The sequence below is a fragment of the Streptomyces sp. NPDC021749 genome (genome assembly GCF_040640655.1).
In the GTDB taxonomy this organism is placed as follows: domain Bacteria; phylum Actinomycetota; class Actinomycetes; order Streptomycetales; family Streptomycetaceae; genus Streptomyces.
The window spans coordinates 154,340-211,755 of record NZ_JBFACE010000007.1 but is presented as its reverse complement, the minus strand read 5'-3'; the positions used below and the strand labels follow the sequence as shown (position 1 = coordinate 211,755).

General features: G+C 73.3%; 43 protein-coding genes, 1 tRNA gene and 2 pseudogenes. 22 read left to right on the top strand and 24 right to left on the bottom strand.

The genetic code is table 11. The features are described 5' to 3' along the window. Positions 1-30: 30 nt before the first annotated feature. The 5 genes from AB0G35_RS09895 (at position 31) to AB0G35_RS09875 (ending at position 5,555) form a co-directional block, all read left to right on the top strand. Positions 31-1,728 carry an acyl-CoA dehydrogenase family protein gene (locus AB0G35_RS09895; protein ID WP_360946546.1) on the top strand — a complete coding sequence of 566 codons (1,698 nt, stop codon included), beginning with the start codon at positions 31-33 and terminating at the stop codon, positions 1,726-1,728. Continuing rightward, positions 1,728-2,528 carry a crotonase/enoyl-CoA hydratase family protein gene (locus AB0G35_RS09890; protein WP_360946543.1) on the top strand — a complete coding sequence of 267 codons (801 nt, stop codon included), beginning with the start codon at positions 1,728-1,730 and terminating at the stop codon, positions 2,526-2,528. The genes AB0G35_RS09895 and AB0G35_RS09890 overlap by 1 nt, the downstream gene beginning before the upstream one ends. 40 nt (positions 2,529-2,568) lie before the next feature. Next, positions 2,569-3,420 carry an alpha/beta hydrolase gene (locus AB0G35_RS09885; protein WP_360946540.1) on the top strand — a complete coding sequence of 284 codons (852 nt, stop codon included), beginning with the start codon at positions 2,569-2,571 and terminating at the stop codon, positions 3,418-3,420. A gap of 247 nt (positions 3,421-3,667) precedes the next feature. Continuing rightward, positions 3,668-4,174: a DUF1990 domain-containing protein gene (locus tag AB0G35_RS09880; protein WP_360946730.1), complete on the top strand. Its 507-nt coding sequence runs from the start codon at positions 3,668-3,670 to the stop codon at positions 4,172-4,174. A gap of 154 nt (positions 4,175-4,328) precedes the next feature. Then, entirely contained in the window at positions 4,329-5,555 is a 1,227-nt protein-coding gene (locus AB0G35_RS09875; RefSeq protein ID WP_360946537.1) for a metallophosphoesterase, read from the top strand. Between the two features lie 76 nt (positions 5,556-5,631). On the opposite strand, the pseudogene AB0G35_RS09870 reads toward AB0G35_RS09875, so the two are convergent. Further along, positions 5,632-7,116: pseudogene (locus AB0G35_RS09870) on the bottom strand (glycoside hydrolase family 30 beta sandwich domain-containing protein); the annotation flags it as partial. Between the two features lie 393 nt (positions 7,117-7,509). Between AB0G35_RS09870 and AB0G35_RS09865 the strand changes: the two are divergent. Continuing rightward, positions 7,510-9,672 carry a SpoIIE family protein phosphatase gene (locus tag AB0G35_RS09865; RefSeq protein WP_360946534.1) on the top strand — a complete coding sequence of 721 codons (2,163 nt, stop codon included), beginning with the start codon at positions 7,510-7,512 and terminating at the stop codon, positions 9,670-9,672. A gap of 33 nt (positions 9,673-9,705) precedes the next feature. Here the strand turns inward: AB0G35_RS09865 and AB0G35_RS09860 are convergent, their stop codons facing one another. The 5 genes from AB0G35_RS09860 to AB0G35_RS09840 all read right to left on the bottom strand — a co-directional run bounded on the left by AB0G35_RS09860 (position 9,706) and on the right by AB0G35_RS09840 (position 17,292). Then, positions 9,706-11,103, bottom strand: coding sequence for an NADP-dependent succinic semialdehyde dehydrogenase (locus AB0G35_RS09860; RefSeq protein WP_360946531.1), 1,398 nt, complete (start codon positions 11,101-11,103; stop codon positions 9,706-9,708). Positions 11,104-11,664: 561 nt separating this feature from the next. Beyond that, on the bottom strand, positions 11,665-13,692 hold the full coding sequence (locus AB0G35_RS09855; RefSeq protein WP_360946528.1) for an ABC transporter ATP-binding protein: 2,028 nt from the start codon (positions 13,690-13,692) through the stop codon (positions 11,665-11,667). After that, the gene (locus AB0G35_RS09850; RefSeq protein ID WP_360946526.1) at positions 13,689-14,594 is read right to left on the bottom strand and encodes an ABC transporter permease; all 906 of its coding nucleotides are present in this window, start codon (positions 14,592-14,594) and stop codon (positions 13,689-13,691) included. Before AB0G35_RS09850 ends, AB0G35_RS09855 begins: the two co-directional genes overlap by 4 nt. Beyond that, positions 14,591-15,541: an ABC transporter permease gene (locus AB0G35_RS09845; RefSeq protein ID WP_360946524.1), complete on the bottom strand. Its 951-nt coding sequence runs from the start codon at positions 15,539-15,541 to the stop codon at positions 14,591-14,593. The genes AB0G35_RS09850 and AB0G35_RS09845 overlap by 4 nt, the downstream gene beginning before the upstream one ends. Continuing rightward, a complete protein-coding gene (locus AB0G35_RS09840; RefSeq protein WP_360946522.1) occupies positions 15,538-17,292 on the bottom strand; it encodes a peptide ABC transporter substrate-binding protein in 1,755 nt (584 codons plus the stop codon). Before AB0G35_RS09840 ends, AB0G35_RS09845 begins: the two co-directional genes overlap by 4 nt. 778 nt (positions 17,293-18,070) lie before the next feature. On the opposite strand from AB0G35_RS09840, the gene AB0G35_RS09835 reads away from it, so the two are divergent. Further along, the gene (locus AB0G35_RS09835) at positions 18,071-19,594 is read left to right on the top strand and encodes a M81 family metallopeptidase (RefSeq protein WP_360946519.1); all 1,524 of its coding nucleotides are present in this window, start codon (positions 18,071-18,073) and stop codon (positions 19,592-19,594) included. Positions 19,595-19,914: 320 nt separating this feature from the next. Here AB0G35_RS09835 and AB0G35_RS09830 read toward each other — a convergent pair whose 3' ends face one another. Then, positions 19,915-20,805 carry an alpha/beta hydrolase gene (locus tag AB0G35_RS09830; RefSeq protein WP_360946516.1) on the bottom strand — a complete coding sequence of 297 codons (891 nt, stop codon included), beginning with the start codon at positions 20,803-20,805 and terminating at the stop codon, positions 19,915-19,917. A 104-nt stretch (positions 20,806-20,909) separates the two neighbouring features. On the opposite strand from AB0G35_RS09830, the gene AB0G35_RS09825 reads away from it, so the two are divergent. Beyond that, entirely contained in the window at positions 20,910-21,581 is a 672-nt protein-coding gene (locus AB0G35_RS09825) for a TetR/AcrR family transcriptional regulator (protein WP_360946513.1), read from the top strand. A 195-nt stretch (positions 21,582-21,776) separates the two neighbouring features. On the opposite strand, the gene AB0G35_RS09820 is transcribed toward AB0G35_RS09825, so the two are convergent. From AB0G35_RS09820 to AB0G35_RS09805, 4 genes are all read right to left on the bottom strand, one after another. Continuing rightward, complete coding sequence (locus AB0G35_RS09820; protein WP_360946728.1) at positions 21,777-23,000, bottom strand: MFS transporter; 1,224 nt, start codon at positions 22,998-23,000, stop codon at positions 21,777-21,779. Positions 23,001-23,195: 195 nt separating this feature from the next. After that, on the bottom strand, positions 23,196-24,368 hold the full coding sequence (locus tag AB0G35_RS09815) for an amidohydrolase family protein (RefSeq protein WP_360946511.1): 1,173 nt from the start codon (positions 24,366-24,368) through the stop codon (positions 23,196-23,198). Further along, positions 24,368-25,768: a glutamine synthetase family protein gene (locus tag AB0G35_RS09810; protein ID WP_360946509.1), complete on the bottom strand. Its 1,401-nt coding sequence runs from the start codon at positions 25,766-25,768 to the stop codon at positions 24,368-24,370. The genes AB0G35_RS09815 and AB0G35_RS09810 overlap by 1 nt, the downstream gene beginning before the upstream one ends. A 108-nt stretch (positions 25,769-25,876) precedes the next feature. Further along, on the bottom strand, positions 25,877-27,940 hold the full coding sequence (locus tag AB0G35_RS09805; protein ID WP_360946506.1) for a SpoIIE family protein phosphatase: 2,064 nt from the start codon (positions 27,938-27,940) through the stop codon (positions 25,877-25,879). A gap of 292 nt (positions 27,941-28,232) precedes the next feature. Here AB0G35_RS09805 and AB0G35_RS09800 point away from each other — a divergent pair. The 3 genes and pseudogenes from AB0G35_RS09800 to AB0G35_RS09790 all read left to right on the top strand — a co-directional run. Then, positions 28,233-28,864: pseudogene (locus AB0G35_RS09800) on the top strand (helix-turn-helix domain-containing protein); the annotation flags it as partial. Between the two features lie 444 nt (positions 28,865-29,308). After that, positions 29,309-29,641, top strand: a complete 333-nt coding sequence (locus AB0G35_RS09795) for a DUF427 domain-containing protein (protein ID WP_360946503.1) — start codon at positions 29,309-29,311, stop codon at positions 29,639-29,641. Between the two features lie 181 nt (positions 29,642-29,822). Beyond that, entirely contained in the window at positions 29,823-30,428 is a 606-nt protein-coding gene (locus tag AB0G35_RS09790; protein WP_360946726.1) for a DUF309 domain-containing protein, read from the top strand. A 7-nt stretch (positions 30,429-30,435) separates the two neighbouring features. On the opposite strand, the gene AB0G35_RS09785 is transcribed toward AB0G35_RS09790, so the two are convergent. The 6 genes from AB0G35_RS09785 to AB0G35_RS09760 form a co-directional block, all read right to left on the bottom strand. Beyond that, positions 30,436-31,617, bottom strand: a complete 1,182-nt coding sequence (locus AB0G35_RS09785) for a serine hydrolase (protein ID WP_360946500.1) — start codon at positions 31,615-31,617, stop codon at positions 30,436-30,438. A gap of 208 nt (positions 31,618-31,825) precedes the next feature. Beyond that, positions 31,826-33,061, bottom strand: coding sequence for a cytochrome P450 (locus tag AB0G35_RS09780; RefSeq protein ID WP_360946497.1), 1,236 nt, complete (start codon positions 33,059-33,061; stop codon positions 31,826-31,828). A gap of 280 nt (positions 33,062-33,341) precedes the next feature. Further along, positions 33,342-34,562, bottom strand: coding sequence for an MAB_1171c family putative transporter (locus tag AB0G35_RS09775; protein WP_360946494.1), 1,221 nt, complete (start codon positions 34,560-34,562; stop codon positions 33,342-33,344). Beyond that, positions 34,555-35,187 carry a hypothetical protein gene (locus tag AB0G35_RS09770; protein ID WP_360946724.1) on the bottom strand — a complete coding sequence of 211 codons (633 nt, stop codon included), beginning with the start codon at positions 35,185-35,187 and terminating at the stop codon, positions 34,555-34,557. The genes AB0G35_RS09775 and AB0G35_RS09770 overlap by 8 nt, the downstream gene beginning before the upstream one ends. Before the next feature lie 79 nt (positions 35,188-35,266). Further along, positions 35,267-35,755 (bottom strand): helix-turn-helix transcriptional regulator, encoded by a 489-nt coding sequence (locus AB0G35_RS09765; RefSeq protein WP_360946491.1) that lies wholly within the window; start codon positions 35,753-35,755, stop codon positions 35,267-35,269. A 256-nt stretch (positions 35,756-36,011) separates the two neighbouring features. Then, a tRNA-Pro gene (locus tag AB0G35_RS09760) sits at positions 36,012-36,088 on the bottom strand. Positions 36,089-36,254: 166 nt separating this feature from the next. Between AB0G35_RS09760 and AB0G35_RS09755 the strand changes: the two genes are divergently transcribed. Genes AB0G35_RS09755 through AB0G35_RS09745 form a run of 3 tightly spaced genes read left to right on the top strand, consistent with a single transcriptional unit; the run spans position 36,255 to position 38,275 of the window. After that, on the top strand, positions 36,255-36,548 hold the full coding sequence (locus AB0G35_RS09755) for a YiaA/YiaB family inner membrane protein (protein ID WP_360946488.1): 294 nt from the start codon (positions 36,255-36,257) through the stop codon (positions 36,546-36,548). A gap of 45 nt (positions 36,549-36,593) precedes the next feature. Beyond that, complete coding sequence (locus tag AB0G35_RS09750) at positions 36,594-37,316, top strand: transketolase (RefSeq protein ID WP_360946485.1); 723 nt, start codon at positions 36,594-36,596, stop codon at positions 37,314-37,316. A gap of 50 nt (positions 37,317-37,366) precedes the next feature. Continuing rightward, positions 37,367-38,275, top strand: a complete 909-nt coding sequence (locus AB0G35_RS09745; RefSeq protein ID WP_360946482.1) for a transketolase — start codon at positions 37,367-37,369, stop codon at positions 38,273-38,275. A gap of 39 nt (positions 38,276-38,314) precedes the next feature. On the opposite strand, the gene AB0G35_RS09740 is transcribed toward AB0G35_RS09745, so the two are convergent. Continuing rightward, positions 38,315-39,229, bottom strand: a complete 915-nt coding sequence (locus tag AB0G35_RS09740; RefSeq protein ID WP_360946721.1) for an alpha/beta hydrolase — start codon at positions 39,227-39,229, stop codon at positions 38,315-38,317. Between the two features lie 269 nt (positions 39,230-39,498). Here AB0G35_RS09740 and AB0G35_RS09735 point away from each other — a divergent pair, with 269 nt between their 5' ends. Next, positions 39,499-42,648 (top strand): amidohydrolase family protein, encoded by a 3,150-nt coding sequence (locus tag AB0G35_RS09735; RefSeq protein WP_360946718.1) that lies wholly within the window; start codon positions 39,499-39,501, stop codon positions 42,646-42,648. A 296-nt stretch (positions 42,649-42,944) separates the two neighbouring features. Beyond that, positions 42,945-44,285, top strand: a complete 1,341-nt coding sequence (locus AB0G35_RS09730) for an acyl-CoA dehydrogenase family protein (protein ID WP_360946479.1) — start codon at positions 42,945-42,947, stop codon at positions 44,283-44,285. A gap of 177 nt (positions 44,286-44,462) precedes the next feature. On the opposite strand, the gene AB0G35_RS09725 is transcribed toward AB0G35_RS09730, so the two are convergent. The 5 genes from AB0G35_RS09725 to AB0G35_RS09705 are packed head-to-tail and all read right to left on the bottom strand — an operon-like array spanning position 44,463 to position 48,437. Further along, positions 44,463-45,068, bottom strand: coding sequence for a GAF domain-containing protein (locus AB0G35_RS09725; RefSeq protein ID WP_360946476.1), 606 nt, complete (start codon positions 45,066-45,068; stop codon positions 44,463-44,465). Continuing rightward, positions 45,065-45,685: an ATP/GTP-binding protein gene (locus AB0G35_RS09720; RefSeq protein ID WP_360946473.1), complete on the bottom strand. Its 621-nt coding sequence runs from the start codon at positions 45,683-45,685 to the stop codon at positions 45,065-45,067. The genes AB0G35_RS09725 and AB0G35_RS09720 overlap by 4 nt, the downstream gene beginning before the upstream one ends. Further along, positions 45,663-46,061, bottom strand: a complete 399-nt coding sequence (locus AB0G35_RS09715) for a DUF742 domain-containing protein (protein WP_360946470.1) — start codon at positions 46,059-46,061, stop codon at positions 45,663-45,665. The genes AB0G35_RS09720 and AB0G35_RS09715 overlap by 23 nt, the downstream gene beginning before the upstream one ends. Positions 46,062-46,063: 2 nt before the next feature. Then, positions 46,064-46,513, bottom strand: a complete 450-nt coding sequence (locus AB0G35_RS09710; protein WP_360946467.1) for a roadblock/LC7 domain-containing protein — start codon at positions 46,511-46,513, stop codon at positions 46,064-46,066. After that, a complete protein-coding gene (locus tag AB0G35_RS09705; RefSeq protein WP_360946464.1) occupies positions 46,503-48,437 on the bottom strand; it encodes an ATP-binding protein in 1,935 nt (644 codons plus the stop codon). The genes AB0G35_RS09710 and AB0G35_RS09705 overlap by 11 nt, the downstream gene beginning before the upstream one ends. A gap of 643 nt (positions 48,438-49,080) precedes the next feature. Between AB0G35_RS09705 and AB0G35_RS09700 the strand changes: the two genes are divergently transcribed. From AB0G35_RS09700 to AB0G35_RS09680, 5 genes are all read left to right on the top strand, one after another. Beyond that, positions 49,081-49,527, top strand: a complete 447-nt coding sequence (locus AB0G35_RS09700; RefSeq protein WP_360946461.1) for an Hsp20/alpha crystallin family protein — start codon at positions 49,081-49,083, stop codon at positions 49,525-49,527. Between the two features lie 200 nt (positions 49,528-49,727). Continuing rightward, on the top strand, positions 49,728-50,129 hold the full coding sequence (locus AB0G35_RS09695; protein WP_360946458.1) for a DUF2267 domain-containing protein: 402 nt from the start codon (positions 49,728-49,730) through the stop codon (positions 50,127-50,129). Positions 50,130-50,965: 836 nt separating this feature from the next. After that, positions 50,966-51,823 carry an RNA polymerase sigma factor SigF gene (locus AB0G35_RS09690; protein WP_360946455.1) on the top strand — a complete coding sequence of 286 codons (858 nt, stop codon included), beginning with the start codon at positions 50,966-50,968 and terminating at the stop codon, positions 51,821-51,823. Between the two features lie 351 nt (positions 51,824-52,174). After that, entirely contained in the window at positions 52,175-52,705 is a 531-nt protein-coding gene (locus tag AB0G35_RS09685; RefSeq protein WP_360946452.1) for an SRPBCC family protein, read from the top strand. Between the two features lie 383 nt (positions 52,706-53,088). After that, positions 53,089-54,894 (top strand): M28 family peptidase, encoded by a 1,806-nt coding sequence (locus AB0G35_RS09680; protein ID WP_360946449.1) that lies wholly within the window; start codon positions 53,089-53,091, stop codon positions 54,892-54,894. 129 nt (positions 54,895-55,023) lie between these two features. Here AB0G35_RS09680 and AB0G35_RS09675 read toward each other — a convergent pair whose 3' ends face one another. Continuing rightward, positions 55,024-56,028 carry an Lrp/AsnC family transcriptional regulator gene (locus tag AB0G35_RS09675; protein WP_360946446.1) on the bottom strand — a complete coding sequence of 335 codons (1,005 nt, stop codon included), beginning with the start codon at positions 56,026-56,028 and terminating at the stop codon, positions 55,024-55,026. A gap of 630 nt (positions 56,029-56,658) precedes the next feature. On the opposite strand from AB0G35_RS09675, the gene AB0G35_RS09670 reads away from it, so the two are divergent. Next, positions 56,659-57,330 carry a TetR/AcrR family transcriptional regulator gene (locus tag AB0G35_RS09670; protein WP_360946443.1) on the top strand — a complete coding sequence of 224 codons (672 nt, stop codon included), beginning with the start codon at positions 56,659-56,661 and terminating at the stop codon, positions 57,328-57,330. Positions 57,331-57,416: the final 86 nt, after the last annotated feature.

Here is a 57,416-nt window from a genome sequence, read left to right as displayed (position 1 = left end):
CAGGTGTACGGATTCTGTAATGTCCAGGGTATGACGGTCACCCATGAAGTCGTGAATCAGGCGCCGCCGCTGACCGGGTTCAGTACGGCGGACGAGCCGGCCCTGCTGGAGGCGCTCCGGCGGTACGGCGCCGGGTGGGGCGAGCCGGAGGTGACCGCGCTCGGGGCGCTGGCCGGTTCGGCGGCGGTGCAGGACCAGGCCCGCTGGGCGGAGCAGCAGCCGCCCCGGCTGCACACCCACGACCGGTTCGGGCACCGCGTCGACGAGGTCGAGTTCCATCCGGCCTGGCACCAGCTGATGACCGTGGCGGTGGAGCAGGGCCTGCACGCCGCGCCGTGGGCGGATGACCGGCCGGGGGCGCATCTGGTGCGGGCCGCGAAGTTCTACGTCTGGTCGCAGGCCGAGCCGGGGCACGGCTGCCCCATTTCGATGACGTACGCCGCGGTGCCCGCGCTGCGCGCCGCGCCGGAGCTGGCCGCGCAGTACGAGCCGCTGCTGGCCGCCCGGTCGTACGACTTCGGGCTGCGCGCGCCGCTCACCAAGTCGGGTCTGATCGCGGGCATGTCGATGACGGAGAAGCAGGGCGGCTCCGACGTGCGGGCCAACACCACGCGGGCGGTGCCGGCCGGCGACGGGACCTACCGCCTCACCGGCCACAAGTGGTTCACCTCGGCGCCGATGAGCGATCTGTTCCTGGCGTTGGCGCAGACCGAGCAGGGGCTCGGCTGCTTCCTCGTGCCGCGGGTGCTGCCGGACGGCACGCTCAACGGGATGCGGCTGATGCGCCTCAAGGACAAGCTGGGCAACCGCTCCAACGCGTCGTCGGAGATCGAGTACGAGCAGGCGGTGGCCTGGCCGGTCGGCGAGGTGGGCCGCGGGGTGCGGACCATCGTCGAGATGGTGAACATGACCCGGCTGGACTGTGTGCTCGGCTCGGCGGCCGGGATGCGGGCGGGGCTGCGGCAGGCGCTGCACCACACCGCGCACCGGCGGGCGTTCGGGCGGGAGCTGGACCGGCAGCCGCTGATGCGCTCGGTGCTCGCGGACCTGGCGATCGAGTCGGAGGCGGCGACGCTGCTGGGCCTGCGGCTGGCGGCGGCGGTGGACGGGGCGCAGGCCGGGGACGCGCAGGAGGCGGCGCTGCGCCGGCTGGCGCTGGCGGCCGGCAAGTACTGGGTGTGCAAGCGCGGCAGTGCGCACGCCGCGGAGGCGCTGGAGTGCCTGGGCGGCAACGGCTACGTAGAGGACTCCGGCATGCCGCGCCTCTACCGGGAGGCGCCGCTGTTGTCGATTTGGGAGGGCTCGGGCAATGTCGCCGCGCTGGACGTGCTGCGGGCGCTGGGCCGGGAACCGGACGCGCTGGACGCGTTCTTCGCCGAGGTGGAGCAGGCGGCGGGCGCCGACCGGCGGCTGGACGCGGCGGTGGCCGGGGTGCGCAAGCTGCTCGGCGAGGCGTCCGGTCCGGAGCGGGCGCAGCTGATGGCGCGTTCGCTGGCGGAACGGATGGCACTGGTGCTGCAGGGTTCGCTGCTGGTGCGGCACAGCGATCCGGCGCTGGCCGATGCGTTCTGCGCGACGCGGCTCGGCGGGGAGTGGGGTCATGCGTACGGCACGCTGCCGGCCGGTGCCGGTCTGACGGCGATCCTGGAACGGGTCCGGCCGTGGACCCCGGACGCGGCGGACAGGGGCCCGGCGGCAGGGAGCGCCGTTGGCGGGGGCGCGGCCTGATGTCCGTACGGGTGGAGCGCACCGGTCCGGTGACGACGGTGGTGCTGTCGCGGCCGGACCGGCGCAATGCCGTGGACGGCACCACCGCCCGCCAACTCGCCGAAGCCTTCCGGGAGTTCGAGGAGGACGACGGGGCGCGCGCGGCGGTGCTGTGGGGCGCGGGCGGCACGTTCTGCTCGGGCGCCGACCTGAAGGAGGTGGGCACCGAGCGCGGCAACCGCGTGGCGGCGGACGGCGACGGGCCGATGGGGCCGACCCGGCTGCGGCTGAGCAAGCCGGTGATCGCGGCGGTGGCGGGCCATGCGGTGGCCGGGGGACTGGAGCTGGCGCTCTGGTGCGATCTGCGGGTGGCCGAGGAGGACGCGGTCTTCGGGGTGTTCTGCCGGCGGTGGGGCGTGCCGCTGATCGACGGCGGTACGGTGCGGCTGCCCCGGCTGATCGGGGCGGGCCGGGCGATGGACCTGGTCCTGACCGGCCGGCCGGTGCCGGCCGCGGAGGCGCTGGCGATCGGGCTGGCCGACCGCGTGGTGCCGACCGGGACGGCCCGCGCGGAGGCGGAAGCACTGGCCGCGGAGCTCGCCCGCTTCCCCCAGGCGTGTCTGCGCAGCGACCGGGCGTCCCTGCTGGACCAGGAGGGCCGGGACGAGACGGCCGCGATGGCCGCCGAACTCCGTTACGGTCAGGCGGTGCTGGCCGAGGGGCGTCAGGGCGCGGCGCGCTTCGCCGCGGGCGCGGGACGGCACGGCGCGCCGGCCGGGGAGCCCGGAGTCCCCGGTGGCCCGGGCGGCTCCGCTCCGTAACCCCTTGCCCTGAGCGTCACACGGCCAGGAGGATGACGCCGTGCCTGCTGCGACCTTCACCGCGCCCGACGGGACCGAGCTCGCCTACCACGTGCTCGGCGAGGGCGAACCCCTGCTCTGCGTGCCCGGTGGTCCGATGCGGGCCTCCGCCTACCTCGGTGATCTCGGTGGGCTGTCGGCGCACCGGCAGCTGGTGCTGCTCGATCTGCGCGGCACCGGCGCCTCCGGTGTCCCGGCCGACCCGGCCGGCTACCGCTGCGACCGGCAGGTCGACGACGTCGAGGCGCTGCGCCGTCACCTCGGCCTGGAGCGGGCCGCTCTGCTGGCCCACTCGGCGGCCGGCGACCTCGCCCTTTCGTACGCGGCACGGTATCCCGAGCGGGTCCGTGCGCTGGTGCTGAGCAACGCGCGGGGCCGGGCGGTCGGCGTCGACTTCACCACCGAGCACCGTCTGGAGGCCGCGGCGCTGCGGAAGGACGAACCGTGGTACGAGGCCGCGTACGGCGCGTTCGAGGCGGTCTGGGCGGGCACGGCGACCGACGAGCAGTGGGACGCCGCCATGCCCTTCTTCTACGGGCGGTGGGACGCGGCCGCACGGGCGCACGCGGCGGCCGAGGTGGCGCAGACCAACGAGGAGGCCGCGGAGCACTATGCGTCGGCCGGCGCCTTCGAGCCCGCCGCCACCCGTGCCGCGCTCGCCGCGCTGCGGGCTCCGGTGCTGTTCCTGGCCGGTGAGCGGGACGGCGGTCCGCTGCCCCGGATCGCCGCCGCCATCGCCGGGTTGCTCCCCACCGCCGAGCTGACCGTCCAGCCGGACGCCGGCCACTTCCCGTGGCTCGACGACCCGGGCTTTTTCGTGCGCATGGTGGAGGCGTTCCTCAGCCGGGTGTGAGGGGCCCGGCGCGTTCTTCGGTCGGTAGGCACTCTTGAGCGTGCGGGCCGGCCCGTGTTCCGTACGGCCACCGCGCCTCCCACCCCCGCAGCCACCCCCCGCCCGGCGATGCCCCTCCTTGCGGTTCCGGAGTTCCCGGCACCGGGGGCGTCACCCGGAAGGCCGCGGTGCGCCTCCGGCAGTGAAGCGCACCGACCGTTGTTGATCACCTGTGGCGGCCCGCGTACCGTCGCCGTTCATGACCGACTTGACCGACCTCACCTATCCCGAGGTGGGTGCCACCGTGCGCTCGCCGCTGCCGCCCGGCTACGACCACCTCCACGAGGAGCTGCCGATCGGCCGGGGCCGCGCGGTGCTCGCCGCGGCGGGCGAGGCCATCACCACCTTCCGGATGCACCGGGCCGCGGGCACCGGCATCCGGTCCGATGCGCCGCGGGCCGCCCCGGGGGTGGCCGTGGAGGTCTCCCTGGGCATCGGGCCGCTGCGGCTGCGGGCGCCCTGCCGGGTGGTGTGGACGGCGGACGAGGCGGACCGGATCGGCTTCGCGTACGGGACCCGGGAGGGGCATGCCGAGTGCGGTGAGGAGGCGTTCCTGGCCGAGCTGCGCGCCGACGGCACGGTGTGGTTCACGGTGACCGCGTTCAGCCGTCCGGCGCAGCCCCTCACCCGGCTCGCCGGCCCGCTCGTCCCGGTGTTCCAGCGGGCCTACGTCCGTCGCCTCGGCCGCACCCTGCGCCGGCTCGCCAACGGCTGACGGAAGGCGCCGCGTCCGCTTTTCTCACCGCGTGACGCCGTGCGGGGACGCGTAGTTACCGACGCGTAGCAAAGTCGCCGCCGATCGCCATACGTCCACCTCCGGTTCATCTTTTCGCCACCATCGCCCCCGCCGGCCGTGAGAAAAACCAGGCATGTGCAATGACGAACTGATCCCGCCGCAGGCGGACATGACCGAGCGGGAGTGGCTGCGGGCCGGCTCGGAGGCGACGGGAGCCGGGGCGGCGCCGGTGCCGACGACCGGGCGGGTGCCGCAGTGGGTGAACCGGCGGACGCTGCTCGGCGGCGCGATGGCCGGTGCGGCGCTGGCGGTGCTGCCCTCGCCGGCCCAGTCCCCCGCCTCGGCCGCGCCCCGCCCGGGTGCGCCCGGGGCCTTCCCGTTCCCCGAACGGCCCAACGGCAAGGGCGAGTTCGCCGTCCTGGTCACCGGGGACGCGGGGACCGGGGACGAGGCGCAGTACGCGGTGGCGGCCGCCGCCCGGGACATCTGCCGCAGCGAGGGGGTCGGCCTGGCGGTCGGGCTGGGCGACAACATCTACGAGAACGGTCCGGAGTCCGACCACGACTCCGAGTTCCAGGACAAGTTCGAGAAGCCGAACAGCGGCATCGACGTGCCCTGGCTGATGGTGCTGGGCAACCACGACTGCTCGGGGCTGATACCCGGCAGCGGCGGCGACCCGTCGCGCGGCGACCGTGAGGTCGCCTACGCCAGGACGTCCAAACGCTGGTACATGCCCGCCCGTTACTACCGGGTGCCGCTGCCCGCCGCCGACCCGCTGGTGGAGTTCTTCGCCATCGACACCATTCCCTGGTCGTCGTACGTCGCCCAGCTCGACCCGTACTACCGCTGGGACGGCCCGTACATGCGCGCGCAGCGCAGCTGGCTGGACGAGGCGCTGCGGACCTCGCGGGCACGCTGGAAGGTGGTGATCGGCCACCACCCGTACCTCAACAACGGCAAGCACGGCAGCGCCGGCTCGTACGACGGCTTCGAGATCGGCAACTACACCAGCGGCGTCCACCTCAAGGACATGTACGAGAAGGTGGTGTGCGGCCGGGCCGACCTGATCCTGTCCGGGCACGACCACACCCTGCAGATCCTGGAGCCGACCGCACGCACCGGCGGCACCCGCCAGGTGGTGTGCGGGGCGTCCGCCAAGACGGAGGACGGCAAGGCCCACTTCGCCAACCCGGCCGCCTGGCAGAACTTCTCCGACCACGGATTCATGCTGCTGAAGGTGTCCGGCGCCCGGCTGACCCTCGACGCCTACACCGTCGACGTGGCGACCCGCAAGGCCACCCTCGCCCACCGCACCCGCCACACCCGCCCGGTCGCCGCACCGGCGGCGGCACACGCCTGAACGCGCCCCCGCCCGAACGGCCTCGGGGGCTACGCCCGCCCCGGGGCCGGCGGGCGGACCGCTTCACCGGCCCCTACCAGACGAAGGTGGCCGATGCGCCCGGAGGGAGGGTGTAACGGGTGTGCCGGCCCGACGCGTTGATGCCGGCGGGCCGGGGGGCGCGGGCGTCGTTGTAGGCGATCAGGACGGTGGAGCCGTCGGGGTTGCGCCAGGCGACGTGGGGCAGGGCGGACGGGCCGGTGGAGGCGATGCGGCGGGCGCCGGGTTTCACGAACTTGGTGAGGTGGCCCATCGTGTAGTACTCGACGGTGTAGTCGACCCGGCCGGTGTGGTCGTCGCCGTGGTGGACGGTGACCAGCCCGGTGCAGTCGGAGCAACCGCCCTGGTGCGGGCCGTTGTTCTGGTCCACGGCGAGCGACCACTTCGTCCAGCTGCTGCCCCAGTTGCGGGTGTAGTCGATGAGGTCGTGCATGTCCTGCTTCTGCTGGTCGGCGACCCACCGGCCGCCGGAGTGCTCGGTGTCGTGGACGGCCAGACCGGGGTACTCCTCGTGCACCCGGGTCTGCCGGGTGACCGTGCCGCCGTAGCCGTGCCAGGCCAGCCCGCCGAAGTTGGGGTGGCGGCGGACGGCCGGATCGTCGACGGTGGGCCGGGCGAAGGCGTCGTAGCGGTCCCAGTTCCAGTCGAGGGCGAGGACCTTGGTGGGCAGTCCGGCCCGGCGCAGCGCGGGCAGCAGGTCGTTCTTCGTGAAGCGGGCGAGGGAGGCACCGGTCCACCGCATGGACGGGTAACCGGCGCAGCAGGTGGGCTCGTTCTGGACGGAGACGTAATCGACCGGCACACCGTGGTCGCGGTAGGCCCGGAGGTACTTCACGAAGTACCGGGCGTAGGCGGCGTAGTACTCGGGCCGCAGCCGGCCTTGGTCGAGCCGGCCGTTGTCCTTCATCCAGGCGGGCGCGGTCCAGGGCGTGGCCATCACCTTCAGTGCCGGGTTGAGCCGGCGGGCCCGGGCGGTCAGCGGCAGGACGTCGGCGAGGTCGTGGGCGAGCGAGAAGTGCCGGAGGTCCGGGTCGGTGCGGCCGCCGGGCAGGTCGTCGTAGGTGTAGCCGGAGCGGGCCAGGTCGGACGCGCCCATCGGGTTGCGGAGGAAGCCGAGGCCGATGCCGTCGTCCGGGTCGAAGAGCTTGCGCAGGACCGTCGCGCGGGTCGCGTCGCTGAGCGCGCCGCTGCCGTTCATCAGCCAGGCGGCGGTGTCGGTGAACGAGGCGCCGCCGCCCTCGAACCGCTGGTAGGTCCGGGAGGGGTCGACGGTGAGGGTGCCGCCGCGGCCCGGCCGGAAGGTGAGCGACGGCTGTCGCCGCAGGCCCTGGACGACCTTTCTGCCGCCGGGGTCGGAGGTGGTGGTGAGGTAGACCTGCATCCGGTGCGGGGCCGGGGCGGCGGGCTCCGGGGCCGTCGGCGCACCGGCGGCCAGCCACAGCACCAGCAGGCCGGCCAACCCGGCCGCGGACGTGGCAAGGGCGCGCCGGAGGCGTCGCGCTCGTACGGCTCGCGCTCTCATGGCGGGGCCTTCCTGTGGCGCGGGCGGTCAGGTGTACGCCTGCCGTTCTGCCCGGTCGGCCGGTGCGGACACGGCCCGCTCGCTGCTTCCGGCCGGCCCCTCACCCGGCCGACGGCTCCGCCCCATGGTTCGGGAGGTGAACGGTCGCGTCAAGCGACGGTATACACAAGGGAGTTGGGACGGGGCGGGGGCGGCCTGCTCCCCCCCTTCCGGCGCGCCCTCCCCTCCTCTCCCCTCCCCTCCTCGCCCCTCCTCTCCCTCCCTCACCCGTTCTCCGTACCCCCGGGGGGCCGCCCGGCGCACCGGACATGCGGGGCGTGCGGGCCCCGCCTAGGGTGTTCGCATGGTGAGCCCACACGTCGCACGCTCCCGGGCCACGACGTGGGGCATCCGATGACGGCCCCGCCGGCCGGACCGTCCGACGAGGGCCACGGCCCCCGGACCGGCCACGACCCCCGAACGGACCGGGACTGGCGCCGGGTCGCGGAGGAGGCTCCCGGCGTCTCGCGGCACGAGCCGATCGGGCTGCGCGAGCGGCTCTCGCTCAACCGGATGGGCACCTTCGACTGGGACCTGGACCGCGGGCACATGGACCTGGACCCCGGCGCCCTGGACGTCTTCGACCTGCGCCCCGGGGAATACGACGGCGCACCGTCGTCCCTGGTGACGCGGGTGCCGCCGGAGGAGGGACGGCGGCTGGACGAGGCGCTCTCGCAGGCGCTCCAGGACGGCCACTCGTCGTACGGCGCGTACTTCCGGGTCCGGTGCCGGGACGGGACGCGGCGCTGGACGCACTCGCAGGGGCGGATCCTGCACGACCTGGAGGGCACGCCGTACCGGGTCGTCGGCATCGTCCGGGAGGCGACCGGTGAGCTGGCGGACTCCGCGCTGCTGCGCTCACTGCAGCAGGAGCGGCAACGGCAGACGGTGATGGTGCAGCAGACCACCGCCGCACTGTCCCGGGCGCTGTCCGTGCGGGACGTGACACGGGTGCTGACGGGGGCCCGCGGTGCGCGGCGGTTCGGCGCCGACGGGCTGGTGCTCGGGCTGGTCGCGAACGAGCGGTTCGAGATCATCGCGGCCGCCGGCATGCTGGGCGAGGTCCCGGACGACATGATGAGCTCCCGGCTGGACGACACCCTGCCGCTGGCCGACACGGCACGCCTGCGGCGTCCCGCCTTCCTCAGCGCCCGCGGCGAGCTGATCGCCCGCTACCCGCGGCTGCGCCCGTACGCGGACCTGCTGCCGGCGGGCAGCGCGGCCTTTCTGCCGCTGGTCGCCCAGGACACCGTGATCGGGGCGCTGGGGCTGTTCCACGCCGAGCCGGCGGTGCCGTCGCCGGAGGCCCGCAACCTGGCACTGGCGCTGGCCGGTGTGGTGGCGCAGTCGGTGCAGCGGGCGACCCTGTTCGACCAGGAGCGGGAGCTCGCGACCGGACTGCAGGCGACGATGCTGCCGCGCCGGCTGCCGCCCCTCGCGGGCGGCGTGGTCACCGTCCGCTACCACCCGGCGAGCGTCGGCCGGGACGTCGGCGGCGACTGGTACGACGTCATCGCGCTGCCGCAGGGCCGCACCGGGCTCGTCGTCGGCGACGTGCAGGGGCACGACACGCACGCCGCCGCGGTCATGGGTCAGCTGCGGATCGCGCTGCGCGCCTACGCCAGCGAGGGGCACGCCCCGGAGACCGTACTGGTGCGGGCCTCCCGCTTCCTGGCCGAACTGGACACCGAGCGGTTCGCCACCTGTACGTACGTGCAGGCCGACCTGGAGTCGGGGGCGCTGCACGTGGCGCGGGCCGGCCATCTCGGCCCGCTGATGAGCAACACGTCCCGGCACATCGACTGGCCGGAGGTCCGCGGCGGGCTGCCGCTGGGACTGGCCACCCACTTCGGGCCCGACCACTTCCCGGAGACCCAGCTCTTCCTGGAGCCCGGGTCGACGCTGCTGCTGTGCACCGACGGCCTGGTCGAACAGCCCGGACGGGGCATCTCGGCCGGGATCGAGGCGCTGTCCGAGGCGGTCCGCACCGGGCCGGCGAACCTGGAGGAGCTGGCCGACCACCTCTCGGCCCAGCTGTGGGCCGAGCCCGGCTCGGAGGACGACATGGCCCTCCTGCTGCTGCGGCGGGAACCGGGCCCGGGGGGCAGGACCACGCCGCGGCTGCGGCTCCACGTCCACCAGGCCGATCCGTCGGGCACCGCCGAGGTCCGCTCGGCGCTGCGCCGCACGCTCGACCAGTGGCGGGCGGGCGCCGTCCTGCACGACGTCGAGGTGGCGGCCTCGGAACTGATCGCCAACGCGCTGACCCACACCGAGAGCGGCGCCCTGGTCACCGTGGAGCTTCTGCCCGGCACCCCGCGCCGGATCCGGCTGGAGGTCGAGGACCGCTCCAGCCAGTGGCCGCGCCGCCGCAGCCCCGGCGAGACCGCGACCTCGGGCCGGGGTCTGCTGCTGGTCGAGGCGCTGGCGGACCGCTGGGGCGCGGAGCCGCGGGGCAACGGCAAGGCGCTGTGGTGTGAGTTCCTGCCCCCGGACGGCGCGGGCCCGGCACGGTGACCGCCCACCGGCCGGGCACGCGCCTGTGGCCCCTCACTCCTCGGGGCCGTACCAGAGCGTCGTCATGTTGCAGAACTCCCTGATGCCGTGGCCGGACAGTTCCCGCCCGTAGCCGGACCGCTTGGCGCCGCCGAACGGGAGGCCGGGGTGGGAGGCGGTCATACCGTTGAAGTAGAGGCCGCCGGCCTGGATGTCCCGGGCCAGCCGGGCCTGTTCGTCGGGGTCGCGGGTCCAGGCGTTGGAACTCAGCCCGAACGGGGTGTCGTTGGCGAGCTCGATCGCCTCGTCGAGATCGGCGACGCGGTACAGGGTGGCGACCGGGCCGAACGCCTCCTCGTGGTGGATGCGCATGGTCGGGGTGATGCCCGCAAGTACCGTGGGCTCGTAGAACCAGCCGGCCCGGTGGTCGGGCGGCCGCCGGCCGCCGCACAGCGCCCTCGCGCCCTGGTGGACCGCGTCGTCGACGAGTTCCTCCAGGTCGGAGCGGCCCTGCTCGCTGGAGAGCGGTCCGATGTCGGTGTTCTCGTCCATCGGGTCGCCGACGGTCAGCGCCGCCATCCGCTCGGTGAACCGCTCGCTGAAGGCGTCGTAGACGTCGTTGTGCACGATGAACCGCTTGGCCGCGATGCAGGACTGCCCGTTGTTCTGCACCCGTGCGGTCACCGCGACCTTGGCCGCCTTGTCGAGGTCGGCGGAGGGCATGACCACGAACGGGTCGCTGCCGCCGAGCTCCAGCACGGTCTTCTTGACCTCGTCACCGGCGATGGACGCCACCGAACGCCCGGCCGGCTCGCTGCCGGTCAGCGTCGCGGCGGCCACCCGCGGGTCGCGCAGGATCTCCTCGACGGCGCCGGAGCCGATCAGCAGGGTCTCGAAGCAGCCCTCGGGGTAGCCGGCGCGGCGGAACAGCTCCTCGATGTACAGGGCGGTCTGCGGGACGTTCGAGGCGTGTTTGAGCAGTCCGGTGTTGCCGGCCATCAGCGCCGGGGCGGCGAACCGTACGACCTGCCAGAGCGGGAAGTTCCACGGCATCACCGCCAGGACCGGGCCCAGGGGCCGGTAGCGGACCACGGCACGCATCGCCCCGGAGTCACCGACGTCCGCCGGGTCGGGGTGCTCGTCGGCCAGCAGGCTCTCGGCGTTGCGGGCGTACCAGCGCATGGTCTTGACGCACTTCGCGGCCTCCGCACGGGCCTGGACCAGCGGTTTTCCCATCTCGGTGGTCATCGTGCGGGCGATGCCGTCCTGGTCGGCCTCCAGCAGGTCGGCGGCCTTGAGGAGCAGTTCCGTACGGCGGGCGAAGCTGGTGGTGCGGTGGATCTGGAACGCCTGCTCCGCCCTGACCAGGCGGTCTTCGATCTCGCCCGCGTTGAGCGCGTCGAAGGTCTTCAGGGTCTCGCCGGTGGCCGGGTTGACCGTGGCGATGGCCATGGTCAGCACCTCCTAGGAAAGCGGTGAGGGAGCGGGGGACGGGTCCGGGACCGGGTCGGGATCGGGCCCGGGCGGACGGGGTATCGGCGACGGTTCCGGAGGGATGGGATCCGGCGGCCCCGGCGGGGTCGGCGGTCCGGGAAGCGGGTCGGGGGTGGGATTCGGCGGCGGGCCTCCCGGGTCCGGCGGCCGCGTGGGCTGCGGATCGCGGTCGAGCGTGCGCTCACGGCGCGGGTGCGGTTGCCGCTGCACGGCGGGCCTCCAATAAGAGGTTTTGTTGCCACATGGCCCCCGTACCCGAGTCTGGCGTCTCTATGGGCCCACCGCATTCCGCTGCGCTTGGCGAGCCTCCCACGTACCTGGCTGTTCCGCCGTGGGGGTTGCTCGTCGTAGCGCGCATTACGGCGCCGCGTACGTAGCTGGCCGTTCCGCCGTGGGGGTTGCCCGCCGGTGCGCGCTTGGCGGGGCCGCGTACGTGCCTGTCTGCGGCGCCGCGGGGCTCCTCGCCGTTGCGCGCATTGCGGCGCCGCGTACGTGCTCGTCTGCGGCGCCGCCAACGGCTCAGCCCCGCAGCGGATGGTGGCAGGTGGCGTGGTGGCCAAGGGTCGCTCGCACCGTCGGCGGTGGGTCCGTTGCGCAGAGCTCCGTCGCCCACGCGCACCGCGTGCGGAAGCGGCAGCCCGACGGTGGGGCCGCGGCAGAGGGGGTCTCGCCGGTGAGGGGGCGGGAGGCGGAGCCGGGCGGGCGGACGGTATCCAGGAGCCCGCGTGTGTAGGGGTGGAGCGGGCGGTCGAAGACCGCCTCCGTGGGGCCGGTCTCGACGAGTTCGCCGAGGTACATCACGCCGACCCGGTCCGCGACGTGCCGTACCACCGCCAGGTCGTGCGAGATGAAGAGGTAGCTCAGGCCCTTCTCCCGTTGCAGTGCGCGCATCAGGTTGAGGATCTGGGCCTGGACGGAGACGTCGAGCGCGGAGACCGGTTCGTCGGCGACCACGAGGGAGGGGGCGAGCGCGAGGGCGCGGGCCAGCCCGAGGCGCTGGCGCTGGCCGCCGGAGAATTCGTGCGGGTAGCGGTCGACGGCGCCGCGCGGCAGCCCGACGTCGTCCAGGAGGCCGGCGATCCGGCGCCGGCGGGCGGCCCGGTCGCCGATGCCCTGGATGACCAGGGGTTCGGTCAGTACGGCGCCGACCCGCATCCGGGGGTCCATGGCCGCTTCGGAGTCCTGGAACATCAGCTGGACCTCGCGCCGGTGCGCGCGCAGCTCGCGGCCCCGCAGCGTGGCCAGGTCGCGCCCGGCGATCTCGACGGTGCCGGTGGTGGGGGCCTCCAGTCCGACCGCCAGCCGGCCGAGGGTGGATTTGCCGCAGCCGGACTCGCCGACGATGCCGAAGGTCTCACCGCGCCGGACGGTGAGCGAGACCCCGGCCACGGCGCTGATCCCGGCGCCGCCCCGGCGGCGGGCGAACGGGCCGTCGTGCAGCGGGTAGCTCTTGGCGAGGTCGGTGAGGCGGAGCAGCGGCACGTCGGTACGGGGCGGGGCGGCGACGGGGGCGGGTGGGCGTACCTCGGCGACCGGGTCGGGGCCGGGGGCCGGGCCGGCCGGGTGGAAGCAGGCGAAGGCGTGGGCGGTGCGGTCGGCCGGCCGGCCGCCGTCGGGGCCGTCGGTGAGCTCGGGTTCGGCGGTGCGGCAGAGGTCGGTGGCGAAGCCGCAGCGGGGCGCGAAGCGGCAGCCGGTCGGGCGGGTGGTGAGGACCGGCGGGAGGCCGGGGACGGTGGCGAGCGGGCGGGCGGGGTCGGGGGCGCGTTCCGGGAGGGCGGCGAGGAGGGCCTGGGTGTAGCGGTGCCGCGGGGCGGCGAACAGCGGCCGTACGGGGGCGCGTTCGGCGATCCGGCCGCCGTACATCACCGCGACGCGGTCGACCCGGCGGGCGATCACGCCGAGGTCGTGGGTGACGAGGATCAGGGCCATGCCGAGCCGGGCGCGCAGTGCGTCGACGAGTTCCAGGATCTGGTGCCGGGTGGTGGCGTCGAGGGCGGTGGTGGGCTCGTCGGCGATCAGCAGGTCCGGTTCGCAGACCAGGGCCATGGCGATCGCGACGCGCTGCCGCATGCCGCCGCTGAGCTGGTGCGGGTAGTGGGTCATCCGCTCGGCGGGGCGGGGCAGGCCGACCAGGCCGAGCGTCTCCTCGGCCTTGGCGTGGGCCTCGGCCCTGGTCAGGCGGGTGTGCAGGCGGAGGGGTTCGGCGACCTGGGCGCCGATGGTCATGGTGGGGTTGAGCGAGCTGAGCGGGTCCTGGAAGACCATGCCGACGGTGTGGCCGCGGACGCCGCGCAGGACGGGTTCGGGGGCGGCGGCCAGGTCCGTGCCGTGGAAGAGGATGCGTCCGCCCGTGATCCGGCCGCCGGCGGGGAGCAGCCCGAGGACGGCGAGGGCGGTGAGGGTCTTGCCGCAGCCGGACTCGCCGACCAGGCCGAGCGCTTCGCCGGGGGCGACGTCGAGGTCGATGCCGTCGAGGGCGTGCACGGTCCGGTCGCGGGTGGCGAGGTCCACGCGCAGGTCGTCGATGCGCAGCAGGGGTTCGGTCATCGGTGGCCGTCCCGTCCCGTGTCGAGCCGTACGTCGAAGGCGTCCCGCAGCCCGTCGCCGAGGAAGTTGAAGGCGGCCACGACCAGCACGATCGCGATGCCCGGCGGGTAGATCAGCCACCAGTGGCCGACCTGGGTGTAGGTGATGCCGGCGGAGAGCAGGGAGCCCCAGTCGGCGGCGGGCGGCGGCAGGGAGAGGCCGAGGAAGGAGAGGTAGGCGACGTAGAGGATGGCGTCGGCGATCTGGAAGGTGGCGTTGACGACGACGGTTCCCACCGCGTTGGGCAGGATGTGCCGGAACACCGCCCGGCCCCCGCCGCCGCCCATCAGCCGCATCGCGTGGACGTAGTCGCGGCTGCGCAGCGCCAGCGCCTCGCCGCGCAGCAGCCGGGCCGGGGAGAGCCAGGCGACCGAGGCGATGACCAGGATGAGGACGGGTTTGCCGGGGGTGACGAGGGTGGCGACCACGACGAGGAGGAAGAGCGCCGGGATGGCGAGCGCGGCGTCGGTGACCCGCATCATCGCGGCGTCCAGCCAGCCGCCGAAGTAGCCGGCGACCGCGCCGTAGACGGTGCCGAGGAGGGTGGCCAGCAGCCCGGCCGCCAGGCCGACCTCCAGGGAGGTGCGGCCGCCGTACATCAGCCGGCCGAGCAGGTCGTAGCCGAGGTCGGTGGTGCCGAGGGGGTGGCCGGCGCCGGGGGCGCGGTTGGCCTGGGTGAGGTCGGTGTGGATCTGGTCGGTGGGGTGGAGCAGCGGGCCGAGGAAGCAGAAGGCGAGCAGGGCCAGCAGGATCAGGGCGCCGGTCAGGGCGAGCTTGTTGCGGCGGAAGCCGGTCAGGGCGCGGCGGACCGGTCCGGGGGCGGCGGGCGGGGCGTCCGGCGGTGCGGGGGCGGTGGTGGTCACGGCACGCTCCTGATGCGCGGGTCGAGGAGGGCGTAGGCGACGTCGGCGAGCAGGGAGCCGAGGACGGTGGCGACGCCGACGACGAGGGTCACGCCGAGCAGTACGGGGAAGTCGGAGCCCTGGGCCGCGTTCCAGAACAGCAGCCCCATGCCGGGGTAGTTGAACATCGACTCGACGACGAGGGTCCCGCTGAAGAGGGTCGGGAGGTAGAGGCCGAGGAGGGTGACCAGCGGGATGAGCGCATTGCGCAGTACGTGCCGGACCAGCACCCGGGTGCCGGACTGGCCCTTGGCGCGGGCGGTGCGGACGTAGTCCTCGCCGAGGTTGTCGAGGACCGCGGAGCGCAGATAGCGGCTGAAGGCGGCGACGATTCCCAGGGCCGTGGTCACGACCGGGAGGATCAGGCCGGCCGGCTCGGCGAGGATCCCGCCGACCGTGTCGGCCTGCGGCGCCTCGGCGGGCAGCAGGGGCAGCTGCTGGCTGAAGACCAGGACGAGGACGAGCCCGAGGAAGAAGACCGGGGTGGCGTAGGCGAGGAAGGCCAGGCCGGTCAGGACGTGGTCGGCGGTCCGGCCGCGGCGCACCGCCTGCAGGATGCCGAGCGGTACGGCCAGGACCGCGGCCAGTGCCAGCGACACCCCGGCCAGCAGGGCGGTCCTGGGCAGCCGTTCGGCGAGCAGCGCGGCGACGCCCTGGTTGAGCTTGTGGGACTCCCCCAGGTCGCCGGAGAGCAGCCGGCCGAGGTACATCAGGTACTGCTGCGGCAGCGAACGGTCGTATCCCTGCTGGTGGTTGAAGTGCTCGACGGCCTGGGGCGTGGCCTGCACGCCGAGGATGGCGCGGGCCGGGCCGCCGGGGAGCAGGTGCAGCAGGACGAAGACGAGGACGGAGACCAGCAGCAGGACGACCAGGGCCTGGGCGAGGCGTTTGACCAGGAAGGGGATCACCGGCCGGTACCGCCCTTCGTGACGTAGTACCAGTCCTGGGGGGCCAGCGACAGCGTGGGGTTCTGATCGACGCCGCGCAGGTCGTTGCGGATGGCGGAGACCTGGTAGGCGGGGTTGGGGGTCCACAGGACCGGGAGGCGGCGGGCGACCTCGCGGCCGTAGGCGCGCAGGGCGGCGGGATCGTCGGAGTACTCGGTGGCGCGGATCAGCTCGTCGGTCCGGGGGTCGGACCAACTGCCCATGTTGGAGGGGGCGTTGGTGGCGAAGATCTTCTCCCCGCTGGGGTCGGGCGGGAAGTACCAGCTGCCCTGGGTGCCGAAGAAGCCGAGCTGCCAGGCGGAGCAGACGGGGTCGCCGGTGCTGCAGGGGACGGTGGTGCCCAGGACCGTGTTCAGTGGCTGCTGCCGGACGTCGAGGACGATGCCGGCCTTGCCGAACTCCGACTTGAGGACCTGCATGGTGTTGGTGGTCTCGGTCGAACCGGACTGGGAGAGCAGCGAGAGCCGGAGCTCCTGCCCGTCCGCGACACCCGCGCCGCACGCGTCGGCGCCGCGCCCGGGCCGTACGCAGCGCAGCACACCGCCCCGGGCGGCCCAGCCGTGGTCCGCCAGCAGCGCCTTCGCCCGCTTCGGGTCGTACGGGTACGGAGCGGCGTCGAGCAGTCCGGCCGGGACCGGGCCGAGGGTGGGTGCCGCGCTGCCGTGCCAGATCACCTCGGAGATCGCCTGCTGGTCGATGAGGTGCTGGAGCGCCTGGCGCAGATAGGTCTGCCGCAGCAGGGGGCCGGCGGTGGGGTGGTGGTAATTGAGCACGAGGTAGGTGATCGCCCAGCCCTCCCAGGGGTCGATGCGATAGCCCATTTCCCGGAATTTCGCCGACTGGGCCATGACGGAGGGCGGCAGGTAGCCGTAGTCGACCCCGCCGGCCCGCAGCACGTTGAATTCGGAGTCGGCGGTGGTGAACGGTTTGAGGACGACCCGGTCGAGATGGGGTGTGTCGGGCCCGCTGTAGTGGGGGTTCGGGACCAGCTCCACCTGTCCGGAGGTGGCCCATTTCGCGATCCGCCAGGGGCCGTCGACGGTTTTCCAGAGCGGGTCGGTGGCGAATGCGGAGAACTGCCGGGCGTGCCGCATCAGCCGGGCGAAGGCCCGCCGGGGGCCGTCGTGGTGCGGGTTCCAGGCATGTGCGGGGAGGGCGACGAAGTCCTGGAGTTCGTTGGCGGCGAACCACGCCGGGTTGTAGGCGCGGTCCAGCCGGAGCCGGAAGGTGCGGTCGTCGAGGACCTCGAATGCCGTGACGTCGTCCGGCATCAGCTTCGGCGAATACCCGGCCCATTCCTGCTTGTTGGCCTTGATCAGATCGAACCAGAATTTCACGTCGCGGGTGGTGACGGCATGCCCGTCCGACCAGCGGTAGCCCTTTTTCAGGGTGATGCTGACCGTGCGGTTCCGGTCGCCGTAGCGGGGTTTCTCCGCGAGGCCGCGGGGTGAGTCCAGGGTCAGTCCGTCGCCCTTCTTCTCGGGCAGGTAGAGCCGCAGGAACAGCAGGTCCTGGATGGCGCTGTTGTAGGAGGCCAGATAGCCGGGGGCGCCGATGGGGAAGATCCAGTTGGGGGTGGAGGCGGGCGGCAGCGCCATGGTGGCGGTCCCGCCGTCGACGGGCACGCCGCCGGTGGGTCCCAGCTCGGTGACAACGTTGCCAGGCGGGCCGCAGCCGACCAGTGCGGCGATACCGAGCAGGACGGCGACCAAGAGGCGGCCGGCTCGCCCGCCCCGGCCAATTCGCTTGACGGGCGCGGGAGTTCGTGTCCTGCGCGGGCCCATACTGCCTCCGGGAGGTCGGGCCGGTGGAAGGGTGCGAGCAACGTACGGACGGCCGCGAAAAGAAGTCAAGACCCTGGCGGAACCGGCCCGACTGCGCTCTACTGTCGGCGAGTTGGGACGGAGGGTTGCTTTGGTGGCGAAGGAAGCGCGCCGAAGGAAGCCGGGAACTCGTTCCGCACGAGTCCGCGGGAAGTCTGCAGGAACTCGGCGGGGAGTCCGCAGGAACCCCGCGGGAAGTCCGCGGGAAGTCCGCGGGAAGTCCGTAGGAAGTCCGTAGGAAGTCCGCGGGGCACTGCCGGCCAGGGGCAGTACCCGCCTCCCTCTCCCCCGGCTCCGACCAGGCGAAAGGCGCGCTCCCATGACCACCCCCGAGGAGCCGCCCGGTTCCGCCGCGCTTGTCCTCGCGCTCGCGGCGAACTCACCCTCGACCCCGCGCGGCCTGCGGCCCGGACGCGGGACTGCTGGGCGCCGGCCACGCCGTACTGAGCGGAATGCCGCACGCCGTGCCCCGCCCCCCAGTCGACCCCCGTCCCGCGGGCCAAGCCTGTCGCGCGGGCCAAGCCTGTCGCGCGGGCCAAGCCTGTCGCGCGGGCCACGCCTGCCACGTGGGCCATGCCTGTCACGCGGGCAGCGCCCGTACCTCGGCGAACGCCCGCCACGCAGAGACGCCTTCAGGGAACCCGCTACCCCAGGGAAGTGAGCCCGCATGCTCCCAGCGACGACCGGTCGACCGCTGCGCATCGGCATCGGCGGTATGGCCATCGAGTCCAGCCAGTTCTGCCCGCACCGCTCGACGTACGACGACTTCCGCGTCACCCGGGGGCGCGAACTGCTGGACCGCTACACCTGGACCCGGCCGGACGGGGAGCTCTCCCGGGCGGTCGAGTGGGTTCCCCTGGTGCATGCCGTCGCGGTGCCCGGCGGTCCGGTCGAGCGTGCCACCTACGACCGCATCCGGTCCGAACTCACCGTCCGGACAAGGGAGTCCGGGCCGCTGGACGGCCTGGTCCTCGACATCCACGGCGCGATGAGCGTCGTCGGGATGGACGACGCCGAGGCGGACCTGACCGCGGCCGTACGCACCGCGACCGGGCCCGACACCCTGATCTCGGCCGCCATGGACCTGCACGGCAATGTCTCGCGCCGGTTCGCCGAGCACCTCGACCTGCTGACCGCGCACCGGATGGCGCCGCACGAGGACGCCTGGGAAACCCGGGAGCGGGCCGCCCGCAACCTCGTCGCGCGGCTGGTCTCCGGGAAGGGCCGCCCGCACCGCGCATGGGTGCAGATCCCGGTGCTCCTCCCGGGCGAGAAGACCAGCACCCGCCTCGAACCGGCCGCGTCGCTCTACGGCCGGCTGGCGACCGTCGAGGCGCTCGACGGGATCGTCGACGCGGCGCTCTGGGTCGGGTACGCCTGGGCCGACGAGGAACGCTGCCGGGCCGCCGTGGTCGTCACCGCGGACGATCCCGCGCTCGCCCTCGACCAGGCCGGGGCGCTGGCCCGCGCGTACTGGGACGCCCGCCGGGACTTCGCCTTCGTCGGCCCGACCGGCGACGCCGACGACTGCATCGCCCGGGCGGTGGCCTCGTCCGCCCGGCCGTTCCTGATCAGCGACTCCGGCGACAACCCCACCGCGGGCGGCGCCGGCGACCTCGCGTACATGCTCGGGCGGCTGCTGGCGCACGAGGACCTGGCGAGCGGCCGGTGCAGCGCGGTGCACCCGGGCCTCACCGACCCGGCGGCGGTCGCCGCGTGCTTCGCCGCCGGGCCGGGCGCCGAGGTGACCGTGCGGGTCGGCGGCTGTTTCAGCGCGGGCACCGGTCCGCACGCCGCTCCGTACGAACTGACCGGCACCGTCACGGCGTTGGAGGACCCGCGGCCCGCCCCGGGCGCACCGCGCGGCAACCCGGCGTACGACGGGGGCGGCCGGCGGGCGGCGGTCACCCGCGGCGGGGTGACGGTGATCCTGACCGAGCGGCGCACCCCGTTCCACACCCGCGCCGACTTCGGTTCCGTCAACCCGCTCGACCACGACCTCGTCGTCGTCAAGATCGGCTATCTGGAACCCGAGTTGTACGCCATGGCCGCCGACTGGCTCCTCGCCCTCACCCCCGGCGGCGTCGACCAGGACCTCCTCCGGCTCGGCCACCACAGGATCCGCCGCCCGCTGTACCCGTTCGACGACGCCGGCTTCGAAGAGCCGGACCTCACCCCGCAACTGCTGTAGAGAGGCCTGACACCGCACCTGCTGCACCACACCTGCGGTAGGGGGATCTGGCACCGCAGCTGTTGTAGGGGGTCTGACAGCAGACCTGCTGCAGGAGGATCCGACATCACACCTGCTGCAGCGGGATCCGACGCGGGAATACCGCCCCTGTCTCCGGCGTTGAGGCCCAGCAGGGGGCTCGCGGATCCCCTACGGGATCTGTTCGCACATCCCGTACGGCCTTCCCCCCACCCACCCGGACCACGTCTCAGGGCTGCGGTCGCGGGCCGCCTCTCCGGAGTCTCAGGGCCGCGGTCGCGGGCCGCCGCTCCGGGCGGTGGTCACCTGTTAGCCCGGCCGGCGAACGCGGCCAGTTCGTCGGCGTAGCCGGTCCAGGCGTCACGGGTGAGGAAGTGGCCGACTCCGGGCAGGGTGCGCAGCCGGGCGCCGGGGACGGCGGCGGCGATGTGGCGTGCGGCCGCCACGCGTAGCAGCGGGTCCTGCTCGCCGTGCAGCACCAGGGTCGGTGCGGTGATCCGGGCGAGCGGTCCGCCGTGCCATGGCGCGCCGATCTGGCGGCTCTGCGCCTTGTCGTCGCGGAAGCTGGCGATCCCGTGCGCGGCTTCCTTGTCCACGAACTCGCGCACGTCGGACGCGCCGACGTGCCGTCCGGGCGCGGCCAGGATGCGGGCCACGGCCACCGCCAGGGCCAGGTCGCCTTCCGGGGTCCGCGGGTGGTTCAGCCGGGCCAGGCGGGGCAGCGGCGCCGGGCGCACGTACCGCAGGACGCCGAGGCCCTTCGTGTCACTGGGCACGGCCGAGGAGGTGGTGATGCTCAGCACCCGTTCCGGGTGACGGATCGCCATCCGCTGTGCCACGAGTCCGCCCAACGAATGGCCGAAGACGTGCGCCCGCTGCCAGCCGAGGGCGTCGAGGACGGCGACCGCGTCGTCGGTGAGGTCCTCGGCGCGGTAGGCCGGGGCCTCGCGGTACAGCAGGGCCTTGATCGGTGAGCCGACGCGGCGGTCCGGCAGGCGGGTGGACTGGCCGGCGTCGCGCTGGTCGTAGGCCACGACGTGGAAGCCACGGCGTACCAGGTCGCCCACCAGCGCGTCCGGCCACCAGAACCGCGAGGTTCCGAGCCCCATGACCAGCAGCAGCGGTTCGCCGCCCGCTCCGCCCAGGTCCTCGAAGGCAATCCGGATCTGGCCATTGTGTGCGTAGCGCGGCATGGCACCCCTCTCCTTCGCGAGCAAAGTTCGCAAACAGTGTTCGCGAACGACGTATGCGAACAACGTATGCGATGGATAGGCTGGCGGCAACACGGGAGGTGGCAGTGGCAGGACAGCAGGAACCGGTGATCTGGATGCGGCCGGAGCAGGCGTCGGTCGGGCGCCCGGCCGAGCGCAGCCGCGCCGAGATCACCGCCGCCGCGGTGGAACTGGCCGACCGCGAGGGCGTGGCGGCCGTCTCCATGCGCCGCCTCGCATCGGTCCTGGGCACCGGCGCGGCCTCGCTCTACCGCTACGTGGCCACCCGCGACGACCTGCTCGACCTGATGACCGACAGCACGGCGAGCGAATACGACCTGCCCGCACCCAGCGGTGACTGGCAGGCCGACCTGCTCGCCATCGCCCGCCAGGCCCGGCAGATCATGCGTCGCCACCCGTGGCTGCCCGGCATGGTCATCAGCCGCCCCACCCTCGGCCCGCACGGGGTCGACCTACTGGAGCACGTGCTCGTCGTCCTTGCCGACCACCCGGCCGACCCCGCCCGCAAACTGGAGGCGTTCGCCCTCCTCGGCGGCCTGACCGCGCTGTTCGTCCAGAACGAAACGGCTGCCGCGGACACCGGCGCCGCGCGCCGGTCCGCCTACCTCCGCCACGTCGCCGCTGCGGGACATCACCCCGGCATCACCGCCCTGCTCGCCGCCGCCCCGCCCGACGACCCTCCCCGCGACCGGTTCGACGCCGTACTCACCCGGTCCCTGGCCGGCGTGCTGGGCTGACCTCCGCCACAGCGGACCACCGGACGCCGGCCGACCTCGTGGACACCGGCCGCCGACCGACCTCGTAGACACCGGCCACCAACTCGCCCTCGTACGAGGGGACTTCCGCACGTACGGGGCGACTTCCGCACGCACGGGGCGACGAGCGCGGCGGCCGGCATCCGCCGGCCCCCCGGCCCCCTCCCCCGCCCGTCGCTAGGGCTGCGGATCGCGCGCGTCGTACCTCGCGAAGGCGCGGCGGCCGAGGCCGAGCGCGGTGACGGTCAGGATGCAGGCCAGGCCGCCGCCGATGACCGCGGTGGCGGGGGTGGTCAGGTCGGAGACCGAGCCGGCGAGGAAGTCGCCGAGGCGGGGGCCGCCGGCGACGACGACGATGAAGACGCCCTGGAGGCGGCCGCGCATCGCGTCCGGGGTGGCGGCCTGAAGCATGGTGCTGCGGAAGACCATCGAGACGGTGTCGGCGCAGCCGGCCACGGCGAGGAAGAACAGGCCGAGCCACAGGTTCCGGGAGAGCCCGAAGCAGGCGATGGCCGCGCCCCAGGCGGCGACCGCGAGCAGGATGGCCAGGCCGTGCCGGCGGATGCCGCCGAGCCAGCCGGAGAACAGTCCGCCGAGGACGGCGCCGACCGCGGGCGCGGCGACGAGCAGGCCGACGGTCTTGGCGTCGCCGGCGAACCACAGCACCGCGACGGCGGGGAACAGGGCGCGCGGCTGGGCCAGCACCATGGCCGCCAGGTCGGAGAAGAACGTCATCCGCAGGTTGGGGCGGGTGGCGAGGAAGCGCAGGCCGTCGAGGACGGAGGCGCGGCGCCGCGGGCCCTCGCCCTGGTCGGGGCGCATGGACGGCAGGCGCCACATCGCGTAGAGCGCGCCGCTGAAGGCCGCGACGTCGATCAGGTACGCGGCCTGGTAGCCCCACAGGCCGACGATGACGCCGCCCAGCATCGGGCCGCCCATCAGACCGAGGTTGCTGGTCAGGGAGTTGAGCGCGTTGGCGGCCGGCAGCTGTTCGGTGGGCAGCAGCCGGGGGATCATCGATGTGCGGGCCGGGGAGTTCATCGCGAAGCAGACGGCCTGGAGGGCGACGACGGTGTAGAGCAGCCAGACCCGGTGGTATCCGGCGAGCGCCGCGGCGGCCAGGGTGAGGGACATCGCGGTGGCGCCGGCGGCGCTGTACAGGCCGAGTGTGCGGCGGTCGACGGTGTCGGCGATGGCGCCGCCGTAGAGGCCGAAGACGACCAGCGGGACGAGCGAGCACAGGCCCACCAGTCCGACCGAGAAGGTGGACCGGGTGATGGCGTAGACCTGCAGCGAGACCGCGAGGGCGGTCATCTGCTGGCCCATCCAGGAGACGGTGTTGCCGCACCACAGGCGGCGGTAGTCGGCCGAGGTGCGCAGGGGGGTCAGGTCGGCGAATATGCGGGAATGCCAGGGCTTTCCGCCCTTGTCCGGACGAGTGCCGGGGGTGTGCCCGGTGGTCTGCCCGGGCGTCTCGCCGGAGGTCTCGTCGGAGGTCTCGCCGGAGGTTGTTGTAGGGGACACGCGGCGCAGTAAAGCATGAGCACGACAGGCGCCCGACGGCAGGGCGGAAGTGGCGCTCGGGCCGTACGGTCCTTACCGCGCCCGCCCCGCCGCCCCCAGGCCGTACACCCGGCGGGCGTTCTCCGCGGCGAGCATGGCGCCCACCCGGCGGGCGTCGTCCGACGACCATGCGCCGCTCGCCGTCCAGCCGCCCAGCACCTCCGCCAGTGCGGTGCGGAACAGGGCGCTGCCCACGACGTAGAGCTCGGGCAGGCCATAGGCATCGGTGGAGAAGAGCAGTTTGCCGAAGGGGGCGAGTTCGAGGAACTCGGCGAGGACGGCGGTCGCGCGGGGGCCGGTGTGGGTGAGGGTGAGGCCGACGTCGGCGTAGACGTGGGGGAAGACGCTCGCCAGATAGGCGGCCTGCCGGTGGTACGGGTAGCAGTGCAGCAGGACGAGGTCGGTGCCGGTGCCGGCGGTGGCGCGGACGAGGCCGGTGAGGAGTGCCGGGTCGGCGTGGTCGAGCCGGAGGTCGGGGTCGCCGAAGCCGGTGTGGATCTGCAGCGGGCGGCGGGTGGCGACGGCCAGTGCGACGAGGTGGCGGAGCAGGACCGGGTCGGTGAGGCGGCCGGCGCCGGCGGCCAGCCAGGCACGCGCGGCGGTGTGCACCGCGCCGGCGGTGGGCGGTTCGGGGGCGAGGGCGAGTCCGTGGCGGTAGGCGGCGACGGTCTTGAAGGCGACGGCGGTGCGCGCGGCGTCCTGGACGGCGCGCGCGAGCGCATCGGTGAACTCCTCGGCGTCGGCGGCCGTGGCCCCGTCGCCGGTCGCGGCGGCGGTGCGTTCGGCGAGGGTTTCCAGCCGTACGACCTCGTGGCCGGTGCCGCCGCCGGCCGCGGCGGTGTCATCGGGTCCGGTCAGGTCGCCGGGCAGCCCGGTGTCGACGAGGTAGGCCCCGATGCCGGTGGCGCCGAGCAGCCGCCGGCGGGTTTCCTCGGGCCCCAGTTCGCGGCGGCGGGCGAGGTAGTGCTCGGGCGGGCAGTGGGCGGGCAGGTCGAGCAGCGGCGGGCACCAGCGGCGGACCGCGAAGCCGGTCTGGGTGTCGAAGTGGGTGGTGCCCGCCGCGGGCGGCCGGTCCGATTCGGTGAGGTACGAGGCGAACGCCGCGGCGTCGGGTTCGTGGCGGAGCACGCCGTGGCAGTGGTGGTCCACCAAGGGCGGCAGGCCGTCGTCGAAGCGGGTGCCGCTCCCCGGGGCGGGCGTGGGCATCACCAGCGCCAGCGGGTGGCGGCGGCGATCTCCTCGTCGGTGCTCTCGGTGAAGTGCGCCTCCTCGGCGCGCCGGACCGCGAGGACGGCGCCGTGCAGCACCTCGCCCAGCGCCTCGCGGAGCGGTGCGGACTTCTCCAGCCGGTCGGTGGCCTCGGTGAGGGTGGCGGGGAGGCGGACGATGCCGCGCCGGGCCCGTTCGCGGACGCCGAGGATGCCGGGGTCGCCGCTCTGGGGTTCCGGGAGGGCGGCCCGGGTGTCGATGCCGTGCAGTCCGGCGGCGATCACCGCGCCGACCGCGAGGTAGGGGTTGGCGGCGGCGTCGAAGGTCTTGACCTCGGCGTGGCCGCCGTCGGGGTCGTCGGGCGCGCCGGGGACGAGCCGCAGGGCGGCCTCGCGGTTCTCGACGCCCCAGCACTGATAGACGCCGGCCCAGCGGGAGGGTTGCAGCCGGAGGTAGCTGGCGGGGGACGGGCAGCCGATGGCGAGCAGGGCGGGCAGGGTGCCGAGGATGCCGGCGAGGAAGGCCGCGGCGTCCGGGGCGAGGCCGTGTGCGGCGTCGGGGGTGCGGTGCAGGCTGCGGCCGTCGCGGTAGAGGCCGAGGTGGAGGTGGCAGCCGTTGCCGACCTGGCCGGCGACGACCGAGGGGGCGAAGGAGGCGCGCAGGCCGTGCCGGGCGGAGACCGCGCGGAGGGTCTCGCGGACCAGGACGACGTCGTCGGCGGCGCGTACCGGGTCGCCGGGCGCGGTGGTGAGCTCGAACTGGCCGGGGGCGTATTCGGGGTGGAGCTGGAGGACGTCGATGCCCTGGACGGTCAGGGCCTCGGTGACATCGCGGAGGTAGTCGGAGAGTTCGACGACGCGGGTCATGCCGTAGGCGGGCCCGGCGCAGGGGTAGTCGAGGGGGGCGAAGGTGTCGGTGGTGCCGGGGCGGTGGCTTTCGGGGGCGCGGGTGACCACCCATTCGGTTTCGAAGCCCATCCGCACCTCCAGGCCGGCGGCGGTGGCGCGTTCGGTCATCCGCCGGGCGAACTGCCGCTGGCAGGCGGGGTGCGGCCGGCCGAGCTGGTCGTAGCGGTCGGCCGGGGCCCAGGCCCAGCCGGGCTGGGCGGCGAGGACGGTGACGCGGTCCAGGTCGGGGAAGAGCCGCAGGTCGCCGTCGGGTCCGCCGAGGTGCTCGGACTCGGTGATGGTGTCGTCGGAGGTGAAGACGTCGAAGACCGGTGACATGCCGACGCCGCGGGCGACGGTGGCCGCGAGCCGCTGGGCCGGCACGGTCTTGACCCGTGCGATGCCCGCGTTGTCGACCCAGGTCAGCGCGATGTTGCGGACGCCTTCGGCCTCCAGGCGCGCCGTCAACTGCCGGGCTTCCTCGCGCTGTTGTGCAGCCCGCGATGTCATAGAGCCGTCCTCACTCGACCATGCCGATCCCTCGGCGACCGTTCCCCGTCGGTTGCCGGGGCGGCCGGACCCTCCCCCAGCCGACGCTGGGAGGGACCACCGTCCCGGTCAGGGGCAGTTGAACTCGCACCATACGCACTTTCCGCCGCCGCGCGGTTCCACACCCCAGACATCCGCCAGCCGGTCGACGAGGAGCAGGCCGCGGCCGGAGACGCCGGCCTCGCCCGGTTCGCGGCGGCGGGGCAGGCTGCTGGACCGGTCCTCGACCTCCAGCCGCAGCCGGCGTCCGACGCTGTGCGGCATCCGGATGTTGACCACGGCCTCGCCGTCGGTGTGCAGCAGGGCGTTGGTGATCAGTTCGTCGGCGACCAGCTCGATCTCCTCGGAGCGTTCGGCCGCTCCCCAGGCGCGGACCGCGGACCGGATCATGTGCCGGGCGGCGGACAGGCCGTCCGGGTCGGCGGGGGCGATGTGCTGCCGGAACCGTCCGACGGTGTCGTGTTCGGGGGCACCCAGCCGGCGCAGCAGGAGCAGCGCCATGTCGTCCTCGTTGGTGCGTTCGCCGGCCGCTTCGCAGAGGCGGTCGGCGAGTTGCTGGACGTCCTGCGGCCCGTCGCGGATCTCCCGGGCGAGGTGGCGCATGCCGTCGTCGAGGTCGGCGCCGGGCTGTTCGACGATGCCGTCGGTGCACAGGACGAGGGTGTCGCCGGCGGCGAGCTGGACGGTGGTGACGGGGTAGTCCAGCCGCCGGAATTCGGAGGCGATGCCCAGCGGCAGTCCGCCGGGCACCGGCAGCAGCCGGCACATGCCCTCGGCGTGCCGCAGCAGGGGGTCGATGTGGCCGGCCCGGACGATCCTGGCGGCGCCGGTGCTCAAGTCGGCGTCGACGTAGGTGCAGGTGGCGAAGCGGTCGGTGTCGAGTTCGTTGAGGAAGGCGGAGGCGCGGCCCATGACGGTGGCGGGGGCGTGCCCTTCGGCGGCGTAGGCGCGCAGGACGATCCGCAGCTGGCCCATGAGGGCGGCGGCCTGGGTGTCGTGGCCCTGGACGTCGCCGACGACGGCGGCGACCCGGCCGTTGGGCAGCGAGATCACGTCGTACCAGTCGCCGCCGATGTCCCGGCCCATGCGGGCGGAGCGGTAGCGGACGGCGATCTGGGCGCCGGGCACGCCGGGGATCCGCCGCGGCAGCATGGCCTGCTGGAGGCCGGCGGCCAGGTCGTGTTCCTGGTCGTAAAGCATGGCGCGGGCCAGGCTCTGCGCGATGCTGCTGCCGAGGGCGACCAGGACGTTGCGTTCCTGGTCGCGGAACTCGCTCTCGCGCTCGAAGAAGAGGCCGATGACGCCGATGGGGCGGCCCTGGGCGATCAGCGGGAGGTAGGCAGCGGAGTGGACGTCGAGGGGTTCGATGGCGGGCCAGAGCCGGGGGTACTCGCGTTTGAACTCGTCCCGGCTGCGGACGTAGCGCGGGGTGAGGGTGCGGACGACCCGGCTCATCGGGAATTCGTCACCGACCCGGGTGTATTCGAGGTCGGGGACGAAGCTGCCGGCCTTGCCCTCCGAGACCAGTCGGATCCGGCCGGCTTCGACGAGGCCGAGGATGATGTTCTCGGCGCCGAGCCGGTTGAGGCCCTCTTCGCCGGCGAGGACGGCGATGACCTCGCCGACGGTCCGGGCGTGGGCCAGGGCGGCGGTGGTGCGTTCGACGACGTTGGTGTGCCGGCGGCGCTCCTCGTCGACGGCGAGCCGCTCGGCCGCATGGGTGTACTCGTGGCTGGCGTCGCGGACCACGCCGATGATGCGGCGGGGGCGGCCGGCGCTGTCCCGGCGGATGCTGCCCTGACTGTGTGTCCAGCGCAGTTCCCCGTTGCGGAGGCGGACCCGGAAGTAGGCGCCGTAGGAGTCGCTGCCGTCCTTGAGCGCCCGGGCGACCAGGGCGTCCAGCCGGGCGGCCTCGTGGCCGGGGACCCGGGCGTTGAGCGTTTCCGGGCGGTCGTCGTACTCGGACGGGCGCATGTCGAAGACCTCAAGGGCGGGCGGGTCCATGTGCATCAGCCCGCTGTCGAGGTCCCAGTCGAAGCCGCCCATGCCGTTCAGGGCCAGGGTCAGGTCCGGGTGGGCGGGCCAGTCGTCCGGCACCGACACGGTGGGGCGCTTCGCTCCCCGGTCAGCCATGTCGTCACTTTGCCACATTCACCCGGTTTACGGCGCGTCCAGCCCTTTTCGTCGCACGGGGCCGGCCTCCCCGCCCGGGCGACTGACGCTCTGGTCAGTTCTCTCCTCACCGCCCCGCGAAAGTGGCCGTGAACTGCGCATTTCGGCTCCTGCGCCCCGTCCCGGGCCTTGCGATGTCCTCACCACGGCTGTGAGGGTCCCGGGCCATGAAGGACACCCCAGGGGGCATGAAGGACACCGCAGGGGGCATGAAGGATGCCCCGGCCCGGGCTCCGATGACGCCGCGGACCGGATCACCGACGACATCGGTGCGGTTACCGGCCGTGTCCGGGAGGTGCTCGGTCGGCTCGGCGTCAGCCACCTGGAGTTCCCCGCCGGGTCGTGACGGACCCGTCGAAGCCGTCCCGGTCGCCGGGCGGCACCCGGCGCTTCCCGCTCGCCGAGATCGTGCGGACCGCCGACATCGGCGGGGTGGACACCGGCCGGCCGCTCGGCGCCCCGGAGCGGCGCACCCCGGCGGAGCGTGCGTCGGCGGCCGTCCCCGAGGGCGGCGGCCGGCCGTCGCAGACGGTCCGGGAGACCGGCCGGGGCTGATCGCCGAGCACGGCGTGCACGGCGTACGGGTCGCCGACATCGCCCACCACCTGCGGCACCAGCCCGGCCGCCGTGCACGACCACTTCCCGGGCCGTGACGAGCTGCCGGAGGCGGCCGTGCGGTGGTGCGGGGACGAGGACACCGAGCGCCGTGCGGCGGGCCCGGCGGCGACTCCGGACGCCCGCGCGGAGCTGCTGCACCTGAGCGCGCCGCAGACCCCGCGCACCGAGCCGCAGCGCCGCCACCGGCTGGTCCGGCTCGGCCTGCGGGCGCAGGCGGCCCGCTCCCCCGCCGTGGGGCGACCGCACGAGCCCTACCGCCGGCAGTGGTGCACCACCGGCGCCGGGGGCCTGCGGGAACCTCCGTGAGGCCGCCTGCGGCAATGAAGTCACCGTCCGTACGGCTGTGTTGGGCGTGGACGGCAGCGAACTGCGGCCGCTGCCCGAGAGGTTCGTGGGCGGGCCGTCCGGAGAGCCGGTGGCGACGGAGGAGCCGTTCCGGCTGCACGTCCACCGGTCCGGCGGGCAGCACCGCTGCCCGGCCGGCCCGCGAGCGGCCGGCCGGGCCCGTTGCGCCGGCGGCAGAGTGGGCGAGGTGCGGGATCCGGGAGGTGGAGCGGGGCGTGCCGGGGGCCGGCCCCGCGGCCCCGGTGCGATCCTGGACGGTACGGGAGCCCGCGCCCCTGCGGACCCCGTATCACCACGACGGGAGCCCGCGCCCCTGCGGACCCCGCATCCCCACCCCGTGCAGGCCCCTACGAAGGAGAGCCGGTCATGAGCGCCACCCACGGCCACCGCATCGACGTCACCCAGGGCACCGACCACGTCCGCGTGGAGATCGACGGCCGGCTGGTCGCCGAGAGCCACCGGCCGCTGCGGCTGTCCGAGACGGGCTACCCCGTGCGGTACTACCTCCCGCCCGAGGACGTCCGGATGGACCTGCTCACCCCGTCCGGGACGCACACGGTCTGCCCCTTCAAGGGCACCGCCTCCTACTGGTCGCTGACCGACGGCCCCGAGGACGTCGCCTGGGCCTACCCGGAGCCGCACGCCGAGGTCGCGCAGATCAAGGACCATCTGTGTTTCTACGAGGCCGAGGCGGTCTGACGCGGGCGGGAGGCGTCCCGGCGCGGGGTGCGCAGGCCCGTACCCCGCCACGACGCGCCGGGACCGCCCGGCGCACAATCGAAGCGTGAACGACACCCATGACGAGGGCGGCGACCCGGCGTGCTGGCTGGACCGGGTGTGCGACGCCTGCGGCCGGATCCGCGAACGGCCCGGCAGTGACGTGTGCGAGCACTGCGGCGCCGGTGCCGGCGGACCGGAGGAGCCGAGCCGGACGGATCCGCGGGCCGTCTCCGGGGCCGGCGCCCGGCGCCGGGACCGGGACGACGAGGGCCGGGCCCGGAACGCCCGGCCGCGGGACGGTCTGGGCCGGCCGCTGCCGTACGGCGCGCCGGGCGTGGCCCGCCAGCCCGAAGGGGTGACGCGGACGCCCGCGGAGGCCCTGGCCGAGGCGCAGCGGCTGCTGGACGCCGGGATGCCGTTCCACGCCCATGAGGTGCTGGAGGACGCGTGGAAGGCGGCGCCGGAGGCGGAACGCGAGCTGTGGCGCGGGCTGGCCCAGCTCGCGGTGGGCCTCACCCATGCGGCGCGCGGCAATGCGGTGGGCGGTAGTGCCCTGCTGGAGCGGGGAGCGGGGGCGATCGCGCCGTACGCGGCGGCCGCCCCTTACGGGATCGACGTCGCGGGGCTGCTGGCCTGGGCGGACGGGCTGACCGGGCGGCTGGCCGGTGGGCCGGCCGCCGGGAACGGGGCGGCCGGTCCGTGGCCCGTGCCGGCGGCGGAGACCGCGCCCCGGCTGCGGGCCGGCGGAGGCCGGGCCGGGGCCTAGGGTCCGGCTACCCGGCCCCTCCGCCCTCCCGGCGCCGGCCGCCGGCGGGGGCCGGTTCCCGCCGCCACCGGGCGAGCAGGGCGCCCAGCCCGTATGTCGCGAGGCCGGCGCCGCCCGCCCCGAGGACGAGGGCGGAGGACGCGGCGGAAGCGTCGCGGCGTTCGGGGCCGGGGAGGCGGGCGGCCACCGGGCGGAGCGGGGCGGCACCGTCGTGGGCGGCGCGGAGGGTGTGCAGGGTGCCCACCGGTTGGGTGCCGCTCTCCGTGCGGAAGCCCCAGTCCAGCAGCGAACCGGCTTCCTTGTAGACGCCGTTGGCCACCTGGGACTGCGGGTTGAGGACGGTGACCAGCAGGGTGCGGCCGTTCCGGCGGGCGGCGGCGATCAGGGTGTTGCCGGCCTTGCTGGTGTAGCCGTTCTTGACGCCGATGATGCCCGGGTAGCGCAGCACGCCGTGCGAGCCGGACAGCAGGCGGTTGGTGTTCTCGATCGGGATGGTGCCGCTAGCGCCGGGGAACGTGGCGCGGGCGGTGCCGCAGTAGCGGGCGAAGTCGTCGTTGGCCAGCCCGGCGCGGGCGAAGACGGTCAGGTCGTACGCGGAGGACACCTGGCCGGGCGCGTCGTAGCCGTCGGGGGACTTGACGGTGGTGTCGTGCGCGCCGAGTTTCCGGGCGGTCTGCTGCATCTCGTGGGCGGTGGCCTGCCAGCCGCCGTTCATCGCGGCGAGGACGTGCACGGCGTCGTTGCCGGAGCGCAGGAAGACGCCGCGCCAGAGGTCGGCCACGGTGTAGCGGCGGCCCTGCTGGACGCCGACGAGGCTGCTGCCGGCGCCGACGCCGGCGAGGTCGGCGGAGCTGACCCGGCGGACCGTGCTCGACCGGAACTTCGGCAGGACGGTGACCGCGAACAGTGTCTTGAGGGTGCTGGCCGGGGCGAGTTTGCGGTGCGGGTCCTTGGCGGCGAGTACGGCGCCGGTCTCCGCGTCGGCCACCATCCACGACAGCGCGGACAGCCCGCCGGGCAGCTGCGGTGTGCCGGGGGCGGTGACGGTGCGCACCCCGGTCGCGGCCCCGGCGGGCTGACGGTACGTCGGCCCCTTCGCCGCGGCCGGTATGCAGGTCAGCGCGACACCGGCGGCGGCGAGCAGCGCCACTGCGGCTGCCTTCTTCGGTACAGCTGGGTCACATGCCATGCCGTCACGCTACGGAGCGCGGCGGCCGTGTGCAGCGCGGTTGAGCCAGTCGGGCCATCGCGGCGTGGCGCGGGCCGGGCTGTCGCATCTGCAACAGCTGCAAAGGAAGGCCCGCCCGGTGCGACGGGGGATGCACACCGGGCGGGCTCAAGAACCTTTCTACCTCATTGGCGAACGGTTACGCCTCAAAAACGTGTTCGTTTCTCGATTACCAGGCGACGGGCAGCGAAATCAGGCCACGCGAACGCAGGGCCGGACGGTGCCGCAGATCCCCTCGCGGGACGGCCAGTCGGAGCTTCGGGAAGCGGGCGAGCAGCGCCTGGAGCGCGGTGACGGCCTCCATCCGGGCGAGCGGCGCGCCGAGGCAGTAGTGGATGCCGTGGCCCAGTGCGAGGTGCCCGGAGAGCTCCCGGCCGCGGTCCAGCCGGTCCGGGTCAGGGAATCGGGCCGGATCGCGGTTCGCGGAAGCGATCGCCAGCAGGACGCTCTCGCCCGCCGGGATCCGCACCCCGCCGATCTCCACGTCCTCCGTGGGGAACCGGCGGATGGCGAGCGGGGACGGTCCGTCGTACCGGAGGAACTCCTCAACGGCCGCCGGCAGTTCGGCCGGATTCCGCTGCAACTCCTGAAGCTGTTCGGGGTGGTCGAGGAGGGTGAGCACGGCGTTGCCGATGAGGTGGACGGTGTTCTCGTAGCCGGCGAAGAGGATGAGGAAGGCGAGCGAGGTCAGCTCGTCCTCGGTGAGCCGGTCACCGCCCCCGGCGCCGTCGCCGCCGTCCGTGTCGTCCCGGACCGCGACCAGGTCGGAGAGCAGATCGTCGCCCGGCTCGGCGCGCTTCGCCGCGATCAGCCCGGTGTAGAACTCCCGCATCGCGCCGATCGCCTGCCGCATCAGCTCCGGCCGGGTCGGGTCCGGGGTGATCAGCGCGTCGGACCAGGCCAGGAAGTCCCGGCGGTCCTTGTGGGGGACGCCGAGCAGATCGCAGATCACGGTGATGGGCAGTGGTCCCGCGTAGTCGGCGAGCAGGTCCGCCGGGCCGCCGCGCCGCTCCATCGCGTCCAGCAGCTCCTCCGCGACCTGCCGTACGGGCGCCCGCAGCGCCTCCACCCGGGCGGGGGTGAACGCCTTGTTCACCAGCCGGCGGATACGGGTGTGGTCCGGCGGGTCCATGTTGAGGAGGTTGGCGTCGAGGGCGGGCGGCAGGGTGAAGCCGCGGTAGCCGCCGGGGGCGGCGTGCCGCTTGTCCAGGGAGAGCCGCGGGTCGGCCAGCGCCCGGCGGACGTCGTCGTAGCGGGTGACCAGCCAGGCGGGCTGCCCGTCGGCCCCGGTGATCCGGTGCACCGGCCCGGCCTCGCGCAGTGCCGCGTAGGCGGCGTGCGGGTCGTCGAGCAGGGGTGTGACGTCGATGGGCGCGTGGGGGGCGGTCTCGGCGGTGTTCTGCATGATCCGACTGTAGGGCGCCGGCGGCGGGCCACCTGCTGCCGTGCGCCGTCCGGCAGCACCCGCGTACGGGCCGGGCCGGGTACGGGCCAGGCCGGGCCGGGCCGGGTACGAGTGGGGCCCGGTACGCGAACGGTCCCGCACGCGAACGGCACCGCATCCGGGCGAGCAGCCGAACGGGCAGCGGCACCGGTCCGCAGGGACCGGTGCCGCGTCCTTCGTGCCGGGCGGCCCGGACCCCCGTGCCGGGCCACCCCGTCTCTGTGGTTGCCGCGCCCGCCCCTCAGCCGCGCGCCGCCGCGCTGCGCTGCCGGAGTTCGGTCAGCACGGTCTCGATGAGCGGTGAGTGGTAGACGTCCGCGACCAGCGCCAAGTGTTCGTACTCCGCGGCGAGTTCGGCCGGTTCGCTGCTGCCGGCGACCACCACGCTGTCGGCGCCGTGGACCGGGACGTGGCCCACCGCGCGGTTCTCCAGGCCCCGGCGGAGCGCGGCGGCCTCGGCGACGGCGGCCAGCTGCCGGTCGTCGAGAGCGACCGCGCGGGCGCGTTCCCGGGCGATGTCGACCGCGTCGGACTCCACATGGCGGCGGATCCCGCGCTGGACGTCCCGGATCTCGGCCATCTGCCGGTTGGCCCGCCACTCCAGATCGGCGAACGGCCAGCGCACGGACCACGCCGAGGTCTCCATCGTGACCTCGGGGGTCTGCGCGGTGACGGTCCGCCAGAGCGGGGACAGCCGGCGCAGCCGCCGCCAGGCGGCGACCCGGGGCCCGGCGGCCGGCAGCGCGAAACCGGCCAGGACCAGCAGCGCCGCCACCGAGGCGCTCAGTGGCGCCACCCCGTTGGAGAGCCAGAGGGCCGGGTGGCCCGTCCAGGAGAGGACGAAGCCGATGACCTTGCAGGCGCAGTAGACCAGGCCGAGCCAGCAGCCGGCGGCCAGCACCCGCAGCCCGCGCGCGAGATGCGTACCGCCGAGCCGGGCGGCGTAGCGGGGACAGAGCGTCCCCAGGCCGGCCAGGCTGGAGCCGAAGATGGCCAGATACAGCACCAGGAAGAGCATGACTCCGGGCGAGTCGGTGTACGCGGTGCTGAAGTCGCGGGGGTGCTCGACGGCGTCCGGCCGGCCGACCGCGAAACCGGCGATCGCCACCGCCCACAGCACCGCGACTCCCGCGACGGCGGCACGCGCCCGGGCCCGGGCGCGTGCCCTGGCCGCCGCGCCCTCACCCGCCGTCCAGCGCAGCAGCAGGACCAGCGCGCCCGCCGCGAAGACCACCACGGAGGAGTAGAGGAAGACCATGGCGAGGTTGGCCACGCCGACCAGCCGGTCGAAGGCGCGGTAGAGGCTGGGCGCGGAGAACAGGAAGACCGTCGCCACCCCGCCGGTCATCAGACAGGCCAGCCCGAGGTCGGTGTTGCTGCGGTCGCGGAACCAGGCGACGGACTTGTAGCCGACGATCGCCCAGGCGGCCAGCCCGAACGACAGATAGATGACGTCAAACACGCGGTCCCCCGTCCTCGCCCCCGGCGGCCCCCGCGCCCTCTCCGCCGCCGGCCGCTCGGGACCGCGCGCCGCCGTCCTCCGAACGCTCCCGCTCCCGCCGTACGTGCTGCAGCGCGGGGCCGAGCGCCGCCGCGAGTTCGGCGGCCTGTCCCTCCAGCGGGAGTTCGTGTTCCGCGGCCGACGGCGCGACCCGTTCCATCAGCAGCGTGCCGAGCACCTCGGTCTCCCGCTCGGCGAGGTTGTCGTAGCCGTGGTGCCGGGCGAAACCCATGGTCAGGCCCATCCGGCGCATGGCGGTGGCGACGTCGACCGAGGGGGTCCAGATCTTCAGCGCGTCCTCGGTGACGGCCGGGTCCTGACCGTGCCCCAGCAGGAGGTGGCTCAGCTCGTGCAGCACGATGTGCGCCTGGTGCCAGGGCGAGGTGCGCAGCTCGTAGAAGACCCAGTAGCCGTCGTCCGTGACGGCCGTCATGCCCGAGACCACCCCGCCCAGGCTCATCGGCACCAGATGCACGGGCCGCTCCACCCGGGCCGCGACGACCTCGCACATCCCGCGCAGATCGGTGACGGCGGGCAGCGCGAGCTCCTTGATGAGCCGCTTGCACCGCCTGCGTATCTGCCCCACTCGCATGCTCGTCCCGTCCTCGTGTCCGGCCTGCCGCCAGGTGGCGAAGAGCTGGCCGCGTTCAACGGTGCCCACCGTGTCACTCACCGCGCCGGTCACCGCCCTGCTCCGGCGGGTCGGTCGGCAGGTTCATCTGCTGCCGGAACTGCGAGATGATCGTGGTCAGGCTGTCCTGGACCTCCGGCGGCAGCCCGACGGAGCGCAGCGCGATGGCCCGCACCCGCTGGTCCCGCATCGCGGCGAGGAACCGGACCTCTTCCTCCACCCGCGCGGCCTGCGGCTGCGAGAGGTCACCGAGGAGGTAACCCACCGGCACCGCGAAGAACTTGGCCAGCGCGCGGAGCAGCTCCGGACTCGGGTTCGTCCGCTTGCCGTTGCGCAGCATCGACAGATACTGCTCGGTGACCCGGACCCCGCCGTACTCCTCCGTCCCGGCGCTGATCTCCTCGGCGACGTAGGCATTGGTGTACGGGGCGCCCGGCGGGTGCATGTTGGCGAAGAGGTGGTTGAGCCGCTCCGCGAGCGCATTGCCCGCCTCCTTGGACCGGCCGTCGCCCCCCACGCCCATGCCTACCGTCCCCCCATCGACAGCGCCAACGAACGTCCCAACGGTTGGTTAAGCCGCCGGGCCCGCGGAACTCATCCTGTCATGCAAAGAACACGCCGCACCAGTCCCCTTACGGACAGTGAAGACACTCGGGCTTAACCGGGAGTTGAGTGACGAGGGGAGCCATCACCCCCGCCCCGGCCCGGCCCGGGCGCCAGGGCAACGCAAAAGCCGCCTCCTCTCACGAGAAGACGGCTTCCGACCTACGAGAAATCGCTGGTCGGGACGACAGGATTTGAACCTGCGACCCCTTGACCCCCAGTCAAGTGCGCTACCAAGCTGCGCCACGTCCCGGTGCCCGTTCCGGCCGGGAGGTCCCGGCTGGGGCGTGCACGAGAACAATACCGCATGTCAGAGGGTCGGTGCTGCCACCTTGCGACAGAGCGCCACGGACAGGGGACCGGGCAGGATGAGTACCCGTACTCATGCGCCGGCGTCACCGCGCGGCCACGCTACGCGCATGACTACTCCATCGATTCAGCGGCCGACGACGACGGCCTTCTTCGTGCAGGCCGCGATCTCCTTCGGACTGTCGCTGGCGGCCCTGGTGATCGGGATCCTCAAGCTGCCGGTGGGGCCCTGGGAGCGCGGGTTCCTCGCACTGGGGCTGATCTTCGTGGTGTCCTCGGCGTTCACGCTGGCCAAGTGCGTGCGGGACCGGCAGGAGGTGGCCGAGGTGACGAACCGGGTGGACAAGGCCCGGATCGACAAGCTCCTGATCGAGCAGGACGCGTTCGGCCCCGGGCAGGTTTGAACCGCCCTTGACCTCAAGCGGGCTTGAGGTTGCACGCTCGGTGGCATGACGCAGACGACGCACACCACCGCCGGCACCGAGCCGGCACAGCCGGACTTCACCCAACTGCCGGGCCTGATGAGCCTGATGACGGGCGATGAGAAGCACGGACCGGCCGCGACCTCCACACTGGACGCGCTGTGGGTGCTCCATGACCGGGTGCTGCGGGTCTCCCCCGAGCGTGCCACCGACCCCGAGCGCGACCGGTTCCTCCTCTCCAAGGGCCACGGCCCGATGGCCTACTACGCGGTACTGGCGGCCAAGGGCTTCTTCCCCGTCGACTGGCTGCCGGGCTTCGGCTCGTACGACTCGCCGCTCGGCCACCACCCCGACCGGCTGCTGGTGCCGGGCGTCGAGATCGGCAGCGGATCGCTGGGGCACGGGCTGCCGCTGGCGGTGGGGACCGCCCTCGGGCTGCGGGCGCAGGGCCGGACCGGCCCCGCCGTATGGGTGCTGATCGGGGACGCCGAGCTGGACGAGGGCAGCAACCACGAAGCGCTGGCCTACGCGGGGGCCGCGGGCCTGGAGCGGCTGCACACCCTGGTCATCGACAACTCCTCCGCCACGCATGGCTGGCGCGGCGGTATCGCCTCCCGGTTCGAGACCGCGGGCTGGTCCGTGACCACCGTGGACGGCCGTGACCACCGGGCGCTGTACGAGGCGTTCACCGCTCCACACCCGGGCCGTCCGCATGCCGTGGTCGCCCGCGTCGAGCCCAAGAGCGCCTGACCGCCCGGCGCCACCTCCGACCACCAGAGCTTCGAGAAAGGCTTTCCGTGATGGACACCATGCGTGAGCGCTTCGCCTCGGTCACCTCGCAACTGCTGGACGACGATCCCCGGCTGGCGGTCGTCCTCGCCGACATCGGCGTGGACGGATTCACCGCGGCTGCCGGGCGGCACCCGGACCGGGTGGTGAACGTCGGCATCCGGGAGCAGCTGCTGATCGGCGTGGGCAGCGGACTGGCGCTCACCGGACTGCGCCCGATCATGCACACCTTCGCCAGCTTCCTGGTGGAGCGCCCCTTCGAGCAGGTGAAGCTGGACTTCGGCCACCAGGGCGTGGGCGGGGTGCTGGTGAGCGCCGGCGGCTCGTACGACTGGCCGAGCGGCGGTTTCACCCACATGTCGCCGGGTGACATCGCCCTCCTCGACACCCTCGACGGCTGGACCGTGCACGTCCCGGGGCACCCGGACGAGGCCGAGACGCTGCTCCGGCAGGCCGCGGCGGCCGGCGACGACAAGGTGTACGTACGGCTGTCGGTGCAGGTCAACCAGGCGCCGCGGGCGGTGGAGGGCGCCCGTTTCCAGCGGGTGCGGGAGGGCCGCCGGGGCGTGGTCGTGGCGGTCGGCCCGATGCTGGACAACGTGCTCGCCGCGACCGAGGGCCTGGACGTCGGCGTGCTCTATGCGACGACCGTGCGGCCCTTCGACGGCGCGGCGCTGCGTGCCGCGACCGGGGACGCGGACGCCTCGGACGTGGTGATCGTGGAGCCGTATCTGGCGGGGACCTCGACCCGGTTCGCCAACGACGCGCTGGCCGACCGGCCGCACCGGGTGCTGGGGCTCGGCGTCGGCCGCCGGGAGCTGCGCCGGTACGGACGGCTCGACGAGCATCTGGCGGCGCACGGCCTGGACGCGCACAGCCTGCGGGAGCGGATCGCCGGGTTCCTGCCGTCCGGCTCCTGACCGCCGGTTTCCGAGGTGCTTGCCGCGTGACCGGCGGTTTCAGACGTGCTTGTCGAGCCAGGCCAGCAGGTCGTCGTGGACCTCGTCGCGGTGCGTCTCGTTGAGGATCTCGTGCCGGGCGTCCGGGTAGGCCTTCCAGGTCAGGTCGCGGGTGCCGAGGTAGCGGAAGTCCTCCAGCAGTTCGTGCACCAGCGTCATGCCCGCGTGGCAGGGGTCCTGGTCGCCGACGGCGAGGTGGACGGGCAGCCCGCGGGGGATCCGGGCCAGGTTCGCCGGGTCGTTGATCTTGCGGATGGCGCGCACCCAGTCGCGTGCCAGGCCGGCGCAGAAGGGGAATCCGCAGTCCTCGTCGGCGACGTAGGCGTCCACCTCGGCCGGGTCGCGGGAGAGCCACTCGTAGCCGGTGCGGTGCGGGAAGGCGTCGTTGAACGAGCGGAAGGTGCGGGGGATGAAGGACGACAGCGCGGTCCGGCCGTGCCGGGCGATCTCCTCGTCGAGTTCGGCGGTGGCGGCCTCGATGTCCAGGCCGGGGAGGGTGCGGAAGGTGCCGCTGAGGATGAGCCCGGCGAGGTCGGCGCCGTACTCCTGGGCGTAGTCGCGGGCCAGCATCGAGCCCAGGCTGTGGCCGAGGAGCACCAGCGGGGTGCCGGGATGGGCGCCGGCCGCGTGGTCGCCGAGGGCCTTGAGGTCGGCGACGATCGCGCGCCAGGAGTCCTCTCCGACCACTCCGCGGCCGCCGGTGGACGGGGCGGTGGCGCCGTGGCCGCGGTGGTCGGAGGCGAGGACGCCGTAGCCGTGGCCGGTCAGGAAACGGGCGAAGCGGTCATAGCGCCGGCCGTGTTCCGCGGCTCCGTGCGCGATCTGGACCAGGGCCCGGGGCCGGCCGGACTCGGGCAGCCAGGTGTAGGTGGCGATGCGGGCGCCGTCCGGGGCCTGGTGGAAGTCCTGCTGCATGGCGTCGTCTCCTGACTGCCGGGCGGTGGCTGACGAGTCGTCGGCGTCCACTCTTGCCTCCCCGGCGGCGCAGCGCCAAGGGGGCGCGCGTGACGGGGTTGGCCGGGCGGCTGCGGGCCGTGACACGATCAGCCGGTTCCTTCCCGGCGCATGTGCCGCAACTCCCGTTCACAGGAGGATCGTTGGACACCACGGACGGATTCGAGAACACCCCCGGCGCGCCCGCCGGCTTACCCTTTCGGGCCGCACCGCTCTCCCGTCGCAGGTTTCTGCAGGGCACGGCGTCGGCCGCGGCCACGGCGGGCCTGGCCGGGGTCGCCGTCGGCGCCCCGACCGCGTCGGCCCAGGAGGCCGGCGCGTCCGGCGGCGCGCTCTCCTTCACGGCCGCCACCAACGGCGCGGCCTCGCTCGCCCCGGCCGGCGACCGGCTGGTCGCCGAGGTGCAGAACGTGCTGTGGTCGCTGCCCCGGGCCGGCGGCGAGGCGGTGGCGCTGACCCCGCCCGATCTGGAACCCACCCGTCCGGTGCACTCCCCCGACGGCCGCCGGATCGCGGTCTGCGCCTACCGGGGCGGCAACTTCCACCTGTGGACGCTCGCGGCGGACGGCTCCGGCCTCCGGCAGCTCACCGACGGGCCCTGGGACGACCGCGGCCCCGCCTGGTCGCCGGACGGGACCCGGATCGCCTTCGCCTCGGAGCGCGGCGGCGATCCGGTGACCGGCAGCCCGTACCGGTTGTGGGTGCTGGAGGTGCGGACCGGCCGGCTGACCCGGGTGACCGGGCTGCCCGGCCAGGACGGGCCGCACCAGGACGGCGCCTGGGAGGACTTCGATCCCTGCTGGTCGCCGGACGGCGCCCGGCTCTTCTTCGTACGGGGCACGGTGTCCGGCACCGCACTGGACTCGCGCACGGTGGCCTCGGTGGCCGCCGACGGCAGCGGCGCGGTGCGCACCGAGCACACCGAGACGGCGGCCGCCCAGGTGCTGGTGCCGGCGCTGTCCCCCACGGGCCGGCTGGCGTATTTGCGGACCACCGACCGCCCGGGGCCGACCTGTGCGCTGGTGGTCGACGGCCGGGCGGTCGCGGTGGACGGGGACGTGGAGCCGGTGCCGCCGCGCTGGGTCTCCCGGGACGAGCTGCTGCTGACGGCCGGCGGGCAGTTCCGGATCGTCCGGCCGGACGATCCGCAGCACGCCGAGACCGTCCCGTTCACCGCGCGGCTGCCCCTGGACCGCCCCGGCTACCGCGTCAAGGACTACGGTTTCGAGCGGACCGCCGCCGGACCGCTGCGCGGGGTGCATCTCCCCGCGCTCTCCCCCGACGGCCGCACGGTGGCCTTCGCCGCGCTCAACTCCCTGTGGACCGCGCCGACTTCGGGCGGCGGCGCCCCGCGCCGGATCGTCCGGGCCGCGGCCACCCGGTACGTGTCCGCGCCCAGCTGGTCCCGGGACGGCCGGACGCTGCTCTACGCGGACGACCGGGACGGGCTGTTCGCCGTCCGCCGGCGGGAGGTCGCCACCGGCGAGGAGACCGTGCTGGCCACCGGCGGCCGGGTGCAGCCGGCGCTGTCCCCGGACGGCGGACGGCTGGCCGCGCTCGACATGTCGGGAAATCTCGTGGTACGGACGCTGGCCGACGGCACGGAGACCGTGCTGGCCGCCCCGATGGGCGCCGGCGGGCTGCCCGGCCGGCCCAGCTGGTCCCCGGACGGCCGCTATCTGGCGTACTGCGACCGCAACCGCCTCAACCGCCGCTTCCGCGAGGGCTACAACGTCATCCGGGTCCTCGACACCGCAACCGGCCGCGGCCGGGTGTTCGCGGTCGCCGAGCACGTCTCGATCGCCGACCGCTACGACTCGGGGCCGGTGTGGTCGCCCGACGGCCGCTGGATGGCGGTGATCGCCGAGTCCGCGCTCTGGGTGCTGCCGGTGCGGCCCGACGGTACGCCGGACGGCGCGCCCCGGCGGCTGACCGACGAGAGCGCCGACCATCCGTCGTGGTCCGGGGACTCCGGCACGCTCCTCTACCTCTCGGCGGGGCGGCTGCGGCTGATCCCGGTGTCCGGCGGCCCGGCCCGCACGGTGCCGCTGTCCCTCACCCACACGCCGGCGCGCGCCCGGGACACCGTCGTGCACGCGGGGACCTTCTGGGACGGCACCGGCGAGACGGTGCGGGAGGACGTCGACGTGGTGGTGCGGGACGGGCGGATCACCGCGGTACGCCCGCACCGCACCGCCCGGGCCGGCGCGGCGCGGCGGGTGGACGCCGCAGAGAAAACGGTGCTGCCCGGCCTCTGGGACGCGCACACCCACCCCTGGCAGATCACGTACGGCGGCCGGCAGACCGCGCTGCAGCTGGCGTACGGGATCACCACCGCGGTCTCCTGCGGCGGCTTCTCCTACGAACAGGCCCGGCTGCGCGAGGCGGTGGCGGCCGGGGTGCTGGCCGGGCCGCGGCTGCTGACCTGCGGGGAGCTGCTGGACGGCGGCCGGGTCGCGTACAGCATGGGGCGGGCGCACCGCACCCGGGAGGGGCTGCGCCGCTCACTGGAGCGCGGTGCGGCCCTGGACTGGGACTTCGTCAAGACGTATGTACGGGCGCCGGGTTGGGTGATGGCAGAGGCAGCCCGTTTTGCGCATCGACGGCTCGGGGTGCGGGCCGGCAGCCATCTGCTCACCCCCGGCGTCCAGCTGGGACAGGACCTGACGACGCATCTGCAGGCGACCCAGCGCGTGGAGTTCGGCCATGCGGTGTCCGGTTCCGGGCACGCCTATCAGGACGTCGAGGAGGTCTACACGGGCAGCGACTTCCATCTGATCGCCACCCCGTTCTCGTCGGCGGCGCTGCTCGGCGAGGACCCGGCGCTGGCGGACGACGTACGGGTCGCCCGGCTGATGCCGCCGTGGGACACCGCGGTGGTGCGGGAGAACGCCGGCCACCGGCCGACGCCGGCCCAGCTGTCCGACATCGCGACCGAGACCGGGGTCTACCGGCGGGTGCTGGACGGCGGCGGGCTGGTCGCGCTGGGCACCGACCAGCCGCTGGTGCCGGTGGGGCTGGGCCTGCATCTGTCGCTGCGCGCGCTGCACCGTGGCGGCCTCGGCGTGGCCCGGACGCTGCGCACCGCGACCGCACTGCCCGCCCGGGTCTTCGGTGCGGAGCGGGATCTGGGAACGCTGGAGGTCGGCAAGCTCGGCGACATGACGGTGGTGGACGGCAATCCGTTCGAGGACTTCGACACTCTGGTGCGGACCTCGGCGGTGCTGCGCGGCGGCCGGGTGATCACCCAGCGGCAGTTGACCGACTCCTTCCCCGCGCCGGCCGGAGGGGCACTGCGGGCGGCCGGGACGGACGGTACGGACTGGCTGGAAGTGGGCCGCCAGCTGCGGCGGGAGTCCTGCTGCGCCTCCGCGCACTGACCGTCAACCGCCTCCGCACGGTGGGGAGGCGGGGGGTGGCGCGGTGTCCCGGAGTCCGACAGGCGGCGCCACCCCCTTCACCGTGCGCGGGGTGGTGCGCCCGCGCGTCGCACTCCAACTCATGACGTATTCCGGTCAGTTGATGTTTTGTGTGAGCCGGAGTAGGTATGCCAACGGGTATTGCACGCGGTAAGCGACGGATCACGTTCCGGAGCGACCGCTGCAGACGGTGCCGCCGGCGCCGTCCCTGGGCGGGGTGCGATCAGCGCGGGGAAGATCGCGGAGGAGGGCTTGTCTTGCATCGCCATTTCACGGACCAGCGGCACGAAGCACTCCGGCTCCGGGTACGGGACTTCGCCGAGAAGGTGGTCCGGCCCCGGATTGCGGAGATGGAGGCGGCACGGAGCGTGTGCCACGACCTCTCGCGCCTGATCGCCCGGCAGGGGTGGATCGGCGTGACCGTGCACCGGGCGTACGGCGGGATGGGCGCCGGGCACGTCGCCAAGTCCCTCATCATCGAGGAGCTCTCGCGGGTCAGTGCGGCGATGGGCGCCATGGTGCAGGCGTCCCAGCTGGGCGTCGCCAAGATCGTTCACTTCGGCAACGAGGAGCAGAAGAAGACCTGGCTGCCGGCCATCGCGTCGGGCGACTGCCTGCCGACCATCGCCGTGACCGAACCGCAGTCCGGCGGTCATGTGCTGGGCATGACGTCGACGGCCGTCCGGGACGGCGACGCCTACGTCCTCAACGGCCGCAAGACCTACGTCGGCAACAGCCATGTCGGCGATCTGCACGGCGTCGTGGTCCGCACCGGCGAGGGCTCCAAGGGCCTGTCCGCCTTCCTCGTCGAGTCCGGCACCCCCGGGTTCCGCCTGGGGCCGCAGCGGCCCGCGATGGGGTTGCACGGCTTCAGCTTCGGTGAGCTGTTCTTCGACGACTGCCGCGTCCCGGCGGCGAACCTGCTGGGCCGGGAGGGCGACGGACTGTCCGTGGCGTACTCCTCCAGCGTGCTGTACGGGCGGCCCAACCTCACCGCCGTCTCCCTGGGCATCCACCAGGCGGTGCTGGACGAGACCACGAAGTTCTGCGCGGAGCGGCAGCGTTACGGCAAACCGCTGGCCGATCTCGGCACCATCAAGCTCAAGCTGGGCCGCATCCAGTCGCGGCTGCTGCTGGCCCGGCTCGCCGCGTACCACGCGGTGCACCTGCTGGACCAGGGGCTGCCGTGCGATGCGGAGCTGATGAACGCCAAGTTGGTGAATGTGGAGTCGGCACTGGAGTCGGCGCGTGACGCGATGGAGATCCATGCCGCGTGCGGGCTGTTCACCGACCGGCCGATCGAGCGCTTCCTGCGGGACGCCCACCACATCTTCGCCCCGGCCGGCACCTCCGACATCCAGTTGCTGCGCCTGGGCGAGCTGGCCCTGGGCCGGGCGAAGGGCGAGTGGTCCGGCCGGCTCGCCGAACAGCTGCGGCTGGCGCCTTCGGAGTGGCCGGACGACGATGAGGCTGCCGAGGCCGCCGAGATCACCGAGGCTCCTGAGGCCGCCGGGACCGGCCGGAGCGCACCGCCCACCGTGCCGGGCCAGCGCACCGGCTCGTCCCGCCAGCGCTCCCGGTTCGCCCGGCCGCACTGACCGCGCCGGGCCGAAGCCGGGTCGCGTGCGGCCCGGCCGCCGGAACCGGGGGCTGCACCCGGACCCCGGACACGGCACCGCGGCCGCCGGCAGGACGCCGGGGCCGCGGCACGGGAAAGACCGGGAAAAGATCAGGGCACGGATCGGGAAGAGGTCAGGGCACACATCGGGGAACGGTCAGGGGCTGTCGTTCTGCCGCTGTTCCATCAGGTGGATCTGCTCGACGAGTTCGGCGGCCATCGACTTGATGGTCTCCAGCCCCTCCCGCCCCCAGGGACGCGGTTCCAGGTCCACCACACACACGGTGCCCAGCGCCGTCCCGGTACGGTCGATCAGCGGCGCGCCGAGGTAGGAGCGGATGCCGATCTCGTCGACGACGGGGTTGCCGGCGAACCGCGGGTAATCGCAGACGTCCTCCAGGACCAGGGCCTTGCGGCGGACGATGACGTGCGGGCAGTAGCCGTGGTCGCGGTCCATCACCCGGCCCGGCTGGGCGCTGGCCGGCGCCGGGCCCAGCTCGACGGCCTGGTCCTGGGCGGGGGTGTAGAGGCCGGCGAAGTACTGCCGGTGCTCGTCGATGAAGTTGACCATCGAATACGGAGCCCGGGTGGTGCGGGCCAGTTTGCGCGCGAACTCGTCGAACGCGGGCAGCGGCGACTCGCCGATGCCCAGGGCGCGCAGCCGGGCGACGCGCGCCGGGGCCTCGTCGTCCTGCGGGGTCAGCAGCAGATGGCGGGTCGGGTCGTAGGAGGCGTACGGGACGCGGGAGGCGGGGTGGTTCACGGCAGCTCCGGGGTCGCGGCGAGGGCGGGGGTGAGCAGATGCTCGACGAGCGAAACCAGGACATGGGTGGCCGAGCTGCACTGTCGGGCGTCGCAGAGCACGACGGGGGTCTGGGGGGAGAGGTCTATGGCGGCGCGGACCTCGTCCGGCTCGTAGTGGTAGGAGCCGTCGAACTCGTTGACCGCGACGATGAACTGGATGCCCCGCCGCTCGAAGAAGTCGACGGCGCCGAAGCACTGGTCCAGACGACGGGTGTCGGCGAGGATGACCGCGCCGAGCGCACCGTTGGACAGCTCGTCCCACATGAACCAGAACCGCTGCTGGCCCGGCGTCCCGAAGAGGTACAGCACGTGTTCGGGGCCGAGGCTGATCCGCCCGAAGTCCATGGCGACGGTGGTGGTGTTCTTGTCCTCGACGCCCGCCAGGTCGTCGGTGCCGACGCTGATCTGGGTGAGCAGCTCTTCCGTGCTGAGCGGCTCGATCTCGCTCACCGCTCCGACGAAGGTGGTCTTGCCGACCCCGAAGCCGCCCGCGACCAGGATCTTGAGCGCGGTCGGGAAGAGGTCGGGTGCGTCGTCCCCCTGGGCGCGGGGGTCACAGTCGTTTGCGAAGTCCATTCAGCACCGCCTCCAGCAGGGCTCGGTCGGTACGGGACGCGGGCCCGGCCGGAACGGCGGCGGGGGCCCGCGCGGTCAGCGCCCCACAGTCGACGAGGTCGGCGAGGAGCACTTTGGTGACCACGGCGGGCAGCCGTATGTGGGCGGCGATCTCGGCGACCGAGACCGGCCCGCCGCACAGCCCGAGCACCTGGGCGTAGTCGGGGCCCTGGCACGCGACGGGCTTCCGGCCGGTGGCCATCACCATGGTCAGCAGGTCGAAGTGCGCCGTGGGACGGGTCCGGCCGTTGCTGACGGCGTATGGACGGACCAGCCGGCCCGCCGCGTCGTCGTACCACGGTTCCCCGCCGTGCCGCTGCCGGCGACGCACGGTCATGCTCAACGACCGCCCGCGGACGCCTGATGGCGTGCGGGGGTGGACAGGTACGGACGGACGCTCTTGACCAGCATCGACATCTCGTAGCCCAGCACCGCCACATCGGCCTCACGGCCGGCGAGCACCGCCAGGCAGGCACCCGAGCCGGCGGTGGAGACGAACAGGAAGCTGGATTCGAGCTCGACGACGACCTGCAGGACGTTGTCGCCGTCGCCGAAACGCACCCCCGCGCTGCGGGCGAGGGAGTAGAGGCCGGAGGCCAGGGCGGCCATGTGGTCGGCGCTGTCCGGCTCGAAACCGTGGGCGGCCTTGACCAGGCCGTCCGAGGACAGCAGGAGCGCGCTGCGGGCGTGCGGTACGCGCTGTACCAGCCCGGTCAGCAGCCAGGACAGGTCGGTCTGCTGGCCTGTCTGCCGCTGCGAATGCGCCTGCGTACGCACATCACTCACCATGGGTTTGGTCGTCTCCTCGGGGGCGCGCCATCGGGGCGTCGTGGTCACGGTCGTGGTGCAGGTTGTTGCCGCCCGGGGTGCCGGCGCCGTCACGCAGGTCCGGGGCGGTGCCGCTGGTGTCGGCGTAGCTGTCGTCGGCGAGGCTGAATCCGCGCCGGAAGGCGGCCATCAGACCCGGGTCGTGCTCGGGCTCGGGGCCGTCGCGACGGGCGGCGGACGGCAGGATCGGGTCGCCGCGCAGCTCGGGCACGAGATGGGTCTGCTTGCGCCGGCGGGGCAGCCGGGGGCGGGCGCTGTCGTCCACGGCGGTCGGTGCGGGCGGGAGGACCACCGGGCCGGGGGCGGCGGGCCGTTCGGCCGGGGCGCCCTCGACGGAAGGGGTGGCGATGCGTCGTTCGGCGGCGGTCGCCTCGGGACGGGGAAGGTCCGGGGTGGGGCCGTCCGCGGCGCGCACCAGCCGGCGGCGGGCGGCGGGCGAGTCGGGGTCGGGCGTGGGGGCGGGGATGGTCACGGTCCGCAGGCCCGTGTCGACGGTGTCCGGTCGGGCGTGGGGGTCGTGCCGGTCGTACCGGTCGTATCCGTGGTCCCGGCCGCCGTCCGCCGCGTCCTCGGCGGGGTCGTAGCCGTCGTAGAGGTCGTAGCCCCCGTGCTCGCGGGCGGGGGCGCTGTCCGGCGAGACGGCGGCGCGCGAGCCGGCGACGTCCGCCTCCTCGGCGGATTCGGCGCCGAGCAGCGCCTTCGGGACGATCAGCACGGCCTGGACGCCGCCGTAGATGTTGCTCTGCAGCCGGACGACGATGCCGTGCCGGCGGGCCAGCGAGGAGACGACGAAGAGCCCGATCCGGCCGTCGCTCAGCAGCTCGGCCACGTCGATGTGGTCGGGGTCGGCGAGCAGGGCGTTCATCCGGCTCTGCTCGTCCGCCGACATGCCCAGGCCGCGGTCCTCGACCTCGACCGCGAGGCCGGCGGTGACGAGTTGGGCGCGCAGCAGGACGGAGGTCTGCGGGGCGGAGTAGATGGTGGCGTTCTCGACGAGTTCGGCGAGCAGGTGGATGACGTCGGCGACGGCGTGGCCGCGCAGGGTGCCCTCGATCGGCGGCACGAGCTTGATGCGGGGGTACTGCTCGACCTCGGCGATCGAGGAGCGGAGGACCTCGGTCATGGAGACCGGGCGGCTCCACTGACGGCGGGAGATGGCGCCGCCGAGGACGGCGAGGTTCTCGGCGTGCCGGCGGATGCGGGTGGCGAGGTGGTCGACGTGGAAGAGGCCCTTGAGCAGGTCGGGGTCCTCGACCTGGTTCTCCAGTTCGTCGAGCAGCTCGATCTCACGGTGTACGAGGGACTGCAGCCGGCGGGCGAGGTTGACGAAGACCTCGACCTTCTGCTCGCTGCCGCTGGCGTTGCTGCGGGCGATGGCGACCGCGTCGATCACGGCGGACTCGGCGGCCCGGCCGGCGGCGGCGACTTCGTGGGCGAGCAGGTCCAGGGTGTCGCCGGTGGGCACGGGGCCGCTCTCGGGTTCCCGGCGCGGGAGCCATTCGCCCTGGCGGACCCGGTCCAGCAGGTCGTAGAGGTCGGACTGGCTGCGGGCGCAGACCTGGCGCAGCCGGGCGTAGCGGGCGACGGCGGCGCGGGCCTCGGAGTTGGCGGCGGCGCCCGCGGTGAGCACGATGACGCAGACCACGACGAGACCGCCGGAGAGGACCACCCATTCGCGTCCGGTGAGCCGCGCTCCGCCGGCCTGGACGACGAAGGCGGCGACCGCGGTGCAGATGACGGCGACGAGGAGGCAGGGCACGGCGGCGAGCCGGACCAGCCGGGTCCGTATCGCCGAGTCGGCGGCCGATTCCGGGAAGGTGGCCCGGCCGTGCCGTGCGCCCTCGCGCTCGCGGCGCCGGGCAGCGGCGGATGCCGGAGCGGCCACGGGTACGGGGGCGGGCCCTGAGGAGCCCTGTGTCCCTGGGGATCTCGGAGCCTCCTGGGACGTCTGGGTCCCCTGGGACGTCTGGGTCCCCTGGGGGAATGCAGTAGGCATCGGCGCCCTCCGGATCGGCCGTTGGCAGTTCGCGGAGCACGCACGCTAGTTGTTGCGGGGGTGGGGTTCGGACCTACTTCGAGGTTTCGCTACCCCGCGCCACCTCCTTGAGTGGGCGCCGCACGCACGCCAGTGCGAGCCAATCCGAACTCCCGTACAGAAACGGTCAGTTGACCGTTCCCGGGCGCCCCCGCCGAGGCTCACGGCCGGCGCGCACCGACCTTCCGCGCGCCGGTGGCCCGCCCGCGTGTCGCCGCACGACGACTTCACCTCTCAGCCTGCCCCGTTGCACGGAACGCCAGTTGCCAGGAAGCCGACGGATCACTTTCCCACCCTCGCGAGTGACGAGCGGGCGGACGGGCGGACGGGCGGACGGGCGGACGGGCGGACGGGATCAATAAACACCGCCACGACACCGTCGCCTTTTGGACGACAAATCATTTGTCAACGATTCGATGACATGCTACAAAGAGGGGTAGGTGAAGCGCATTGGCAGGCACTGCCGCCCGGAGCCAACTGGAGGTGTTTCTCGATGTTGATGCGCACCGACCCGTTCCGCCCTCTCGACCGGTTCACCCAGGCACTGCTGGGCGTTTCCGGCACCTGGTCGAGGCCCTCCCCGATACCGATGGACGCCTACCGCGCGGACGGGGAATACGTGATCGCTCTCGATCTGCCGGGCGTCTCCCCCGACGCGATCGACATCGACATCCAGCGCAACGTACTGACCGTCAAGGCCGAACGCCGGCCGGCCGCCGAGGCGGACGACGTGCAGATGCACCTGAGCGAGCGCCCGCTGGGCGTCTTCTCCCGGCAGGTCGTCCTGGGCGACGCCCTCGACACCGAGCACATCGCGGCCGACTACGACGCCGGCGTACTGACCCTGCGCATCCCGGTCACCGCACGCACCGAGCCCCGCAAGATCACCATCGGCGGTGGCACCGCACAGCCGCAGCCGCAGCCGCAGCCTACGAGTTGAGCAACCCACTCGATCGGCACGAACGAGGGGGCCGGCGCGCACCGTTCGGATCGGCGCGTGCGATGCGACCGGCCGCGGCACCGTGCCTCTGACCGGCCCCCGGCGGCCGGTCAGGTCACCGACCAGTACTCCTGTTGACGAGAAAGGCAACCGCGTAACCCATGTTCATCCAGCCTGAAACGGGTCGGCCCGCACCGGGTATGACGTTCGACCAGATGCTGGAACGGGTCCGGTACGAAGGGGCGTACCCCACCCGGGAACGAGCGGAGGAAGTTGTACGCGCCGTGCTGGCGGCGCTCGGCCGGCAGCTGACCGGCGACGAACGCGTCGACCTCGCGGCCCGGCTTCCCGTCGAGGCGGCGCTGGCGTTCACCTCCGAGATCCCCTGCACCGACAGCGAACGCCTCACCGGCTGGGGCTTCGTGAAGGACCTCGCCACCCGCACCGGCGGCACCGCGGCCACCACCCGCTGGGACACCGGCGCGGTCCTCACCACCGTCGCCCAGCTCGCCGGCCCCGACCTCCTCACCCGCGTCCTCGCCCAGCTCCCCTCCGGGTACGCGCTCCTCTTCGGCCGCGCCGAACTCACGCAGGCAGCCTGAAGCCGACGGCCTGAACCCCGGCGGCTCGCCCCCTCGGGCCTGTCCGAGGGGGCAGATGTCGGGCCTGTCCGAGGGCGCGTGTCGAGCCTGTCCGGGGCGCGTGTTGGGCCTGTCCGAGGGGGCGTGTGTCGAACCTGTCCGAGGGCGGGTGACTTCCGAGTGGCGTGATCGTCCCGGTCGGCGTGCGGCGGGGTGATTTGTCGAACGCAGAGTGGGAAATCGGCCGGCGCCCCGCTTGCCGAGGGACGTCGGCCGGGCGGGCGTGGGAAGAACCACCATCCCTGCGGGCGGGCCCAGACCGACGCCGCAGCCGAAGTCCGCATCGACCGTGGGCCGATGGTGAGTGTGGACCCCACCGGTGCCGTTCTTCTCACCAGCACCCCGCCTGCGCACGCAATCCGGCGCCGCGGAAACGGCCGGACAACGGGGTGACGCCCCGCAGATGACACCGGCCCTGGAACACATCCGCGCGCCCCGTCCGGCCGGCGGCCCTTTCCGCACACCCGGCACCGCGCCGGAGCCCCCACGCCGGGCCCCCGCACCAGGGCTCCGGCATCGGGGCTCCGGCATCGGGGCTCCCGCGCCCGGGCCTCCACCCCGTTCGCGCACGCCTGTTCCCATCCTCCGCACCCCGTTCGCGCACGCCTGTTCCCGGCCTCTCCCACCGGTGCCACACGCCCTGCCTCCGTCCCCTGCTCTTGCCGCACGCCCGAGCCGAGACCCCTGCGCCGTTGGCGCATGACGCACCGCCATAGGTAAAAGCACGCATGACTCTTGTGTCTCCGGGTAGGCGGCCGCTGCGACGCCCGAGCGTGTCGGGTGCGCAGGAAGGCGTGATGACCACCGTCGTGAATGACACCGCAACCGAGCAGCACACCGAACTGACCGCTGATCTGCCGGAGGTGCCGTGCCCGAGTGCGGTGGCCCCCAGTGACGCGCGCGAATTCTCCAAGCTGTTCTTTGCGCGGCTCCAGGAATACGAAGAAGGCACGCACGAGTACCAATACGTGCGCAACACGCTCATCGAGATGAACATGTCGATGGTGCGCTATGTGGCCCGCCGCTACCGCAGTCGCGCTGACGACATGGAAGACATCATCCAGGTCGGCACCATCGGCCTGATCAAGGCGATCGACCGTTTCGACCTCGCCCGTCAGGTCGAATTCTCCACCTTCGCCGTCCCCTACATCCTCGGCGAGATCAAGCGTTTCTTCCGCGACACCGGCTGGGCGGTGCACGTCCCCCGCCGGCTCCAGGAACTGCGCAGCGAACTGGCCAAGGCGAAGGAGAAGTTGCACAACGAGCTCGACCGCGAGCCCACCGTCCGCGAGCTCTCGGCCCACCTGGGCCTGTCGGAGGAGGAGGTCATCGAGGGTCTGGTGGCCGCCAACGGCTATACCGCCGGCTCGCTCGACGCCCCCACCGACCCCGATCCCGGCGACCAGCGCCGCCCGTTGGCCGACATCCTCGGGGAGGAGGACCCGGGCATGGAGACGGTCGAGGACCTCCACACCCTGGCGCCTCTGCTGCAGAGGCTCGACGACCGTGAACGACGGCTGATCGAACTGCGCTTCGGACAGGAAATGACCCAGTCGGAGATCGGCGCCGAACTCGGTGTCTCCCAGATGCATGTCTCGCGGCTGCTGTCCCGCATCCTTTCCCGGCTGCGCACGGGAATGCTCACCGAGCGCTGACTCCGGGCGGCGATTCCTGCCCCAGCCCCCACCTCAGAACCCTCGACCCTCTCGTACTCCTCGCCCTCGCCCCCTCGACCCTCCCAAAACTCTCGAAGCACTCGTACTCCTCGCCGCCTCGACCCTCTCAAAACCCTCGAAGTACTCGGTCCTCCTAAAGCCCTCGAAATCCTCGGAAGCCACCGCAACCACCGCACCCCTCAGTGGGAACCATCGAATCCGCGAAAGTCCTCCACCGCCATGGATAGTGGCGGTGGAGGCGGGTACCCGGTGGAGCGCCGGCCCGATGCGGAATGCGCACCAAGGGTCGCTGCGTGGAATTGTCACCACTGAGACCGAGGAGGAGTGGACATGAGCACGGTGAAGGAGACGGTAGACGTCGAGGTCCCGGTCCGCACCGTCTACAACCAGTGGACGCAGTTCGAGGAGTTCCCGCAATTCATGGAGGGTGTCGAGGAGATCCGGCAGATCGACGACCGCCACAACCACTGGACCACCAAGATCGGTGGCGTCCGGCGGGAATTCGACACCGAGATCATCGACCAGCTCCCGGACGAGCGGATCGCTTGGCGCACCACCGGAGGCGACACCAGGCAGAGGGGTGTGGTCAGTTTCCAGCGCCTGGACGACAGCCACACCCGGGTGCAGCTCGTGATGGAGGTCGAGCCGACCGGGGCCGCCGAGAAGACCGCGGACATGGCCGGGCTGATCGACCGTCGCACGAAGGGTGATCTGCGGCGCTTCAAGGACTACATCGAGCAGCGGGCGACGGAGACCGGCGCATGGCGCGGCCGTATCCGGCCGGGCGCCCCGGGTGGCTCGGGTGGCTCGGGTGCGCCGGGCGGCCCGGATGTCTCGGGTGGCCCGGGACCAGTCGGCTGACGAGTACGGGACATCTCCACAACGACCGGAGGGGCGGCATCGGCCGCCCCTCCGGCGTTTCGACGTACCGGCGTACCGGCGTACCGGCATACCGGCCTACGAGTGCGCGGTCCCACGCTCTCCGAAAAGTGCCCGGATATCGGGCATCGCCTGCTGTTTTCCGACAAACACTGCTCCGCCGCGGGACATCCGTTGACGTCAGGGCGTCGGCGGTGTGATGGTACGGCCGCCACGCAGGGCATGGACATGCCCATCCCAAGGGCACGGGCCTGCTCATCCCCCACTGGGCAACCCGCCGTCCGACCGGGCACGGCGCACGCACGCACCCCATGCTCCGGCCAAGCCAAGCACTCCTCACCCCCCAACCCCCTCAAGGAGCCCTGGTGTTACGAAGATTCGCGGTGACCGGCGCCTCCCTCGCCGTCACCCTCGCAGCCGCGCTGCTCACCGCAGCCCCCGCATCCGCCGCACCCGTTGCAACAGCGCTTTCCCCCTCCCCCTCCCCCTCCCCCTCCACCGCCGCCTCCCCCGTCCTCGCTCCGGGCGCCCTCGCCGCCGACGATGCGCCCGACATCGACGTCACCAAGGTCCAGGCGCATCTGACCGAGCTCAACGCCATCGCGAACCGCAACGGCGGCACCCGTAAATCCAGTGGTCAGGGCTACCGGGACTCGGTCGCGTACGTCAAAGGCCGTCTGCAGTCGGCCGGTTACACCGTCACCGAGCAGCCCTGCACCTCCGGCTGTGCAACCGGGGCCGGACCCAACCTGATCGCCGAGTGGCCCCAGGGGGACACCTCGTCGGTGTACATGTTCGGCTCGCACCTCGACAGCGTCGGGGCCGGGCCCGGCATCAACGACAACGGCTCCGGCTCGGCCGCCCTCCTGGAGACCGCCCTCACCCTCGCGGAGCGGAACCCCGCGATGGCCGCGCGGGCCCGGTTCGCCTGGTGGACGGACGAGGAGCAGGGCCTCAACGGATCCGACTTCTACGTCCGTTCCCTCTCGGCCGCGGAGCGGTCCCGGATCAAGGCGTACTACAACTTCGACATGATCGCCTCGCTCAACGGCGGCTACTTCATCAACCACCTCACCTCCGCCGCCGCCCAGCCGATGAAGGCGTACTGGGACTCGCTCGGCCTCCAGCCGGAGGAGAACACCGAGGGCGCCGGCCGCTCCGACGACTACTCCTTCGAGCAGGCCGGCATCCCGACCTCCGGGTACGCGATGGGCGCCGGTGCCCGGAAGACCTCGGCGCAGGCGGCGAAGTGGGGCGGCACCGCCAACCGCGCCTACGACTCCTGCTACCACCAGTCATGTGACACCACCGCCAACATCAACGTCACCGGTCTCGACCGCAGTGTCGACGGCATCGCCGCCACACTGTGGAAGCTCGCCGTCGCCCGCTCCACCCCCGCGAACGACTTCGCGCTGACCGCCGACCCCGCCTCGGGCAGCGTCGCCCCGGGCGAGTCCCTCACCGCGACGATCGCCACCCGGACCACCAGTGGCTCCGCCCAGACGGTGGCGCTGTCGGCGTCGGGCGCCCCGGCGGGCGTGACCGTCTCGTTCAGCCCCGGCTCGGTGACCAGCGGTGCGAGCGCCACGATGACCGTCGCCACCACGGCGTCCACCGCCCCAGGCACCTACCCCCTCACCATCACCGGCACCGGCTCCGGGCCCGGGGCGGTCACCCGCACCACGTCCTTCTCCCTGACGGTCAAGGGCGCCGGAGGATGCACCGCCGGGCAACTGCTCGCCAACGGCGGCTTCGAGAACGGCACGTCGCCCTGGACCGGTGACACCGGAGCGATCGGCGCCCACGCGGGACAGTCCGCCCATGGCGGCAGCCGGTTCGCCTGGCTCGGCGGCTACGGGTACACCGCGACCGACACCCTCAGCCAGTCGCTGACCGTGCCCGCCGGATGCAGCAGGGCGACACTGACGTACTGGCTGCACATCGACACCGCGGAGACCGACCACACGGCCTATGACACCTTCCGGGTCAAGGTCGGTGACAAGACCCTGACGAGCTCGTCCAACACCGACGCCGCACCCGGCTACGCCCAGCACACGCTGGACCTCAGCCCCTACGTCGGACAGCGGATCACGCTCACCTTCACCGCCACCGAGGACACCAGCCTCCAGACCAGCTTCGTTCTCGACGACACGGCCCTCCAAGTCTCCTGAAAGGCCCTCCAGGTCTCCTGAAAGGCCCCCAGGTCTCCTGAAAGGTTCCCGGCCTCCGGGCCCCAGGCCTCCAAGCACGGCCTCCGGGCCCCCGCGGAGCACCCTCCCCCCGCCCCGCCCGCTGCGGTGTCAGCGGGCGGGGCGGGGAAACAGAGCACCGGCCCGCTTCACGGTGCGGATGACCGGTGCCGTCTCGATCGAGCGGATCGCGTCCAGTGCCGCGATCCGCTCGGTCAGATAGCGCGCGAGGTCGACGGAGTCGCGGCAGTTCACGGCCGCGAGCAGATTGGTCGGCCCGGTGGTCAGCGCCACCAACGACACCTCCGGGTGCTCGGCCATCGCCGAGCCCACCTCGGCGAGCCGGGACGGCGGTACGGACATCCACAGGCGCGCTTCGGCGCGGAAGCCGAGGGCGGCGGGAGGGACATCGACGAGGAAGGTGAGCACTCCGGCCCGGCGCAGGGCGGTCACCCGTCGGCGCACGGTCGACTCGGACCACCCCGTGGCGGCCGCGAGTTCGGGGCACCCCGCCCGCCCGTCCCGCGCCAGCACGTCGCACAGCGACCGGTCGTCCGGCCCCACCACGTCCCCGGCCTCCTCGGGCGCCGCACCGGTGCCGTCGTCCACGGGCCCCGGCCGGGCCAGCAGCGCCGTCTGCTCCGGGGTGAGGCGCGCGGGACCGGCCCAGGTGTCGGGCAACGCGTAGTGGTCCAGCAGGAGATGGGCGGAAACGGAGGTGACCCGGGCGGTCCTGGGCAGCTTGTGCAGGAGCAGGGCCTCGCTCTCGTCGGCGGAGGGGGTCTGGGCGCTGCACGAGATCTCGGTGCCGCCGGAGAGCAGGTACACGTACGAGGTGTCGGTACGGGCGGCGAGCGCGGTGGCGATGGGTCCGGCCGCGTCCGGTGTGCACTGCAGCCGGATGGTCCAGGCGTGGTGGCCCAGCCGGGCACCGTTGAACGTGCCGACCACGCGCAGGGTCCCGGCGGAGTGCAGCCGCCGGTAGCGCCGGGCGACGGTGCTCTCGGACACCCCGAGCACCTCCCCGATGAGCCGGAACGGCGCCCGCCCGTCGATCTGCAGGGCGTGCACCAGCCCGCGGTCCACCTCGTCCAGGCTGCCGGTTGCCGTCTTCATGAGGCAGGAGTCTGCCAGTTTCCGGCGGCGATGCGGCCTGGGTGACCGTCACCGCCGACACACCACGACGACACGGTATTTCCGGGGCGCGCAGCTCCCGTGACGTGAGCAGTGGGGCGACGTGCCGCGACCCCGCCCGCACGCATGCACCTCGTCGACGTGCGAACCGGGGCGCCGATCCGCTCCGACCTCCGCCGTGATCACCGCTTTGCAGGGTGCACGCCGTGAGCCTCGGCTTCGCCTGCCGCGGACCGTCGCGGCGGCCGGGGTACTCCGGCGACGACCCGTACTGCCCGGCCCCGGCATCGCGGGAACCGTACTGCCGGGGGGACCGTACTGCCCGGAGGGAACCGTTCTGCCCGGAGGGAACCGTTCTGCCCGGAGGGAACCGTTCTGCCCGGAGGGAACCGTTCTGCCCGGAGGGAACCGTGGAGGCCTTCGGCCGGACCTGCGGCGTTACACCGGCCGGTGCAACTTCTGCACTTACCAGTTTAGTTGGTACACCGGTGAGTGTAACCTCCCTGCGCAGCGGAGCATTACGGCATGCACACCGCGCCAACTCACCCTGTACTTACGCAGATTGACGGGACGGACGGTGCACGCAACACCGCTTCCGCAGAAAGGAGTCCCATGTCCGACCACGCACCGGCACGTCACGGTGGCCTGCCCGACAAGCGCCGGGCGATTGCCCAGGCCGCCCGCTCTGTGTTCGGGCGTGAGGGGTACGCCCGAGCCGGGGTCGATGCGATCGCCGCCGAGGCGGGCGTCTCCAAGCGCACCCTCTACAACCACTTCGCGGACAAGGAGCAGTTGTTCCTCTCCGTGGCCCTCGAAGGCGCCGACGCGGTCACCGATGCCGTACGCGTCCTCATGGAACGGCATCTGCGGAAGATCGTGGATCTGGAGGAGGACCTGACCGCCTTCTGCCTGGAACGGGCGCAGGCGGTGACCGAGTTCCCCGAGCACTTCGCGCTGGTCCGCTCGATCCATGCGGAGGTGACCCGGCTGCCCGCCGCCGTGCTGGAGAAGTGGATGGCACACGGCCCGCCCTCCGCCCACCAGCGCCTCGCGCCGTATCTGCAGAAGATCGCCGACCGCGGGCTGCTCGTCCTCGACGACGCGGAGCGGGCGGCGAACCGGCTCAACACGCTCACCATGAACGACGTGCTGATCCGCTCGTTCTACGGGGCCCTTCCCCTCCCGGAGCCGACCGTCCAGGAGATCGTCACCGACGGCGTACGCGACTTCCTGCGCCTCTACGCCCCGCCGACGACTTCGCCGCAATCCGGCGAACCGGCCTAACTGGAAACCACTCTTCAACTGGTCCTGCATGCCGACCGGAAACCACTCTCCGACCGCTCCTGCATCCCGACCGGCCGGAAACCACT

Excerpts from the sequence above, each read along its gene's own strand:
- AB0G35_RS09890 (WP_360946543.1), top strand. The coding sequence starts at position 1,728 with ATGTCCGTACGGGTGGAGCGCACCGGTCCGGTGACGACGGTGGTGCTG.
- AB0G35_RS09690 (WP_360946455.1), top strand. The coding sequence starts at position 50,966 with ATGACCACCGTCGTGAATGACACCGCAACCGAGCAGCACACCGAACTG.
- AB0G35_RS09855 (WP_360946528.1), bottom strand. The coding sequence starts at position 13,692 with ATGACCGAACCCCTGCTGCGCATCGACGACCTGCGCGTGGACCTCGCC.
- AB0G35_RS09835 (WP_360946519.1), top strand. The coding sequence starts at position 18,071 with ATGCTCCCAGCGACGACCGGTCGACCGCTGCGCATCGGCATCGGCGGT.
- AB0G35_RS09865 (WP_360946534.1), top strand. The coding sequence starts at position 7,510 with ATGACGGCCCCGCCGGCCGGACCGTCCGACGAGGGCCACGGCCCCCGG.
- AB0G35_RS09810 (WP_360946509.1), bottom strand. The coding sequence starts at position 25,768 with ATGACATCGCGGGCTGCACAACAGCGCGAGGAAGCCCGGCAGTTGACG.
- AB0G35_RS09745 (WP_360946482.1), top strand. The coding sequence starts at position 37,367 with ATGGACACCATGCGTGAGCGCTTCGCCTCGGTCACCTCGCAACTGCTG.
- AB0G35_RS09895 (WP_360946546.1), top strand. The coding sequence starts at position 31 with ATGACGGTCACCCATGAAGTCGTGAATCAGGCGCCGCCGCTGACCGGG.
- AB0G35_RS09805 (WP_360946506.1), bottom strand. The coding sequence starts at position 27,940 with ATGGCTGACCGGGGAGCGAAGCGCCCCACCGTGTCGGTGCCGGACGAC.
- AB0G35_RS09710 (WP_360946467.1), bottom strand. The coding sequence starts at position 46,513 with ATGGTGAGTGATGTGCGTACGCAGGCGCATTCGCAGCGGCAGACAGGC.
- AB0G35_RS09815 (WP_360946511.1), bottom strand. The coding sequence starts at position 24,368 with ATGCCCACGCCCGCCCCGGGGAGCGGCACCCGCTTCGACGACGGCCTG.
- AB0G35_RS09750 (WP_360946485.1), top strand. The coding sequence starts at position 36,594 with ATGACGCAGACGACGCACACCACCGCCGGCACCGAGCCGGCACAGCCG.
- AB0G35_RS09830 (WP_360946516.1), bottom strand. The coding sequence starts at position 20,805 with ATGCCGCGCTACGCACACAATGGCCAGATCCGGATTGCCTTCGAGGAC.
- AB0G35_RS09765 (WP_360946491.1), bottom strand. The coding sequence starts at position 35,755 with ATGGGCGTGGGGGGCGACGGCCGGTCCAAGGAGGCGGGCAATGCGCTC.
- AB0G35_RS09755 (WP_360946488.1), top strand. The coding sequence starts at position 36,255 with ATGACTACTCCATCGATTCAGCGGCCGACGACGACGGCCTTCTTCGTG.
- AB0G35_RS09740 (WP_360946721.1), bottom strand. The coding sequence starts at position 39,229 with ATGCAGCAGGACTTCCACCAGGCCCCGGACGGCGCCCGCATCGCCACC.
- AB0G35_RS09695 (WP_360946458.1), top strand. The coding sequence starts at position 49,728 with ATGACGTTCGACCAGATGCTGGAACGGGTCCGGTACGAAGGGGCGTAC.
- AB0G35_RS09685 (WP_360946452.1), top strand. The coding sequence starts at position 52,175 with ATGAGCACGGTGAAGGAGACGGTAGACGTCGAGGTCCCGGTCCGCACC.
- AB0G35_RS09715 (WP_360946470.1), bottom strand. The coding sequence starts at position 46,061 with ATGACCGTGCGTCGCCGGCAGCGGCACGGCGGGGAACCGTGGTACGAC.
- AB0G35_RS09795 (WP_360946503.1), top strand. The coding sequence starts at position 29,309 with ATGAGCGCCACCCACGGCCACCGCATCGACGTCACCCAGGGCACCGAC.
- AB0G35_RS09720 (WP_360946473.1), bottom strand. The coding sequence starts at position 45,685 with ATGGACTTCGCAAACGACTGTGACCCCCGCGCCCAGGGGGACGACGCA.
- AB0G35_RS09875 (WP_360946537.1), top strand. The coding sequence starts at position 4,329 with ATGTGCAATGACGAACTGATCCCGCCGCAGGCGGACATGACCGAGCGG.
- AB0G35_RS09700 (WP_360946461.1), top strand. The coding sequence starts at position 49,081 with ATGTTGATGCGCACCGACCCGTTCCGCCCTCTCGACCGGTTCACCCAG.
- AB0G35_RS09785 (WP_360946500.1), bottom strand. The coding sequence starts at position 31,617 with ATGGCATGTGACCCAGCTGTACCGAAGAAGGCAGCCGCAGTGGCGCTG.
- AB0G35_RS09860 (WP_360946531.1), bottom strand. The coding sequence starts at position 11,103 with ATGGCCATCGCCACGGTCAACCCGGCCACCGGCGAGACCCTGAAGACC.
- AB0G35_RS09780 (WP_360946497.1), bottom strand. The coding sequence starts at position 33,061 with ATGCAGAACACCGCCGAGACCGCCCCCCACGCGCCCATCGACGTCACA.
- AB0G35_RS09670 (WP_360946443.1), top strand. The coding sequence starts at position 56,659 with ATGTCCGACCACGCACCGGCACGTCACGGTGGCCTGCCCGACAAGCGC.
- AB0G35_RS09675 (WP_360946446.1), bottom strand. The coding sequence starts at position 56,028 with ATGAAGACGGCAACCGGCAGCCTGGACGAGGTGGACCGCGGGCTGGTG.